This is a genomic window from Dactylosporangium sucinum (assembly GCF_014647515.1).
GTDB lineage: Bacteria > Actinomycetota > Actinomycetes > Mycobacteriales > Micromonosporaceae > Dactylosporangium > Dactylosporangium sucinum.
This window is the reverse complement of record NZ_BMPI01000004.1, coordinates 41,683-99,353: the sequence shown is the minus strand read 5'-3', so window position 1 is coordinate 99,353 and position 57,671 is coordinate 41,683. Positions and strand designations below refer to the sequence as shown.

Below are 57,671 nucleotides of genomic sequence, written 5' to 3'. Positions count from 1 at the left end.
CGCAGCGTGATCGGCAGCGTCGCGCCCTGCACCGCGTCGGCGAAGTTGAGCACCACCTCGGTCTCGACGTCCCGCCCGCGCGTCCGCCGCCCGGCCGGCGCGCCGGCCGCCCCGCCCCCGCCGCCCGAGAAGATCGAGCTGAACAGGTCGGAGAAGCCGGCGCCGCCGAACCGGCGGTCACCGCCACCGGCGCCACGGGGCGCACCCGCCGTGCCGTTGGCGAACAGGTCGGTGAAGTCGAACCCGCCCGCACCGGCCGGACCGCCGGCCCGCGCGTTGCGGCGGAACTGCCCCGCGCCGAACAGCGACCGCATCTCGTCGTACTCCTTGCGACGGCGCTCGTCGGAGAGCACGTCGTAGGCCTCGGACACCGCCTTGAACCGCTCCTCGGCCGCCGCGTTGTTGGGGTTGCGGTCGGGGTGCAGCTCGCGGGCGAGCTTGCGGTACGCCTTCTTGATCTCGTCGGTGGAAGCGGATTTGGTGACGCCCAGAACCGCGTAGAAATCCTTTTCCAACCAGTCCTTCGAACTCATCGCGCCACCTCCTCCAGGCGTTCGTCTACTCCGGGTCGGCGACCGCGACGAGCGCGGGTCGCAGCAGCCGCTCGCCGAGAAGGTAACCGCGCCGCATCACGTCGATACATGTGGGCTCGGTCACCTCGGCCGACGTCAGGTGGGCCACTGCCTCGTGGCGAGTGGGGTCGAACGGGTCGCCCTTGGCCCCGAACACGGTCAGCCCGAACTTCGTCAGCGCGGCGATGAGCTGCTCCGCCACCGCGCCGAACGGGCCGACCAGGTCGCCGTGGTCACGGGCCCGGTCGAGGTCGTCGAGCACCGGTAGCAGCGCGCCCAGGACGTTGCCGGTGGCCTGCTCGACCACCAGGGCCCGGTCCCGGTCGACCCGCTTGCGGTAGTTCGCGTATTCGGCCGTGACCCGCTGCAGGTCACGCGTGCGCTCATCGAGCTCCGTCCGCAGCGCTGCCAGCTCGGCGCCGAGGCCGTGCTGGTGAGCGTCGTCGGTGGTGCCCTGCGCAGCCGCTGCGCCGGGCTCGCCGGCCGGTGGCGCGTGGACCGTGAACGCCTCGTCCACGATCTCGCCCTCCACCGCGTCGGGCTCGGCCGCCGGCTCGGGGGCCTTGGTTTCGGTCTCTTCGACCTCCACGTTCGCCTCCTCCGCGGTCTCTTCGTTCGGTTCTGTCGGTTCGTTCGGTGCGTTCTGCTCGTTGGGCTTGCTCGGCTCTTCGGTGATCACAACGCGCTCCGCCGGCTCCTCCGAGCCGGCGGCGCGGTTCTCGTCGGTCACTTCTTGTTGTCCTCGTCGATGATCTCGGCGTCGACGACGTCGTCCGGGCCGTTGCCCGCCGTCGTGCCACCGGCCGACGCACCCGCGGCGCCCGGGTTGTCGGCGCCGCCCGGCGCCTGCTGCTGCCGCTGCTGCTCGTAGAGCGCGCTGCCGGCCTGCTGCGAGACCTGGGCGAGCTTCTCGTGGGCCGCCTTGATCCGCTCGGTGTCGTTGCCGCCGAGCGCGCTGCGCAGGTCGCCCAGCGCCTCGTTCATCTGCTCGCGGGCGTCAGCCGGGATCTTGTCGCCGCTCTCGGCGAGGAACTTCTCGGTCTGCCACTGCAGGGCCTCGGCCAGGTTGCGGGTCTCGGCGTCCTCGCGGCGGCGCTTGTCCTCGTCGGCGTGGTCCTGCGCGTCGCGCATCATCCGCTCGATGTCGTCCTTCGGCAGCGCCGAGCCGCCGGTGATCGTCATCGACTGCTCCTTGCCCGTGCCGAGGTCCTTGGCGGACACGTGCACGATGCCGTTGGCGTCGATGTCGAAAGTGACCTCGATCTGCGGCACGCCACGCGGCGCCGGCGGGATGCCGGTCAGCTCGAAGGTGCCGAGGCGCTTGTTGTAGGCCGCCATCTCGCGCTCGCCCTGGAAGACCTGGATGAGCACGGAGGGCTGGTTGTCGTCGGCCGTGGTGTAGACCTCGGACCGCTTGGTCGGGATGGTCGTGTTGCGCTCGACCAGCTTGTGCATGATGCCGCCCTTGGTCTCGATGCCGAGGGACAGCGGGGTGACGTCGAGGAGCAGCACGTCCTTGACCTCGCCCTTGAGGACGCCGGCCTGCAGAGCGGCGCCGACGGCGACGACCTCGTCCGGGTTGACGCCCTTGTTGGGCTCCTTGCCGGTGAGCTGCTTGACCAGGTCGGTCACGGCCGGCATGCGGGTCGAGCCGCCGACGAGGATGACGTGGTCGAGCGCGGAGACCTTGATCCCGGCGTCCTTGATCGCCTGCTCGAACGGCACCTTGGTGCGGTCCAGCAGGTCCTGCGTCATGCGCTGGAACTCCGCGCGGGACAGCTGGGTGTCCAGGTGCAGCGGCCCGTCGGGGCCGGCCGTGATGTAGGGCAGGTTGATCGACGTCGTGGTGGCGGCGGACAGCTCGATCTTGGCCTTCTCGGCCGCCTCCTTGAGCCGCTGCATGGCCATCTTGTCGGCCGACAGGTCGATGCCGTGCTGACCGCGGAAGGTCTTGACCAGGTGGTCGATGATCCGCTCGTCCCAGTCGTCGCCACCGAGGTGGTTGTCGCCGGAGGTCGACTTGACCTCGACGACGCCCTCGGCCAGCTCCAGCACCGAGACGTCGAAGGTGCCGCCGCCGAGGTCGAAGACCAGGACGGTCTGCTCCTTGGAGCCCTTGTCGAGCCCGTAGGCCAGGGCGGCCGCGGTGGGCTCGTTGACGATCCGCAGCACGTTGAACCCGGCGATCTCGCCGGCCTCCTTCGTGGCGGTGCGCTGCGCGTCGTTGAAGTATGCCGGCACGGTGACGACCGCGTCGGTGATCTGCTCGCCGAGGTAGGCCTCGGCGTCACGCTTGAGCTTCATGAGCACCCGCGCGGAGATCTCCTGCGGGGTGTACTTCTTGCCGTCAATGTCGATGGCCCAGTTGGTGCCCATCTCCCGCTTCACGGAGCGGATGGTCCGATCCGGGTTGGTGACGGCCTGCCGCTTGGCGACCTCACCCACGAGCACCTCGCCGTTGCGGGCGAACGCGACGATGGACGGCGTCGTGCGCGAACCCTCGGCGTTGGCGATGACGCTGGGCTCGCCGCCCTCCAGGACACTGACCACCGAGTTGGTGGTTCCGAGGTCGATGCCGACCGCACGTGCCATAGCTGCTTGACCTCCATGCGGCAGTCGGCGTTTCGAGCGCCGGCTGCGAAGTTGAGTGACTGTCACTCAATAGTGCCACGCGACTCTCGATCGTCAAGTCGGAGCTTGAGTGACTTCGACGCAACTTCCGCACAGCCGGGTGGTCAAGGGGTGAGATTGCGCCGGGTGACATCGATGCTTACGGCCATTGCATGGCGCTGGCCGGTCGCATCGTGCACGCTTTATCCGTGACCACACAGGGCGAGTCGGTGTCCGCCCGGTCGACGGCTGCCGACCCTTCGGCGGATGCCCTGTCCTCCGGTCGGCCCCCTCGCGCCCGAGCACCGGAGACGACTCCGGCCGGCGCGCTCGCCGCGGCGCTCGTGGAGCTGCGCGACACGGTCCGGGCCGTCCGGTTCGCCCTGCCGCTGCCCAGCGCCGAGCGCGCGGGGACGGTCGCCAAGGGCATGGTCGGCCAGCTCGACGACTACCTGCTCCCGCGCCTCGACCGGCTCGACGCGCCGCTGCTCGTGGTCGTCGGCGGCTCCACCGGCGCCGGCAAGTCCACCCTGGTCAACAGCCTGGTGCGCACGCCCGTCAGCCCGGCCGGGGTGCTTCGCCCGACGACCCGGGCGCCGGTGCTCGTCTGCCACCCGGCCGACATGACGTGGTTCTCCCAGGCCAATCTCCTGCCGACGCTCATGCGCACGTCCGGGCCGAGCAGCGACCCGCGTTCCCTGCAGGTGGTCTCCGCACCGGCACTCAGCCCCGGGCTCGCCTTCCTCGACGCGCCCGACATCGACTCGGTCGTCGACGCCAACCGGCAGCTGGCCGGACAGCTGCTCGCCGCCGCCGACCTGTGGCTCTTCGTCACCACCGCCGCCCGATACGCCGACGCGGTGCCCTGGGGCATGCTGCGCACCGCGCGCAACCGGGGCACGGCCGTCGCCCTGGTCCTGGACCGGGTCCCCGGCGGCGGCGCGGCCGACGAGATCGCCCCGCACCTCAAGAGCATGCTGCAGGAGCATGACCTGGGCGGGGTCCCGCTGTTCGTCCTGGCCGAGTCCCGCCTCGACAGCCAGGGCCTGCTCACCGAGGCGCAGGTCGGCCCGCTGCACGACTGGTTCACCCGGCTCGCCCGCGACGCCGACGCGCGGGCCGCGGTCGTCCGGCAGACCGTCGCCGGGGCGATCGACGCCCTGACGGTCGACGTCGTGGTGCTCTCCGCCGCGGCCGACGACCAGCTGTCCGCCGCCCGGGTGCTCCAGGAGGCGGTCCGCGGCGCCTACCGGGCCGCCACCGAGTCGGTCGAGAAGGGCATCCACGACGGCGCGCTGCTGCGCGGCGAGGTGCTCGCCCGCTGGCAGGAGCTGGTCGGCACCGGCGACATCATGCGCGCCCTGCAGGCCCGCGTCGGCAAGGTCCGCGACCGGCTGGTGGCCGCGATCACCGGCCGGCCCGCCCCCGGCGCCCGCTTCCAGGAGGCCATCGGCACCGGCCTGGCGGTCCTGCTCAAGGGCGCCGCCACCGACGCCGCCGAGAACGCGGCCACGGCCTGGCGGGCCCACCCGGCCGGCGCCGCCCTGCTCGACGCCGCGCCCGGCCTCGGCGACCCGTCCGACGACCTCGACGAGCGGATCGGCCGGCTCATCCGTGACTGGCAGCGCTCGGTGCTGGAGCTGGTGCGCACCGAGGCCGCCGACAAGCGGGTCATCGCCCGGGCCAGCGCCTACGCCGTCAACGCCACCGGCCTGCTGGTCATGGTCAGCGTCTTCGCGGCGACCGCGTTCATCCCGACCGGCGCCGAGATCGCCGTGGCGGGCGGCACCACCGTGGCCGCGCAGAAGGTGCTGGAGGCGATCTTCGGCGACCAGGCCGTCCGGTCCCTGGCCGAGCGGGCCCGCCGCGACCTGGTCGAGCGCGTCACGGCGCTGTTCGAGGAGGAGTCCGGCCGGTTCCGCAGCGCGCTGGAGGGAGCCGGCATCGACGAGGACGTGGCCGCCCGCCTGCGCGGCGCGAGCACGACGGTGCACAACGCCCGCCTCGCGGCCGATCTGGACGGTACTTCATGAGCCTTGTCGAACGGATCAAGCAGGCGATTCCGCGCCAGGGCGGCGGCGGCACGGTCGACGCCGACCGGCTGGTGGCCCGGGTCGACGGGCTGCGCCGGTTCGTGCGCGCCGCCGAGGAGCACGTGCCCGAGGACCGGCTGGTCACCGCGCGCACCGTGATCGACCGGTCCGGCGAGCGGCTCGCACTGTCCCGCGCGCACACCGTCGTCGCCCTCGCGGGCGCGACCGGCAGCGGCAAGTCCAGCCTGTTCAACGCGCTCTCGAAGTTCCAGCTGTCGCGGGTCGGGGTCCGCCGCCCGACGACCGGCGTCGCGCACGCCTGCGTGTGGGGCCCGGCCGGGGCCGGGCCGCTGCTCGACTGGCTCGGCGTGCCGCCCAGCCGGCGGTTCAACCGGGAGAGCGCGCTCGACGGCGAGGACGAGGCCGCCCTGCGTGGGCTGGTGCTGCTCGACCTGCCCGACTTCGACTCGATCGAAGCCCGGCACCGGGTGGAGGTCGACCGGCTGCTGCGGCTCGTCGACCTCGTCGTGTGGGTGCTCGACCCGCAGAAGTACGCCGACCGCGTGGTCCACCAGCAGTACCTGGCCAACTTCCAGCAGCACCGCGACGTCACCGTGGTCGTGCTCAACCAGGCCGACCGGCTCAACCGCGCCGACAGCGAGCGGCTGGTCGCCGACCTGCAGCGGCTGCTCGAGGCCGACGGCCTCGGCGGGGTGCCCGCGTTCGCCACGTCGGCCAAGGGCCAGCCCGGCCTGGCCACGCTGCGGGCCACGCTGGAGCGGGCGGTCGCCGACCGGCAGGCGGCGCTGCGCCGGCTCGCGGGCGACGTCAACCAGGCGGTCGCCGGGCTGGAGCCGATGGTCGCCCTGGACACCGGTGGGGGCGAGCGCGTCGCCCGCGGCACCGTCGACCGGCTGGCCGGCGCCCTGTCCGCCGCGGCCGGGGTGCCGATCGTCGTCGACGCCACCGAACGCACGTACCGCCACCGCGCCACCGGCACCCTCGGCTGGCCCGTCGCCCGCTGGCTGCGCCGCCTGCGGCCCGACCCGCTGCGTCGGCTGCACCTGCCGAGCGCGCCGGTGCCCACCCCGTCGGCCACCTCCCTGCCCGAGTCGACGGCCGCGCAGAAGGCTGCGGTCACGCTGGCTTCCCGCGACGTCGCCCAGGAGGCGGGGGCGGGGCTGCCCGAGCCGTGGCCGGAGGCCGTCACAAAGGCGTCGCGCTCGCAGGTCGACGACGTGCCCGACGCGCTCGACGTCGCCGTGGCCTCGGCCGACCTCGGGATGGCCCGCAAGCCGGCCTGGTGGCGGCTGGTCGGCGCGCTGCAGTGGCTCGGCGCGGCGACCGCCCTGGCCGGGCTGCTCTGGCTGGCCGTGCGGGCCGTGTTCGCGTTCCTCGGCCTGCCCGGCATCGACGGCCCGCAGGTCGGCCGGCTGCCGCTGGCGACCGTGCTGCTCGGCGGCGGCCTGCTCTTCGGGCTGCTGCTCGCGGTGGTGATCCGGCCCGTGGTCGGGCTCGCCGCCCGCCGGGCCCGGGCGCGGGCCGAGCGCCGGCTGCGCGACGCGATCGCCGAGGTGGCCGCCACGCACATCGTCGCGCCCGTGCGGGAGGTCCTCCGCTCGTACGATGACGCGCGTGAAGCTCTCCGGGCCGCCCGCGACTAGACTCCTCCGGCGCGCCGGGTTCGCCGCTCTCGGGCTGGTCAACCTGGTGTGGGGCGGGTGGGCCGTCGGCGCGCCCGAGCACTTCTACTCGACCTTTCCCGGCTTCGGGCTGCGGTGGACGTCGGCGTATCCGCCGTACAACCAACACCTCGTGGTCGACCTGGGCGCGACGATGCTGACGCTGGCGGTGCTGTTCGCCGGGGCGGCGATCCTGGATCGGCCGGCCGTGAGCTGGCTCGCCGGGATCGCGACCGCGGTGTTCGGCACGCTGCACTTCGGCTACCACGCCCTGCACGCCGGCCACATGGGCACGTCCGACCGGGTGCTGAGCCTGTTGAGCCTGGTCGGCGGGGCGCTCGTGCCGCCGCTGCTCGCCGCGACCCACCACCTGCGAACGGAGCGCTGATGGATCTCGACTACCTCAAGGCGCATCCGGAGCAGCTGCCGGTGTTCCTCAAGCACCAGCGCATCCGGGAGACGCCGGTGCCGGGCGGGTCGATCTGCACGGCGCAGCGGCTCACGCTCGACGACGGGGGGTCGCTGTTCGCCAAGACGTTGGTCGATCCACCCTCGGGCTTCTTCGCCGCCGAGGCTGCGGGACTGCGATGGCTCCGGGAGGCTGATGCGGCATTTGTACCGGAGGTGATCGCCGTCTTTCCGGACATGCTGGCGCTTTCGTGGATCGATCACGGGGAGGCGTCCGCCGCGGGCGCGGAGCGGTTCGGGCGGCGGCTCGCGTCGCTGCACCGCTGCGGCGCAGCGTCCTTCGGTGCACCGTGGGACGGCTACATCGGCACCGCTGTGCTGCCGAATGATCCTTCTCCGGGTCCGTGGGGTGCGTGGTTCGCTGCGTTCCGCTTGGCGCCATTCCTGCACGCTTCTGTTGCGAACGGGGCGCTGGCCTCGGACGACGCGGCTGCGGTCGAGCGGGTGATGTCCGACATCTCGACATATGGCGGCGACGAGCCGCCGTCACGGATCCACGGCGACCTCTGGCCGGGCAATGTGGTCTGGGATCGGCACGGGGACGGCTGGCTGGTCGATCCGGCCGCCCACGGCGGGCACCGGGAGACGGATCTGGCTCTGCTCGGCCTGTGGGGCGGCGCACCGTTCTACGATCGGTTGCTGTCCGCCTACCAGGAGTCATGGCCGCTCGCTGACGGCTGGCGCGAAAGGGTTCCCCTGCATCGGCTGTACCTGTTGCTGGTCCACACCGCCATGTTCGGAGCCGCCTACCGGGAGTCGGTCCGCTCCACCGTTCGCTCCCTCTAGGACTGACTGTTGCTTGCTTGTTCGGCCGACGCCTTCGGCTCTTGGCCGGCCGCGGTTCGGGTACCGTTTCGAGCATGACCGCAACGGAGCCCCCTGGCGCCGGTCTCGCCGACCGGCACGGCCGTGTGGCGGTCGACTTGCGGGTCTCGCTGACCGATCGGTGCAACCTGCGGTGCAGTTACTGCATGCCGGCCGAGGGCCTCGACTGGCTGCCCAGCCCGACGCTGCTCACCGACGCCGAGGTCGTGCGCCTGATCGGCGTCGCCGTGCGCCGGCTCGGGGTCACCGAGGTGCGGTTCACCGGCGGCGAGCCGCTGCTGCGCCGCGGCCTGCCGGAGATCGTGCGGGCCGTGGCCGCGCTCGAGCCGCGCCCGCAGACCATGCTGACCACCAACGGCATCGGCCTCACCCGGCTGGCCGGCCCGCTCGCCGCCGCCGGGCTCGACCGGGTCAACGTCTCGCTCGACACCACCGACCCGGCCCGCTTCAGGGAGCTGACCCGCCGCGACCGGCACGCCGACGTCCTCGCCGGCCTGGCCGCGGCCGCCGAGGCCGGCCTGGTGCCCGTGAAGATGAACGCGGTGCTGATGCGCGGCCTCAACGACGACGAGGCGGTGCCGCTGCTGCGGTTCGCCCTGGCCCACGGCTACGAGCTGCGGTTCATCGAGCAGATGCCGCTCGACGCCGGCCACACCTGGCGCCGCGAGGAGATGGTCACCGGCGCCGAGATCCTGGCCCAGCTGCGCGCGGCGTTCACGCTGCGGCCCGATCCGGTCCGGCGCGGCGGCGCGCCCGCCGAGACCTGGCTGGTGGAGGGCTACGAGGCGGTCGACGGCCGCCCGGCGCGGGTCGGCGTCATCGCCAGCGTGTCGAGCCCGTTCTGCGGCGCCTGCGACCGCACCCGGCTCACCGCCGACGGCGCCGTCCGCTCCTGCCTGTTCAGTCAGGAGGAGACCGACCTGCGCGGGGCCCTGCGCTCCGGCGCGACCGACGAGGAACTGGCCGACCTGTGGCGCAAGGCGATGTGGGGCAAGCCGGCCGGCCACGGGATCGACGACCCCCGCTTCCTGCAGCCCATCCGCCCCATGTCGGCGATCGGAGGCTGAGCGGCGTGCTGCTGGTGCGCTACTTCGCCGGGGCCCGCGCGGCCGCCGGCGTGCCGGAGGAGAAGCTCGAGGCGGCGACGCTCGACGAGCTGACCGCCCTGATCACGGCCGACCGCGCGCACCTGGCGTCGGTCCTGACGGCCTGCTCGTTCCTGGTCGACGGCGTCTCCTGGCGCGACCGCACCGCCACCCTCCCGCCGGCCGCGACGGTCGACGTCCTCCCACCCTTCGCAGGCGGCTGATCCCGTGATCGTCGTGTTCCTGGCGGTGGTGCTGCTGATCCTCGGCGCCATCCACTTCTACCTGTGGAAACGCCTCGTCAAGGACACCACCGCCCCCGGCCGCCGGCGCCGCGCGGGCACGGTGGCCGTGATCGTGCTCGCCCTCCTGCTCCCGGTCACGCTGGTGGGCACCCGGGTCCTGCCCCACTCGCAGCAGCCGATCCTGGCCTGGCCGGGATACCTGTGGCTGGCCCTGATGTTCTACCTGCTGGTGACGCTGGCCCTGCTGGAGTTGCCCCGCCTCGCCCTGCGGCTGCGGCTGCGGCGCCGCACGCCGGCCGCCGCGGAGGAGGCACCGGCGGCGATCACGGTGCCCGCCACGTCAGCGCTGCCGGGCTCGGACGATCCCTCCGGCGTGTCTCCTGCGGAGTCCTCCGCCTCGCAGCCCTCGTCCGCTGACCCGACGTTCGATCCCGCGCGGCGGTTGCTGCTCGGGCGGTCGCTCGCGGCCACCGCCGGGGCGCTCTCCGTCGGGGCCGTCGGGATCGGCACGTGGCAGGCCCTCGGGGAGCCGCAGCTCAAGCGGATCCCGATCCGGCTGGCAAAGCTGCCGGCGAGCATGGATGGGTTCAAGATCGCGCTCGTGTCCGACATCCATCTCGGGCCGCTGCTCGGGCGCTCCCACACCGAGCGGATCGTGCGGATCATCAACTCCGTCGACGCGGACCTGGTGGCCGTCGTGGGCGACCTCGTCGACGGGAGTGTCGCCGAGCTCGGGTCGGCCGCCGAGCCGCTGCAGGACCTGCGGGCGCGGCACGGGAGCTTCTTCGTGACCGGCAACCACGAGTACTTCTCGGGCTACCAGGAGTGGGTCGACGAGGTCAACTCGCTCGGCGTGCGGGTGCTGCGCAACGAGCGCGTCGACATCCAGGGGCTCGACCTCGCCGGGGTGAACGACGTGACCGGCGCGGACGTCGGCGACGGGCCGGACTTCGCCAAGGCCCTCGGCGGGCGGGACACCGCCCGGCCGGTGGTGCTGCTCGCGCACCAGCCGGTCCAGGCGCACGACGCGGCCCGGCACGGCGTCGACCTGCAGCTGTCCGGCCACACGCACGGCGGGCAGATGGTGCCGTTCAACCTGCTGGTGGGGCTTGAGGCACCGGTCGTGGCCGGGCTGGGCAACGTGGACGGCACGCAGGTGTATGTCACGCGCGGTGCCGGCTTCTGGGGTCCGCCGGTGCGTTTCGGTGCACCGCCGGACATCTCGGTCGTGGAGTTGCACGGCGCGTAGCGGGCGACGCCCGCGGCCGCTGTGACAGGATGCAGCGTGCCTTCGAACTTTGTCGCGGACCTCCACATCCACTCGAAGTATTCGCGGGCGTGCAGTCGTGACCTCAGCATGGAGACCCTCAGCTGGTGGGCACGGCGCAAGGGCATCACGTTGCTCGGCACCGGCGACTTCACCCACCCGGCCTGGCACGACCACCTGCGCGAGGTGCTGGTGCCGGCCGAGCCCGGCCTCTTCCGGCTCGACGCCGAGCGCGACGCCGACGTCAAGCGCCGGCTGCCCCCGCGGCTGTCCGAGCCCGAGGTCCGGTTCATGCTGTCGGTGGAGATCTCGACGATCTACAAGCGGGGCGACAAGACCCGCAAGGTGCACCACCTGATCTACCAGCCCGACTTCGACGCGGTCGCCCGCTTCAACACCGCGCTCGGCCGGATCGGCAACCTCGGCTCCGACGGCCGCCCGATCCTCGGCCTCGACTCGCGCGACCTGCTGGAGATCACGCTGGAGGCGAGCCCCGACGGATACCTGGTGCCCGCCCACATCTGGACGCCGTGGTTCTCGGCGCTCGGCTCGAAGTCGGGCTTCGACGCGATCGCCGACTGCTACGCCGACCTGGCCGACCACATCTTCGCCGTGGAGACCGGGCTGTCCAGCGACCCGGAGATGAACTGGCGGGTGTCCTCGCTCGACCGGTACCGGCTGGTGTCGAACTCCGACGCGCACTCGGCGCCCGCGCTGGCGCGTGAGGCGACGGTACTGACCACGGAGCTGGACTACTACCAGGTGCGCGACGCGCTGCGGACCGGCGACGGGCTGGTCGGCACGCTCGAGTTCTTCCCCGAGGAGGGCAAGTACCACGCGGACGGGCACCGCGCGTGCGACGTCAACTGGCCGCCGGCCCGCACCCGCGAGGCGCAGGGCCGCTGCCCGGAGTGCGGTAAGCCGCTGACCGTCGGCGTCCTGCACCGCGTCGAGGAGCTGGCCGACCGGCCGGACGGGTTCGTGCCGGAGGGCGCGCCGGGCGTGACGCACTTGATCCAGCTGCACGAGATCCTCGGCGAGATCCACGGCGTGGGGCCGAAGTCGAAGACGGTCGACGCCCAGCTGAACACGCTCGTCCCCGAGCTGGGCTCGGAGCTGGCGATCCTGCGCGACGTGCCGGTCGACGAGATCGCGCGGGTCGGCGGGGAGCTGCTCGGGGAGGGCATCGCGCGGCTGCGGCGCGGCGAGGTGCACCGGACTCCGGGGTATGACGGCGAGTACGGCGTGATCCGCCTGTTCGACCCCGCCGAGCTCGCTCCTGCCGTCCAAGAGGAGACGTTGTTCGACATTCCGGTGGTACCGAAGCAACGTCAGCCGGTCGCGAAAGCGGCCCCGAAGCGCCGGCCCAAGGCGGTCGAGCCGCCGGTCGAGGCGCCGCCGCCGATCGCGCCGCCGCCGTCGCCGCACGAGCCGCTCGAGCCCATGCTCGCCGGCATGGAAGAGGTCGGCACCGGGCTGCTCGACCGGCTCGACGCGCTGCAGCGGGTCGCGGCCTCGGCGCCCGGCGGTCCGCTGCTCATCGTCGCCGGGCCGGGCACGGGCAAGACGCGGACGCTGACCCACCGGATCGCGTACCTGTGCGCCGAGCTGGACGTGTATCCCGAGGAGTGCCTGGCGATCACGTTCACCCGCCGGGCCGCGGAGGAGCTGCGGGAGCGGCTGGAGGTCCTGCTCGGGCCGGTGACCGAGGCGGTCACGGTGTCGACGTTCCACGCGCTGGGCCTGTCGATCCTGCGGGAGAACGCGGAAGCCGTCGGCCTGACCCCGCAGTTCCGGATCGCCGAGGAGGCCGACCTGCTGGCGGCGCTGGCGCCGCTGTCGGAACGGGAGGCCCGCAAGGCGCTGCTGGACCCGGCGATGCAGGAGACGCTGGCCAAGGCGCTGCGCGCCCGCGACCTGGCGTCGCTCGACGAGCTGCTGACGCTGACCGTCCAGCTGCTGTCGGAGTCGCCGGCGCTGGTCGATCGATACCGGGCGCGCTGGCAGTGGATCTTCGTCGACGAGTACCAGGACGTCGACCCCGTGCAGTACGAACTGCTGCGGCTGCTCTGCCCGCCGGGCGGCAACCTGTGCGCGATCGGCGACCCCGACCAGGCGATCTACTCGTTCCGCGGCGCCGAGGTCTCGTTCTTCCTGCGGTTCACCACCGACTTCTCGACGCCCGAGGTCGACGCGCGGGTGGTCCGGCTGACCCGCAACTACCGCTCGTCGGCGCCGATCCTGGCCGCCGCCGTCCAGGCCATCGCCCCGACCACGCTGGTGCCCGGCCGACGGCTCGACCCGGCGCGGCTCGACCTGGAGGCGCCGATGGTCGGGCTGTACCCGGCGGGGTCCGTCGCCGACGAGGCCGACTTCGTCGTTCGCACCGTCGACGAGCTGGTCGGCGGCCTCTCGCACCGCTCGCACGACGGGCGGGTCGACTCCCGGGCGACCGTCGGCGCCATGTCGTTCGCGGACATCGCCGTGCTGTACCGCACCGACAGCCAGGCCGGCCCGATCGTCGACGCGCTGTCGCGGGCCGGCATCCCGGTGCAGAAACGGTCGCACGACCGGCTGCTCGACCGGCCGGGCGTCGCCGCGATCGCCCGTGAGCTGCGGTTCGCCGCCGGGCTCGGCGGCTCGATCGCGGCCCGGGTGCGCCTCGCCGGCCAGGTCGTGGCCGGTCGCTGCGGCCAGCTCGACTCCGACGTGCTCGGCCTGAGCGAGGCCGACGTGTGGAACGCGGTCGACCTGATGACGCCGCTCGCGCTGCGGGCCGGCAGCGACCTCGACGAGTTCCTCGGCGCGCTCGCGACCGGCGCGGAGGTCGACGGCTGGGATTCCCGCGCCGATCGGGTGACGCTGCTGACCCTCCACGCGTCGAAGGGCCTCGAGTTCCCGGTCGTCTTCCTGGTCGGCTGCGAGGACGGGCTGCTGCCGCTGCGCGCGTTCGCCGGGGCCCGCCAGTCGGAGGACGACGTCGCGGAGGAGCGCCGGCTGTTCTTCGTCGGCCTGACCAGGGCCCAGGATCGCCTGTTCATCTCGCACAGCCGCACGCGCTTCCGGCACGGTTCGGAGCGCGAGATGCCGCCGACGCCGTTCCTGTCGGCCATCGACCCGGGCCTGCTGGAACGCCGGGGCGCGGCGGCGCCGCGGAAACCGAAAGATCGACAACTGCGCTTGATCTGACAGGGTTCGGCACGGATCCGTGAGGCGGAAGTGGCAGGTGGAGGCAGTACTGTAGCGGGCGAGGAGGCCGCTAGGCTCTGTTCGCCACCGCCAGCGCCGGGAGGGATCGACATGTCGGGTTACGGACCGCCGGGCGGACCGTACCAGGGCCAACCGCAGGACCCGTGGCACCAGCCCGGGCAGCAGGACCCCTACGGCCCGCCGGACCCGTACAGCGCGCCACCCGGCGGCTACGGTCAGGACACGCAGTGGGGCCAGGGCGCCTACGGTTCGCCGCAGGGTGGCGGCTACGGCCAGCCGCCCGGGTATGACCGCCAGCCCGCCTACGACCAGCCGCCCGGTTACGGGCCCGGCCCGGGCTACGGGCAGGAGCCCCCGCAGTGGGGCCCGCCGCCCTCGCCGCCGCCGAAGAAGCGGTCGGGCGCGGCGGTCGCCTTCGTCGTGGTGCTCGTGCTGCTGCTGTGCGGCGGCGGCGCGGGCGGCCTCTACTACATGCTGCAGAGCGACGAGAAGAAGGACACGCCCGCGGCGGGGGGCCCGTCGACCAACCCGAGCAGCGCTGCCGCGTCCGGCGAAGCGTCGGCCAAGCCCTCGGCCAGCGCGTCGGCCAGCCCGACCGGTGTCTCGGCCGGCGACGCGGCGACCGTCAAGGTCGGCGAGTGCCTGATCAACCGGGGCACCGCGAAGGCGCCGAAGCTGGAGAAGATCCCGTGCGCCCCGGGCACGTTCGAGGTGCTCAAGCGGATCACCGCCACGACCGACGTCAAGAAGTGCAACGGCGTGACCGGCTACACGCACGACTACTTCTTCGACAGCACGATCAACTCGCAGGACTTCGTGCTCTGCCTGAAGCTGCGCACCTGATCCGCTGCTGGGCCGTTGCCGGCCCGGTCCCCGTCCAGGGGACCGGGCCGGCTTTTTCATTGACCCGACCCCCGGCGATTTGACACGGAGTAGGGTTGTAGTACATTCGTTCGAGCCGGAGTGCGGGCTTCACTGCCGCCTTATTGGGCAGTCTTGTGCCTGCGCTAGAAAACGCTAGAAACCCCACGACACGCCGTAGAGGTTCTTCTACGCGGTTCTAGCTCCTGGGCTAGAGACGCCGATACTGTGCGATCGTGGATCCGGTTCGCAATCCGTATGCGCCCGGCGCCGGGCAGCGTCCCCCCGAGCTCGCCGGCCGCGACCGCGAGCTGCACGCGTTCGAAGTGGTGCTGGAGCGCATCGCCCGCGGCCGGCCGGAGCGCTCGCTCGTGCTCACCGGCCTGCGCGGCGTCGGCAAGACGGTGCTGCTCAACACGCTGCGGTCGCAGGCGATCTCCCGCCTCTGGGGCACCGGCAAGATCGAGGCCCGCCCCGACGAATCGCTGCGCCGTCCGGTCTCCGCCGCCCTGCACATGGCGATCCGGGAGCTCGCGCCGCACCACCGTGCGCCCGACCGGATCGACGAGTTCCTGGGCGTGCTCAAGGCGTTCGCGATGCGCGAGGATCCGCGCAAGCCGCCGTCGAAGCTGCGCGACCGCTGGCAGCCGGGCATCGACGTGCCGCCGACCACCGGCCGCGCCGACTCGGGCGACATCGAGATCGACCTGGTCGAGCTGTTCACCGACGCCGCCAGCGTGGCCACCGACGTCGGCACGGGCGTGGCGCTGTTCATCGACGAGATGCAGGACCTCGGGGCGGACGACGTCTCGGCGCTGTGCGCCGCCTGCCACGAGCTCTCCCAGACCGGCGCCCCGCTCATCGTCGTCGGCGCGGGCCTGCCCCACCTGCCGGCCCTGTTGTCGGCCTCGAAGTCGTACTCCGAGCGCCTCTTCCGGTATCAGCGGATCGACCGGCTGGACCGGATCGCGGCCGACCTCGCGCTGACGGCGCCGGCCGACCGGGAGGAGGTCGAGTACGAGGAGAAGGCGCTCGACGCGCTCTACGAGGCCTCCGGCGGCTACCCGTACTTCGTCCAGGCCTACGGCAAGGCCACCTGGGACCACGCGCCCCGCTCGCCCATCACGGCCGCCGACGTTCGAGTGGCCGCGCCCGAGGCGGAGGCGGAGCTGGCGGTGGGCTTCTTCGGCTCGCGCTACGAGCGGGCGACCCCGGCCGAGCGCGAGTACATGCGCACGATGGCCACCCTCCTGCCCGCCGTCGACGTGTCGGAGGCGGTGCCGACGGCGGAGATCGCCAAGTCCCTGGGTCGCAAGCCGGCCAGCCTGTCCCCGGCCCGGGACGCCCTGATCAAGAAGGGCCTGATCTACTCGGGCGAGCGGGGCACGGTGGCCTTCACGGTGCCCCACTTCGCCCGCTACCTGCGCACCCAGCCCGCCGACTGAACCGCCGCCGCTCCTCGCCCCCTATTGGGTGGCCGCCTTCGTGCGCTCGATGATCGGGTGCAGGTCGCGGCGCTCGATCGCGGCCGCCATCAGCTCCGGGAACACGTCCGGCGTGCAGGCGAACGCCGGCACCCCCAGGGCCGCCAGCGCCGCCGCGTTCTCGTGGTCGTAGTCGGGCGCGCCCTCGTCCGACAGCGCGAGCAGCGCGATGACCTGGACCCCCGCCGTCGTCATCGCGGCCACGCGGCGGAGCATCTCGTCCCGGACGCCGCCCTCATACAGGTCGCTGATCAGCACGAAGATGGTGTCCCGCGGCCGCGTGATGAGCTGCTGGCCGTAGGCGATGGCCCGGTTGATGTCGGTGCCCCCGCCGAGCTGCGTGCCGAACAGCACGTCGACCGGGTCGGCCAGCTTGTCGGTCAGGTCGACGACCGCGGTGTCGAAGACGACGAGGGAGGTCTTCAGGGAGCGCATCGACGCCAGCACCGCCGAGAACACCCCCGAATAGACCACGGACGCGGCCATCGAGCCGGACTGGTCGACGCACAGCACGATGTCACGCTGGACGGACTGGGCGCGCCGCCCGTAGCCGACCAGCCGCTCCGGCACCACCGTGCGCAGGTCGGCCTGGTAGTGCCGGAGGTTGGCGCGGATCGTCTTGTCCCAGTCGATGTCGTGGTGGCGGGGCCGGTTGACCCGGGCGGCCCGGTTGAGCGCGCCGCTCAGCGCGGTGCGGGTCGGCTGCGCGACGCGCCGCTCCAGCTCGGCGACGACCTTCGCCACGACCTTGCGGGCCGCGCGCTTGCTCTTGTCGGGCATGACCCGGTTGAGCGACAGCAGGGTCCCGACGAGGTGCACGTCGGGCTCGACCGCGTCGAGCATCTCGGGCTCCAGCAGCAGCCGGGTCAGGTTGAGCCGCTCGATGGCGTCGGCCTGCATGACCTGCACGACGGTCGACGGAAAGTACTGCCGGATGTCCCCGAGCCACCGCGCCACCCGCGGCGCGGAAGCACCCAGGCCGGCGCCGCGCTGGCCGGGGCCGTCGGGCGAGCCGTCGTAGAGCGCGCCGAGCGCGGCGTCCACCGCGGCATCGGTGCCGCTCAGGCTGTATCCGGTGCCCTCGCCGCCGTCGGCGCCGCCGAGCGCGAGCCGCCACCGCCGGAGCCGCTCGTCGCCGTGTTCGTCAGACATACAGCTCCTTCCCCAGCAGCTTGGCGACCACCGGCAGGAGCAGCGCGCCCCGCCCGGGGTCGACGTGCTCGTCGGCCTCCCCGCCCCGGCGCCGTCCGCCGGCCCCGATGGTCGCCGCCCGCTCGCCGATCATGCGCCGCTGCGGCGCCGGATAACCGCTGAACGTTCGCCGGAGCAGCGGCAGCACCTCCACGAACCCCTCGGCCGGAATCCCCGTGAGCCACGCGTCGACCAGCCCGAGGAGCCGCTCGTCATGCACCAGCAGCAGCCCGTCGCCGGCCAGGAACCCCTCGATCCAGGCCGCGGCCCGGGCCACCGGCACACCCACCGTGAGCACCAGCGCCATGCGCACACCGATCTGCTCGGCGTCGACGGTGCCCGCGTCGAGCAGCAGGCGACACATCCGCCCGGTAAGCAGTCCGTGCAGGTCGTCGCGGGTGGACAGCCCGCCGAGCACGGCCTGCCAGCGCGCGCTGGCGTCGGCGTCGTCGACCAGGGCGAGCGCCCCCTGCACCCCGTCGATCCGGTCGCGCATCACCGCCGCCGCGGCGTCGTCCAGCCCGCCGACCGCCGCCGGCAGCCCGACGCAGATGCGGGTGATCATCCCGAACGTGACCGCCCGCAGCGCGGACAGGTCCGTCCCCCGCACGTCGCCGTAGCGCAGCGTCCGGGCCAGCGCCGGCAGCGCGTCCATCAGGTGCGCGACGTCGGCGTCGAGCGCCATCCGCTCGTCGAGCGCGTCGAGCACGCCCGGCAGGGCGGCCGGCAGGTCGGCCAGCAGGCACCGCTCGACCAGCGTCGTCACGTCGGCGAGCGTCTCCGCCGCGGCGGCCTGCTCGGCGACGCGCGCGGTCGCCGCCTCGAGCACGGTCGTCCCATACGCCCCCGCCTCGATCAGGTCGACCTCGAACTCCGGCTGCCAGGCGATCTCCCACTCCTCGCGGAAGGTGCCCTTGCCCTTGGCCCCGGCGAGCACCTTGCCCCAGTCGACGCCGAGCAGCCGCAGCCGGTGCAGCAGCCGGCTGCGGTCGAGGTCGAACGGCTGGCGCAGGTCGAGCCGCAGCTCCCGCCGCTCGACCTTGGGCGGCAGCCGGAGGCGCCGCTGGCTGCTCGCGACGTCGCGCGAGATCGGCACGGCCGGCGTCTGGTCGGGCACCCGCCCCAGCCGATCGCCGACCACCAGCCGCCGGTTGATCAGGCTAAGCCGCAGGTCGTCGCCGTCGCACAGCACGGCGTGGGCGGCGTCGGTGACCTCGGCGAGCCCGGCGAGCGGCCGCCCGCGCATGGTGGCGAGCGCCTCGGCCAGCCGGGTGGCCTCGATGACGTGGGCGCTGGACACGGGCACGCCGTCCTTGCGCAGCACTCCGGCCGCCTTCACCAGCCAGCGCTCGATCACGTGCCGGTCCACGGAGGTGAACAGGTGGTGATACCACCCCGGCGAGCGCACGCCCGCCCCATACCCCTGCCACGACGCCAGCCGCGCGTGCGTCCACGGCACCCAGGTCACGGCCACCTTGACCTTGGGCAGCCCCCTGAGCACCGCCGCGTCGGCCGAGGCGCTGGGCAGCGGCGCGGTCAGCGCCGGCACGTGCCACGCTCCGCACACGACGGCCACCCGCTCATACTCCTTCGACGCCGCCCGCAACCCCGCCCGCATGTGCGCCTCGCGCCGCTCCTCGTCGACCCGCTCGTCCTCGGGCGGCTCCGGCGCGTGGGCCCGCACGACGGCCATGGCCTCGGCGATGGCCGCGAAGGGCGCCGAGGCGGCCCGCAACTCCTCGGCGTCGATACCGGCCTCGACGTCGCCGGCGAAGAGCCCGACCCCGCCGAGTTCACCGAAGTCCATCGCAGCGGCACCGGTGGTGGCTGGGGAGGCGGCCGGTGGCGGGGAGTCGACCGGGGCCGGTCCGGAGCCCGACCTCGGTGCCGGGATGCGGGAAGCGCGCCCGGCGACGTCCTCGAACCCGACCGCGTGGTTCGACGAGGCGGCCGGGCCGGCGGTGGAGTCGGCGCTGGACGGCGCCGCGGTGTGCACCCCGGACGCGGCGGGACCCGCCGGTGAAGCCGCCGCCGGATGGCCGAAGCGGTGCTCGACGACGTCCTCCCACCAGCGCTCGGGGTCGTCATATCCAGCCGCCTCGGCCAGCGCGCCGATCGGGTCGACGCGCACCGCGTCCTGTGCCGCGTCCTGTGCCGTGGACGGCGTCGACGGAGCGCCCGCAGCGAGGCGGACCGCGGCCGGCAGGTCGATGAAGCGCACCGGGACGTCGCGGGCGACGGCCCAGCGGATCGCCTGCCACTCCGGCGAGAACTCCGCGAACGGCCAGAACGACGCCCGCAGCCGAGGGTCCGGGTGGTCGGCCGGGTAGGCGAGGAGCGCGACCGGCGCGCGCATGTCCTCGTGGCCCGCGATCGGCACCAGGGAGTCGGCCTCGGGCGGGCCCTCGATGAGCACGACCTGGGGCTGGAACGCGGCCAGCGCCCGCCGCACGGCCCGGGCCGAGCCGGGGCCGTGGTGGCGCACGCCGAGCAGCAGGGGATCACTCACCGCGCCGGGCCGCCCGGTAGAAGTCGCGCCAGCCCTCGCGCTCGCGGATCACCGTCTCCAGGTATTCCTGCCAGACGACCTGGTCGGACACCGGGTCCTTGACGACGGCGCCGAGGATGCCGGCGGCCACGTCGCCGGCCCGCAGGACGCCGTCGCCGAAGTGCGCGGCGAGGGCCATGCCGTTGGTGACCACGGAGATCGCCTCGGCGGTGGACAGGGTGCCGCTGGGGGACTTGAGCTTGGTGCGGCCGTCCTCGGTCACGCCGTTGCGCAGCTCCCGGAAGACGGTGACGACCCGGCGGATCTCGTCGACGGCGGGCGGCAGCTCGGGCAGCTCCAGCGCCTTGCCGAGGGCGGCGACCCGCCGGGCGACGATGTCGACCTCCTCCTCGGCCCCGGCCGGAACCGGCAGGACGACGGTGTTGAAGCGGCGGCGCAGCGCGGAGGACAGCTCGTTGACGCCGCGGTCGCGGTCGTTGGCCGTGGCGATGACGTTGAACCCCTTGCGGGCCTGCACCTCCTCGCCGAGCTCCGGCACCGGCAGGGTCTTCTCGGACAGGATCGTGATCAGCGTGTCCTGCACGTCGGAGGGCACGCGGGTGAGCTCCTCGATGCGGGCGATCCGCCCGTCGGCCATGGCCCGCAGGACCGGGCCCGGCACCAGGGCGGCCCGGGTCGGGCCCTCGGCGAGCAGGCGGGCGTAGTTCCACCCGTAGCGGATGGCCTCCTCCGGCGTGCCGGCGGTGCCCTGGACGAGCAGCGTCGAGTCGCCGCTGACCGCCGCCGCGAGGTGCTCGGACACCCAGGTCTTGGCGGTGCCGGGCACGCCGAGCAGCAGCAGCGCCCGGTCGGTGGCCAGCGTGGCGACGGCGATCTCCATGAGCCGGCGCGGCCCGACATACTTCGGCACGACCACCGTCCCGTCGGCCGCCGTGCCGCCCAGCAGATACGTGACGACGGCGGCGGGGGAGAGCCGCCAGCCGGGCGGGCGCGGACGGTCGTCACCGGCGGCGAGCGCGACCAGCTCGGCCGCGAACTCGTCCTCGGCGTGGCGGCGCTGCACGGCCTCGGCAACGGGCGCGCCGTCGACGTGTGCGGCGGTGACATCCACTGTGCTGGTCACGCGAGCTCCTTGAGCATGTCGTGGCGGAACCGGAGGGTGTCGGCGAAGCGGCCGACGATGGAGGACATCGGGTCGTCGGAGGACAGCCCGCGGGCGAGCGCGACGGCCCGGGCGGCGGTGTCGGCCGGCAGGCGCAGCGCGGCCAGCTCGCACAGCCCGGCCAGGCGCCAGCCCGCCGAGCGGCGGCCGCCGAGGTCGTCGAGCGCGCCGAACACGGCCTCGACCAGCGCCGGCGGCCACGGCCGGGGGCACAGCTCAAGCACGTGCTCGACGCCGACCGCGGCGGCGCCGGCCAGGCCGCGGCGCAGCACCTCGACGGCGATCGCGGACAGGGCGTCGGAGGGCAGCGCGTCATAGAGCGCCTCGAGCAGCAGCCGGTCGTCGGGCCGCCCGCCCGCGGCGACCTCCTCGGTGAGCTGGCCGGTGAGCGCCGTGGCCCACCGCGGGTCGCGCTGGCCGGCGGCGGCCCGGGCCAGCCCGCGGCGCAGCACGGCCGCCCACTCGTCGGTGACGGGCAGCCGCAGGAACTCGTCGGGCTCGCCCCAGACCCGCAGCGGCGTGCGGGTGAGCAGCTCCTCCAGCCACCAGGCGCGCTCGCCGACCCCGGCCGGCGGGCGCGGCGCGATGCCGTCGCGGCGCATGCCCTTGTCGCAGGCGGCGGGCGGGTTGATCAGGACCCGGCCGCCCTGGACCCGCACGCAGGCGGCGGACCGCTCGGTCATGCGGCGCGCGTAGTCACTGTCGGGCAGCAGGGCCAGCAGCTCGACGGCCGCGACCCGCACCTCCTTGCGCCGGTCGTCGAGCCCGGTCTCCAGCAGCGCCTGGTCGTCGGCCGACAGGCCGGTGGCGAGTGCGCCGAGCAGCGCGGCCCGGTCGTCGGGCGTCTCGGCCGGCCACGCGGCGACGAGCAGCTCGCGGGCCCGGGCCGGGTCGCGGCGGCGCAGCGCGGCCAGATAGCCGACCCGGCGTCCGATGGCGCCCAGCTCCCACACGGCGGGGTCGTCGGGCGGCGCGTCGCTGCCGGTGGTGGCGCCGAGGAAGCCCCACTCGGGGCGCTGGGCGGCCAGCCAGGCGGCCCGCGGACCACCGGCCTCGGCGATGAGCGGTCGCAGCGCGCGGTGCTTGCGCCCGGTCTCCAGCAGGGCCGGCAGCAGCTCGCCGGGCACGCGGCGGCCCTGGACGGCGGCGAGCCACTCGGCGAGCAGCTCCAGGCGGCCGTCGGCGTCGCGGACCGGCACGGCGTTGGCCGCGCCGTAGCCGACGGCGTCCACCGACAGCAGGTCGGCCGCCCGGGCCGCGGCCACCCAGGGCACGAGCGGCCGGTCGGCGTCGTCGGGCGCTGCCGCGGGCACGGTCAGGCCGCGGCGCGGCGCGAAGCCGGCCCGGCGATACAGCGTGAGGGCCCCGGCCGTGTCGAGCAGCGCCTCCGCCGGGTCGCCGTGCGGGTCGACCCCGGGCGGCGGCGTGCGGCGCTGGGTGCCGACGAGCGCGGTGGCGAGCACGTCGCTCCAGTCGGGCAGGCGGTCGTTCACAGCCGCACCAGCCGCTGCTCGGACCAGACGCCCAGCGGGCGGAACCCGCCCGCGGACCACTCGCCGGTCACCGTCGCCGGCCGCCCGGCGGTCACCGCGACGAGCCGCCACGGCTCCCCGGCCGCGGGGTCGATCGGCAGCCCGTCGCCGGCCGCGTCGGCGAGCAGCCAGTCGCCGCCGTCCCGGACCGGGGCCACCGCGTCGAGCACCATCGGCCAGTAGTCGAGCCAGGGGTCGTCGGCCAGCGCCTCGGCGTGGGCGCGCAGGGACTCCTCGATGCCGGCCGCGCCGGCGATCGTGTGCATCCGCTCGGGCGGCGCGTGCCGCTTGGCGATGAGCGCCCGGGCGGGCTGCCCACCCGGATAGAGGCAGACGTCGGCGTCGAACTCGGTGCCGGGCAGCAGGTCGATCGGCAGCGACTGGCCGGCGACCGCGAACGACAGCACCAGCAGCGGCCGCCCGGACCCGACGCCCCGCAGCCAGGCCCGGCGGACGGTCAGCTGGTCCTCGATCTCGTCGCGGACGCCGTGCACCTGCCAGCGCTCCCGCACGGCCGGCCCGGCGAGCACGGTCTCGGTCGCGATCGGCAGCCCGACCCGCATGCGCACGCTCGCGGCCAGCTCCTCGGGCAGGTCGTCGAGCCGCCGATAGCCGCCGACGAGCAGCCGCAGCCGGGCCAGCTCGCCGAGAAGCCGCTCGGGCGACCCGGCCGCCGCCGACGAGCGGCGCAGGATGCCGGCGGCGCCGGTGGCCTGGGCGTCGACGAGCCGGGCGGTCATCGTGTCCCAATGCGCGTAGCCGTTCTTGGCGACGGTCGCCAGCCCGGCCCGCGCCTGGTCGGCGAGCCAGCGGTCGAGCTCGTCGAGGCCGGCCGCGATCCGGTCGGCCCGCCTGGCCTGGGACTTCTCACTCGGCGCGGCGCGGGACGATGGCGATGTTCCACGTGAATCCGGCGCATCCGGCCTCTCCCGCTCGGCGGCCCGCTCGGCGCGGGCGGCCCGTGACTCCTGCCACTGCTGCACCCAGGCCGGCGCGGCCGCCTCGGCGACGCTGCCCGACGACCAGCGCAGGAGCAGGCCGAGCGCGTGCTTGCAGGGGAACTTGCGGCTGGGGCAGCTGCACCGGAAGGCGGGCTCGGTCAGGTCGACCGCCGCCTGGTAGGGCGTCGAGCCGCTGCCCTGGCACAGGCCCCACAGGGTCGGGGGAAGGTCGTCGCTCGCGCTGAGGCCGGTCTCCAGCCAGGCGCGGTCGCCGGCCAGCCCGCGCGCCGCCCGCTGGGCGGACGAGTCGGGCGCCAGTGCCATCACCTGGTCGGTGGTCCAGACCGTGGTGACCGTCGGTGTTTCGGTCATGCCGCCAACCGTAGTGAGGGGGTACGACAATACGCCGCTGGGTATTCAACCCGTCATGAGACCCGTGCGCACAGTGGCCCGCTCGGCGCTGGCCGCGATTTTTGTCATCCAGGGCTGGGACGCCCTGGTCAATCCGGAACGACTGGTCAAACCTGCACAAAAAGTCGCCGACCAGCTCCAGAAAGATCCCAAGATGCTGGTCCGGTTGAACGGCGCGGCCCAGGTCGCGGGTGGGATGCTGCTGGCCACCGGCCGTGCGACGACCCCGGGCGCGCTGCTGCTGGCCGGATCGCTGGTGCCGACGACGTACGCCGGCCACCCGTTCTGGTCCGTCGAGGACCCGGCCCAGCGCTCGGCCCAGCGGATCAACTTCCTCAAGAACCTGGGCATGTTCGGCGGCCTGCTGTTCGCGGCGCTCGACAAGGAGGGGCGTCCGGGGCTCGGCTGGCGGGCCCGCCACGCGGCGCACGACGCCCGCCGGACGGCTCGAGTGGCGATGCTCGCCTCGCGCGCCCGCCGCAAGGTGTCGCGTTAAGGCCTGCTGCGCAGCTGGGGTCGGGTCGAGGCGGGCCCGGCTGTGGCACAGGCCTTAGCCCTGTTGCACAACTGGGCCCGCCGCGGCCCGGCCCCAGCTGTGCAACAGGGCCTAAGGGCAGTTCACCCATTCCTCGGTGCCGTCGGCGAACACCTGCCGCTTCCAGACCGGAAGCCGCGCCTTCACCTCGTCGACGAGCCGCGCGCAGATGGCGAACGCCTCGGCCCGGTGGGCGGTCGAGACGGCCGCGGCCAGCGCCACGTCGCCGATCTCCAGCCGCCCGACGCGGTGCGACACCGCGATCGCGTGGACGGCGGGATCGGCGCCGATCTCGGTCGCGATCTCCGCCAGGACGGCGCCGGCCGTCGGGTGGCCCTCGTACTCCAGCTCCAGCACACCGCGGCCGCCGTCGTGGTCGCGGACGACGCCCGCGAACGAGACGACCGCGCCGGCCGCGCGGTGCCCGACGGCCCGCTCGTGCTCGCTGACGTCGAGTGCCTCAGTCGTGACGACCGCCGTGATCAAGCGCGCTCTCCATCCAGGATTGGCAGCGGTACCACGAGCGCCTGCTCCCCGGCGACCCCCTTGGCGCCCGGCGGGACGACCGCGAAGCCGAACGAGTTGGCCAGGCCGCGCAGCATCGACGACCCGACGTGCGGCACCGGGTGCGCGCGACCGTCGACCAGCCGGACCAGCGCCAGGTGGGTGAAGTCGCCGCGCCCCGGCACGTCGGCGCCGAGCGGCACGCTGCTCAGCGGCGGCAGGGGACGCCCGGTCAGCCCGGCGAGCAGTGGCAGTACCAGAGAAACCAGAGCGACGAACGTGGACTGCGGATTGCCGGGGAGGCCCGCGACGAACTGTCCGCCGGGCAGCTGGGCGACCAGCATCGGGAAGCCGGGGCGGACGGCGACGGTGTTCACGACATACTCGGCGCCGAGCTCGGCCAGCGCCGGGTGCAGGTGGTCGACCGGACCGTGCATGGTGCCGCCGGTGGTGCAGATGACCTGCGCACCGGCGTCGACCGCGGCCCGCAGCGCGGCCACGTGGTCGGCGAGGGTGTCACCGACGGGCGCGCGGACGTGGACGACCTCGGTGCCGGCGCGGCGCAGCCAGGCGGGCAGCGAGGGGCCGAGCGCGTCGCGGACCCGGCCGTCGCCGGGCAGGCCGGTGGTGAGCAGCTCGTCGCCGAAGACCAGCAGGGCCGACTTCGGGGCGGGGCGGCAGGTCAGCGTGTCGTAGCCGCAGGAGGCGGCCAGCCCGATCACGCCCGGCGTGACCGGTGTGCCGGCGGGGAGCAGCTCGTCGCCGCGGTCGGCCTCCTCGCCGGGCCGGCGCCAGTCGGGCAGCTCGCGGGCGGTGCCCTTGTGGACGGCATCGAGGTCGTAGTCCGACTCCTCGATCCGGATCACCGCGTCGGTGCCGGCCGGGACCATGCCGCCGGTGGCGATCTCGACGCAGGTGCCGGGCTCGGTCAGCGGCTCGGCGTGGTCGCCGGCCAGGACCCGCCCGACGATCCGCCAGGGCGCGGGGCCGCGCACCGCCCAGCCGTCGACGCTCGACGTCGGGAACGCGGGCAGGTCGGTGAGGGTCACGAGCGGGTCGGCGAGGGTCAGCCCGTCGGCGTCGACGAGCGGGACGGGCGTGGGGCCCGGCGCGGCGGCCGAGCCGGCCTCGAACACCGTCTTGCGGGCGTCGGCCCACGCGATCGGTAACGTCACGGATCGAGCCTAGCTTTCAGTGGTCGCCGCCCCGCAGTTGGTCGACGGCGTGGGCGAGGATCGGGCCGAGGACCGCCAGGCCGTCCCGGGCGCCGCCCTTCGATCCGGGCAGGTTGACGATCAGCGTGCGTCCGGCCACGCCGGCGAGCCCGCGGGACAGCACCGCGGTCGGCACCTTGGCGGCGCCGGCCGCGCGGATCGCCTCGGCGATGCCGGGCACCTCGTAGTCGATCACCCGCCGGGTCATCTCCGGGGTGGCGTCGGTGGGCGTGACGCCGGTGCCGCCGCTGGTCAGCACCACGTCGGCCCCCTCGGCTACGGCCGCGCGCAGGGCCGCCTCGACCGGTGGACCGTCCGGGACGACGACCGGCTCGCCGACCTCGCAGCCGAGCTCGCGCAGGCCCGCGACCAGCAGGGGACCGCTCGTGTCGGCGTAGACGCCGGCGGACGCGCGGTTGGAGGCGACGACGACCACGGCCTTCACGGGCGCTCCCACAGTCCGGTCTTGCCGCCCTCCTTGCGCAGGACCCGCACCGCCTCCAGGGATGCGGCGGGATCGATTGCCTTAATCATGTCGATGAGCGCCAGGCCGGCGGCGGCGACCGCGGTCAGCGCCTCCATCTCGACGCCGGTGCGGTCGGCGGTCTTGGCGATCACCTCGATGTCGACCGAGTCGTCACGGAGCGTCAACTCGACGGTGACTCCGTGCAGGGCAATCGGGTGGCACAGCGGGATGAGGTCGGACGTGCGCTTCGCTCCCATGATCCCGGCGATCCGCGCCACCGCGAGAGCGTCGCCCTTGGGCAGCGCGCCGTCCCGCAACAGCGCCACGACATCGGCGGTGGTCTGGACATATCCGGCGGCGACGGCTCGGCGGGCGGTCACGTCCTTGGCCGTGACGTCGACCATCCGGGCCGCGCCCGAAGCGTCCACATGGGTCAGCTCTTGGGGCACGCAGTGAGCTTATCCACCCGGCGGGACGACCGGCGGATCGACGTTTGATCAGGCACGCTATGGGGAAGCTGCGTCGATTTAGCTACACGGAGCGTCATTCCGTGGCTACCAAATCGGTACAAGCCCTGCCCTTCTTCGCAAACTATGATTCGACCGACAAATGGGCATAGGCAACTTGCGTTCTGCACCCTAGGCTTCGTTCAACGCACTAAACGTTGATGAATATCAATGTCTAGAGCGCACGGGGGTCGTCCACCGCGAAACGACCTTTGGGGGAAGCAATGAACGCTTGGGACTGGGGCTGAGCCCAAAGCCCGCACGGCGGGTTGACAACCTGGTAGCGCCATCGGCCACGATGAGCGCAGACGCGATGCAGAACCAACCGCGAACCGACGACGCGACCAACCGGCGCCTCTGGCGTCTCGTTGGTCCCGTCGTCGTCGGCGGGACCGCAGCCGGGCTGTGGTCGCTCTGGCACGTCGCCGACTACGGCAACGTCGCCCTCGTCATGATCATACCGATCGCCCTGATGGTCGCGAGCGGGTTCGCCGTCATCGAGATCCGCGTCCGCTCGACCCTCACGTTCGGCGCACCGACCGCCGCGGTGCTCACCGTCGCCACAGCCTTCCTGCCGCCGCCGATGGTCATCCTCTCGGCGCTGTGCGGCTGGTTCGTCAACCAGCTCGCCCACCGGCGCAGCGACCCGATGAAGGTCGGCTTCAACGTCGCCAAGGAAACGCTCGCCGCCACGGCGACCACGTTCACCGCCACCGCCTTCGGGGTCCGGCCGATCCTGCTCCACGACGACGTCACGCTGACCAGCCTGATCCCCGGCATGGTGCTCGGCGCGGTCGCGTACGCGCTGGTCGACGAGCTCGTCGCGCAGGCCCTGTTCGCCATCATCACGCACACGCCGTACCGTCAACGCCTCCTCGCCCACTGGAACGCCCTCACGATCAGCCGGATCGGCCAGCTCGGCGTGGCGATCGCGACGGTCGCGGCCTACCAGGTCAGCGAATGGCTCCTCCTGGTGCTCCCGCCGCTGGTCCTCGCCATCCACCTCGCCTCCGCCAGCCGGGTCAAGGCCCGCCAGGGCAACGAGGCCTGGCAGCGCCTCGCCGAGGCCACCGACGAGTTCAACTCCGTCGACCAGACCGCCGTGCTCTACGCCGCGGTCCGGCGCGCCGCCGACCTCTTCTCCACCGACGAGGTCGAGGTCGAGATCCAGCCGCCGACCGGCGAGCCCCGGCTCGTGCGCAGCAACGGCCGCGAGATCCTCTTCGACGGCGTCCCGATCGACGCCCCGACCGCCGACGGGTTCATGATCCCGATCGCGCTGGAGAGCTACCGCGGCGACGACGACCTCGGCGAGCTGCGCCTGCGCTTCCGCGGCCCGGTCAAGCTCTCCGAGCGCGAGCACTACACGCTGCGCACCTTCGCGGCCGCCCTCTGCACCGCCATCCGCAACGCCGCCACCCACGCCGAGACGCAGCGCCTCGCCGAGAGCCACGCGCGCGCCGCCGCCCAGGACCCGCTCACGCACCTCGCCAACCGCCGGCGGCTGCAGCAGTACGGCGACGAGGTCCTCTCCACGACCGGCCCCGGCAGCGGCATCGTGGGCGTCATGCTCATCGACCTCAACCACTTCAAAGAGGTCAACGACACCCTCGGCCACGCCGCCGGCGACCGCGTGCTCACCACCGTCGCCGAGCGGCTCGTCGGCGCCACCCGCCCCGGCGACCTGGTCGCCCGCTTCGGCGGCGACGAGTTCGCCGTCATCCTCGCCGGGCTCAGCGCCCCCGCCCTGGCCGAGGTCCGCGCCCACGCGATCCTCGACGCCCTCGCCCCGCCGATCCAGCTCGACGACATGCGGATCAGCGTCGAGGCCAGCTGCGGCGTCACCACCGCCGGCAGCGGCAGCATCGGCGAGCTGCTGCGCCGCGCCGACGTCGCCATGTACCAGGCCAAACAGGAAGGACAGCGGGTCGTCGTCTACGCGCACGCCCGCGACACCGCCGACGTCGGCACCCTCACCCTCGGCGGCGACCTCGCCCGCGCCGTCGCCGAGCGCCAGTTCACGGTCAACTTCCAGCCGATCGTCGACCTCGCCAGCGGCCAGGTCATCGCCGCCGAGGCCCTCACCCGCTGGCACCACCCCGACCGCGGCGACCTCGCCCCCGACCGCTTCCTCGGCGCCATCGAACGCTCCGGCCAGCTGAGCGCGTTCGCCGACGCCGTCCTCGACCAGGCGCTGCTCGCCGCCTCGCTGTGGTCCGACGCCGGCCACTCGATCCCGGTCGCGGTCAACGTCTCCGCGCGCAGCCTGCTCGACCCGTCGTTCCCCGACGCCGTCGCCCGCCGCCTCGGCGCCCGGGGCGTACCGTCGGCATCGCTGATCATCGAACTCACGGAATCGGTCACCCTCAGCAAACTGGAGGTCGTCGACGACGTCCTCGCCGCCCTGCGCGACCAGGGCATCCGCCTCGCCCTCGACGACTTCGGCACCGGCTTCTCGTCCCTGGCCACGCTCGCCCGCGTGCCCGTCGACGAGCTCAAGATCGACCGTAGCTTCGTCGCCGCCATGAACGTCTCCGCCCCCGGCGCCGTCGTCCGCTCCACCATCGACCTCGGCCGCAGCCTCGACCTGCTCGTCGTCGCCGAGGGGGTCGAGCGCGAGGAGCAGCGCCAGCAACTCTGGGAGCTCGGCTGCCCGGCCGGCCAGGGCCACCTGTTCGCCCGCGCGATGCCGGCCGACCGCCTCCTCGCCGCCCTCCGCCGCGGCGACGGCGTTCTCGCCGCACCCCTCCACGACACCGGCGCCGTCATCCGCATGTCCCGCACCCGCCGCACCCGCCGCACCGGCGCCGGCGAGCCCGGGCAAGAATGGTCGACATAACCACCCGCCTGTACGACTCCGCCTTCTACGCGCTGTGCGCGGTCTTCGCGGCCGTCACCGCCCTGACGTCGACGCTGCTGCCACACCGCGCGTGGGGCGCGATCGCCTGGGTCGGCTACCTGCTCGCAGCCGTGATCGCCCTTGCCGGCCTCGTCCAGCGCACCCGCCTGGCCTGGCTGGTCTTCGCGCTCGTCGCGCTCGTGCCGCTGGTCACGCAGGCCGTCCAGCGCGCCGCCGGCCGCACCGACCGCGCCCAGGAGGAAGTGCTCGTCGTCGAGCAGGCGGCCGTCCGCCTCGTCCACCACGGCACCCCGTACCTCGACCGGTCCGCGATCGCCGCCCTCCCCGAACCGCTGCTCGGCTACACCCCGTACCAGCCCGGCATGGCCGTCTTCGGCCTCCCGCGCGCCGCGTTCGGCGCGGCCTGGTGGACGGATGCCCGCATCTGGTTCGCCCTGCTCACCATCGCCATCATCTGGTACTGCCTGAGGCTGCTCGGCCCACGCCCGCTGATCGCCCTGGCTGTCCTGGCCCTCCCCCTGGCGACGCTGACCCTGGCGACGGGCGGCGACGACCTGCCGGTGCTCGCGCTGGGCCTGCTGGCGGTGGCGCTCACGGCCCGCGACCGCTTCACGGCGGCCGGCGTCGCGATCGGCCTGGCCGGCGCCTTGAAGCTGTTCGCTCTCCCCATCGCTCTGGTACTGCTGGTGCTCGCGTGGCGCTCCGGCCGGTTCTCGGTGGCCGGCCGCTTCGCCGCCCTCGCCTTCGGCCTGCCCGTGCTCGCCCTGCTCCCCGCCCTGCTCGTCTCACCCGACGCGTACGTCGAGAACGTCCTGCGCTTCCCGTCCGGCCACGGCCTGGTCACCAGCCCCGCCCAGTCGCCGCTGCCCGGCCACCTCATCGCCGCGTCCCTGCCGGCCGGCAGGTACGTCTCCCTGGCCCTCCTCCTGCTCGCGGGTGTGCTGCTGGCGGCCTGGCTCCTGCGCCGCCCACCCGCCACCTACCACGCCGCCGCCCTGGTCATCGCGACCGGCCTCACCGCGGCCATCATGCTCACCCCGACCACCCGCTTCGGCTACCTTCTCTACTCCGTCGTATTCCTCGCAGTGTGGTGGGACCGTGACCGCGTGACGCCGGGGCAGGACTCGGCGTAGACAGGAGGTATGGGTTACCGCAACCGGCTGGAGGCCGGCGCGGCACTCGCCGACCGGCTCGCCGAATACACCGCCAACCCCGACGCCATAGCGCTCGGCCTGGTCCGCGGTGGCGTCCCCGTGGCCGCCGAGGTGGCCCGCCGCCTCCAAATCCCGCTGGACGCCCTGGTCGTGCGCAAGCTGGGCGTGCCGTGGGCCCCCGAGGTGGCGTTCGGCGCCGTGGGCCCCGGCGGAGTGCAGGTCCTCAACAAGGAGATCTCCTCCAAGCTCGAACCGGACGAGATGAACCCGGTCATCCGCCACGAGCAGCACGAACTCACCCGCCGGGAGCGCCTGTTCCGCCTGGGCCGCGGCCGCCTGGACCTGACCGGCCGCACGGCCATCATCATCGACGACGGCCTGGCCACCGGCGCCACGGCCGAGGCCGCGGTGGCCGTGGCCCGCACGCTCTCCGCGGCCCGCGTCGTCATGGCCGCCCCGGTGGGCGCGACGGCCGCGGTGGACCGCCTCCGCCCACTGGCCGACGAGGTCGTCTGCCCACTGATGTCGGAGGCGTTCGGCTCGGTGAGCCGCTACTACGACGACTTCCGCCAGATCCCCGACGCCGAGGTGACCCGCCTCCTGGCCGCCTGACCCCCCGCAAGGCACACAGCACCGCCGGCCCGACGCCGCGCTCCGCGCAGGCCAGGGCAGGAACGACTGGCAGACGGCCGCCCCCAACCCCCGGCCGGCAGCACTGCCGGCCTCGGCTGGCAGCCGTTCGCCGCCAGCGACCGGGGCGGGATTCCTAGATCGCCATGTCGACGAAGCGGGACAGGTGGAGCTGGGCCGCGACGGTCACCGTGTCGGTGGGGCCGTTACGGTGCTTGGCCACGATGAAGTCGGCCTCGCCGGCGCGCGGCGACTCCTTGTCGTAGTAGTCGTCCCGGTGCAGCAGGATGACCACGTCGGCGTCCTGCTCGATGCTGCCCGATTCGCGCAGATCGGACAGCTGGGGGCGTTTGTCGGTGCGCTGCTCGGGACCGCGGTTCAGCTGGCTCACCGCGACCACCGGGCACTCGACCTCCTTGGCCAGCAGCTTCAGGCCACGGGACAGGTCGGCGACCTCCTGCTGCCGGCTCTCGGTGCGCTTCGGGCTGGTCATCAGCTGCAGATAGTCGACGACGATCAGCTTCAGGTCGTGCCGCTGCTTGAGCCGTCGCGCCTTCGCCCGGATCTCCATGAGGTTCATGTTCGGCGTGTCGTCGACGAACAGCGGCGCCTCGCTGATCTCCCCCATCCGCCGCGCCAACTTGGTCCAGTCGTCGTCGGAGAGCTGCCCCGACCGTAAGACGTGCAGCGGCACCCGAGCCTCCGCCGAGAGCAGCCGCATGACGATCTCGACCTTCGACATCTCCAGGCTGAAGATCGCCGACGCCATGTTGTGCTTCACGGAGGCGGCCCGGCTGAAGTCCATGGCCGCAGTCGATTTGCCCAATCCAGGTCTTCCGGCGACGATGATCAACTGGCCGGCGTGGAGGCCGTTGAGCAGGCGGTCCAGGTCGCTGAAGCCGGTCGGGACGCCGGTCATCATGCCGCCCTGGGCGCCCACCGCCTCGATCTCGTCCAGGGTGGGCTGGAGCATCTCGGCGAGGACGGCGAAGTCCTCGCTCACCCGCTTCTCGGTGACGTCGTAGATGGCCTGCTGAGCCAGGTCCACGACGTCGTCGACGTCGCGGCCGCCCTGGCCGCCGGCGCCGTAGCCGAGCTGGACGATGCGCGTGCCGGCCTCGATGACGCGGCGCAGGACGGCGCGCTCGGCGACGATGCGTGCGTAATAGGAGGCGTTGGCCGCGGTCGGGACGGCGGCGAGCAGCGTGTGCAGGTAGGCGGCGCCGCCGACCTTGGAGATGGCGCCGGACGCGGTCAGCGCGGCCGCGACCGTGACGGCGTCGGCGGGCTCGCCGCGGCCGTAGAGGTCGAGGACGGCGTCGAAGATGACCGAATGGCTCGGCTTGTAGAAGTCGTGCGTCTTGAGGATCTCGACCACGTCGGCGACGGCGTCCTTGGACAGCAGCATGCCCCCCAGCACGCTCTGCTCGGCCGCGACGTCCTGTGGTGGTGTCCGCTCGAAACTTTCAGCGCCGCCGCTGGGCCGCTGCTCGCGGTCGCGGCCGGGCTCGCCCGGGGTCGCCTCGTCCCACGGGTCGGTCCGCCTGTCGTCGGTGATCGACACTTCGCCCCCCTCGTCATGCCCCCGACGTCAGTAGACCTCGCGGGTATGACAAAACCTGCGTGGCGCGTAGAGCGCCCCGCGCAACGGTATGGAGCGACTGGCGTTCGTCAAAGTTAGCCGGTGGACAAGTCTCTGGACAACCTGTGGAGAGCGCGCTTCCGGCGGTGGGAAACCCTGTGCACACGGCTGTGGATAACTCCGATATGGAGCCGTCGAAACTGCGGATGAGCTGCGGATACTCGATCCACAGCCTGTGTGTGCGAAAAAGTGTCCGAAGTTTTTTCCGACTGTACGGCCGATGGCGATCGAGTCACGAAAGGGTGACGCTCCGGCGGTGGGATACCCGGAGTGGGACGGCTCACGCGGCGGCCGTGATCAGCAGCCGGAGACCGGTCGCTGGGACCTGCGGCAGGAGCGCTGGATCCCCCAGCAGCGGGGGCCGGAGGACGACGACTTCGGCATCGGCCCGTTCCCGGCCCGGTCGAACGGCGGCCGCCCGGGCGAGGGCCGCGTCCTCGACTACGACGAGTACCGCACGGGCGAGCGCACCGGCCAGCACCGCACCGGGGAATGGGCGACCGGTGATCGCACGGGAGAGCGCACCGGCCAGCACCGCCGCTACCCGTCCGCCGTCCCCGCCTCGACCCGCCGCCGCCCGCACCTGCCCGTGCCGCCGCCCCCGCCGCCGAGCTTCGAGGACGACGAGGACGAGTACGAGGAGGACGAGGGCACGAACTACATCGGCTCGTTCCTCGCCACAGCGGGCTGGTACTTGGTGCCGATCCTGGGGTACGCCGCCTGGGCCCTCACGCTGTCCGCCGACCCCCGCCCAGGCTGCATCAACGCCTTCGGCCTTCCCTGCCCAGCGCCAAGGGAGGAGGCGTTGTCGAACCTGCTCGACAACGGGCCACAGTTCGCCGGCTCGCTGGCGTTGAGCATCGCGGTCGCGATGTTCCTGGGCTGGGCCACGTCGGGCTGGCGGCCGATGGCGATCGGCTTCGCGAGCGCGGTCCTGGGCGCGGGCGTCGCGACGGTGCTGTTCGCGGTACTGGCGACGCAGTTCTGAGCCGATCGGTTCCCGCGGCCCGGTCACAGCATTCTTGCGGATCGATCACCGATGCTCACGGATGGATCACCGTCCGGTTACGCTCGGAGCCGCTCGTCGGCAGGCGCCCGTCTGACTGGCCAAACACGCTTCCAGGGAGGCTTCGATGGTCAGTGGGAAATTGCGGCTCCTCGCCGTCGCGGTGGCCGTGACGGTGAGCCTGGCCGCTTGCAGTGCGGCGGAGGACGCGCCGACCAGCGGCTCCGACAAGGCCACGGGCGCGGGCGGGGCAACGGGTTACGGCCTGCCGGGCCAGCCGCAGGCGGAAGCCACGGTGGCCGGCGAGGAGCGCTCATCGGGCGAGCGCAGCACGAGCGACCAGCCGGTCTCGACGTTCGCGGTGGACGTCGACACGGCGTCATACGGCTTCGCGAAGCGCCAGCTCCTCGGCGGGCAGCGGCCGGCGGCGAACACGGTCCGCCCGGAGGAGTTCGTCAACGCTTTCCGGCAGGGGTACCGCCAGCCGGGCGGGAACGGCTTCGCGGTATCGGCGGACGGCATGCGCCTGCCGACCACGCATCGCGGCGCCGACGAGACGGCGCGGTTGCTGCGGATCGGGCTGCAGACCTCGGCGGCGCCGTCGGGTGAGCGGCGTGACGCGGCGCTGACGTTCGTCGTGGACGTGTCGGGGTCGATGGCCGAGGCGGGGAAGCTCGAACTGGTGCAGCACGGCCTGCACACGCTGGTCGACCAGTTGCGGCCGACGGACTCGGTGGCGATCGTCGCGTACTCCGACGAGGCTGAGGTGCTGCGCCCCATGACCGCGGTCAGGGACCGTGGCGCGCTGCACGCGGCGATCGACCGGCTGCGCGTGGCGGGCAGCACCAACCTGGAGGCCGGGCTGCTCAAGGGGTACGACATCGCCCGCAGTGCGTTTCGCACCGAGGCCACGAACCGCGTCATCCTGCTCTCGGACGGCCTGCCGAACGTGGGCTCGACTGACGCGACGTCGCTGGTCCGCGAGGTGCGGGAGGCGGCGGCGAAGCAGATCACGATGATGGGCGTCGGCGTCGGCAGCGACTACGGCGACAAGTTCATGGAGCAGCTCGCCGACAAGGGCGACGGCTACGTCGTGTACGTGAGCGAGCGCGACGAGGCGGCGCGGATCTTCGTGGACCAGTTGCCGGCCGCGTTGTCGGTGCGCGCGCTGGACGCGAAGGCGCAGGTGGAGTTCGATTCGCGGGCGGTCCTGTCGTACCGCCTGATCGGCTACGACAACCGCACGCTCTCGGCCTCGCAGTTCCGCGACGACCGGGTCGACGGCGGCGAGGTGGGCCCCGGCCACGCGGTGACGGCGCTGTACGCGCTGCACCTGCGCCCGGGTGCCGAGGGTCACCTGGCCGACGTGCGGGTGCGCTGGCTGGACCCGCGGTCGAAGGAGGCGACGGAGATCCTGCAGCCGGTGACCGTGTCGGCGACGGACCAGACCCTGACCGGCGCGAACGTGCCGCTGCGGGTCTGCTACGTCGCGGCCTACCTGGCCGAGGTGCTGCGCAACAGCCAGTACGGCGGCGAGGTGCGCCTGCCGGACCTGCTGTCGCTCGCCGAGCTCGCGCGGCGCGACTCCGACGATCCGCAGGTCGCCGAGCTGGTGCAGGTGGTCCAGGCGGCTACGAAGCTCTACGGCTGATCCAGCCCGGTTGCGTGCCGGAAACGAAGCTCTACGGCTGATCCGGCCGGTCGCGTGCCGGAAACGGAAGAAGGGGGCCCGTCGGCGGGCCCCCTTCTTGCCGGTCGTGCCGTGGCTACTTGGCCGCGGTGACCTTCAGCGTGAAGACGGCGGCGACCTCCGGGTGCAGCTTGATCTGCACCTTGTAGTCACCGACCGACTTGACGTGGCCGGGCAGCTCGAGGCGGCGGCGGTCGAGTGCCGGGCCGCCGGCCTTCTGCACGGCGTCGACGACCTCGGCCGGCGTGACCGAGCCGTAGAGCCGGCCGCCTTCGCCGGCGCGCACGGCCAGCTTGACCGTGAGGCCTTCGAGCTGGGCCTTGACCTCGTTGGCGTGGCCAAGGTCGCGGATCTCACGGGCCGAGCGGGCCCGCTTGATGACCGCGATCTCCTTCTCCGCGCCCTTGGTCCACCGGATCGCGAACCCCTGCGGAAGCAGGTAGTTGCGCCCGTAACCGTCCTTCACCTCGACGACGTCGCCGGGGGTGCCGAGGCCGGTGACCTCCTGCTTGAGGATGATCTTCATTGTCCGCCCCTCCCCTTAGCGCGCGGTCGCGGTGTAGGGGAGCAGGGCCATCTCGCGCGCGTTCTTGACGGCGCGCGCGATCTGCCGCTGCTGCTGGGCGGTCACGCCCGTCACCCGCCGAGCGCGGATCTTGCCGCGGTCGGAGATGAACTTGCGCAGCAGCGCGGTGTCCTTGTAGTCGATGTAGGCGATGCCCTCCTTGTCGAGAGGGTTCACCTTCTTCTTCGGTTTGCGCAGGGCCGCAGCCTTCGCCATTGCTCTTGCTCCTGATGCCTTAGAACGGGGGCTCGTCGTCGAAGGATGAGCTCGACCTGCCGCCGCCGCCACCGCCGCCACCGCCGGCCGGGGTCGCGCTGGCCCACGGGTCGTCGTTGAACCCGCCGCCACCGTTACCACCGCCGCCGCCGGAGCCGAAGCCGCCGCCACCACCACCGGAGCTGCGCGACATCTTCTGCACCTTGGCAGTCGCGTAGCGCAGCGAGGGGCCGATCTCGTCGACCTCCAGCTCGATGACGGTGCGCTTCTCACCCTCGCGAGTCTCGTAGGTCCGGGACTTGAGTCGGCCGGACACGATCACCCGGGCACCACGCTGCAGCGACTCGGCGACGTTCTCCGCCGCCTGGCGCCACACCGTGCAGGACAGGAACAGCGGCTCGCCGTCCTTCCACTCGTTGCTCTGGCGGTCCATGAACCGGGGGGTGGAAGCCACCCGGAACTTGGCGACCGCGGCTCCTGACGGAGTGAAACGCAACTCAGGGTCGTCGGTCAGGTTGCCGATGACCGTGATCGTGGTGTCTCCCGCTGCCATATTGAGTCAACTCCTCGCGCGCTGGTGTATGGCCACCATGTCACAGGGGTCTGACACTTTTCCCGGGACACGGGGCGAAGCAGATCGATCTCGCCCAGGGCCGCTGTTAGCGGACCTCGGGCCGGATGACCTTGGTGCGCAGCACGGACTCGTTGAGTCGCAGCTGACGGTCCAGCTCCGCCACGGACTCCGGCGAGGCCTGGAGGTCGATGACGGCGTAGATGCCCTCGGTCTTCTTGTTGATCTCGTACGAGAGGCGCCTGCGGCCCCACACGTCGAGCTTCTCCACCGAGCCACCCGACGTCCGGATCACGTTGAGATACGTGTCGAGCGACGGGGCGACGGTGCGCTCCTCGAGACTGCCGTCGAGGATCACCATGATCTCGTAATGACGCAAGACGTTCTCACCTCCTACGGGCTAAGCGGCCGCGGTCCGTCCGCGGCAGGAGGTCATGCGTCGTCAACCACCGCACAGGGTGGTCGACCGAACCAGAGTACACGCCGTGCGTGCACGAAAAGACCGCGGGGCGCGTCATCCGCTTCTTTGGGTGGGACCTGGGGAGGAACGACCACACCGGTGCTTTGGATGACGGCGCCCCGCGGAGCCAAGGGAAATCGTACCTTAAGCGAAGCTCGCGCGTGATGACCGCTGAGCAATAATAGCCCGAATTGCGGCAATTCCCACACCGACCGCGCAGACGGTCGCGACGAGCGCGAGCAGGCCCGTCGGGGCGTTGCGGGCCGGCCCGCTCGCGGCCACCGGCTGCTCCACCAATACCCGGTCCTCGGCCGGTGTACTCGGCTCGGCGCCGACCGCCGGCGCGGCCGTCGCGTCGGGGCCGAGCAGCGACGGGTCGACCGGCTCGGTGCCCATGGCGCCCTGCTCGCCGGTGCTGCGCTGGCCGTTGTTGCCGCGGTTCGACCGGCCGGTCGGCGTCGCGCCACCGGTGACCTTGCCGGTCGGGTTCGTCACGTTGCCGCCGCCGTTGCCGGCCGGGGCGGTCGTCGCGGGCTGCTTGGTGACGGGCGCGGGCGGCGGGTTGGTCACGCCGATCGAGACCGGCTTGAACTGCTCGACCACGCCGACCCCGCAGGAGAAGGTCATCGCGACCTCGACGGCCGGGCCCTTGCGGAACACGACCGGCACGGCCTGGTTGGGCTGGACCGACGACACCGGCTTGCCGTCGACCTTGAGGGTCGCGTTCTGACCGAGGCGGTTCACGAAGTTCACGCGCGACTCGGCGGGGACGGAGACGCTGCCGGCGCTCGGCTCCGACTTGCAGACCAGGAGGCTCAGCACGCTGCCGCCGCTGAACTCGACCGTCGGCGTTTCGGGTGCGGCGCTCACCGGGCCGGCCCCCAGGGTCAGGGACGCGGCGGCGATCGCGGCGGCCGAGGCCGCCAGGCGAAGTGCCGTTCGATGTCCGGACAAGGTAGCCATCCAAGATTGGGGATCGATTGGGGGGAACTCCATCGAGCCACACGATCACCGGAGCGATCACGAGCGGCTACGTGCGTAACGACGGGGCCGACGCGACGGTGACGGAAGCTCCGTATTCCGGACGCATCGGACGCACCCCTCGGGTTGGGTCGCGCGAAGTGTCAGTCCCACGTCGTAGGCTCTGCGGCATGCGAATCGGTGCTCACGTCGACCCCGCTGAGCCGCTGGCCGAGGCAGCCGCGCGGGGCGCGGACCTCGTCCAGTTCTTCCTGACCGACCCGCAGAAGTGGCTGGACCCGAAGGACCGCCCCGACGCCGAGGCGCTGCGGGCCTCCGACGTCGACGTCTACATCCACGCTCCGTATCGGATCAACGTCGCATCGTCGAACAACCGGATCCGCATTCCCAGCCGCAAGCTGCTCTTTAGCCACGCGGAAGGTGCCGCGAAGGTCGGCGCGAAGGGGATCATCGTGCACGGCGGCCACGTCGAGGACCCTGCCGGTCTCGACGCCGGGTTCGAGAGCTGGCGCAAGACCTTCGCCTATGCGGCCGAGCAGGGCGGCTTCAAGACGCCGGTGCTGATCGAGAACACGGCGGGCGGCGACAACGCCTGCGCGCGCCGGTTCGACTCGCTCGCCCGGCTGTGGGACGCCGTGGGTGAGTATGAGGTCGGTTTCTGCCTCGACACCTGCCACGCGCACGCGGGCGGGGAGGACCTGCTGGACATCGTCGACCGGGTCAAGGCGATCACCGGCCGGATCGACCTGATCCACGCCAACAACTCGCGCGACGGGTTCGACTCGGGGCGCGATCGGCACGACAACCTGACCGCCGGGGAGATCGACCCCGAGCTCATCGCCGCGGTCATCCGGTCAGCCGGCGCACCGGCGCTGGTCGAGACGCCGGGTGGCGCCGAGGGGCAGACCGCGGACATCGCCTATCTCCGGGAGAAGTTGGCGTGACCAACGTTTCGTCAGAGCCGACGGTGTCGGACCCCTCCGACGAGGAAGCGTCCAAGCCGGCCGACGAGGCCGGCGCGGACGGGCCTCCCGTGGACGGCTCCGCCGAGGGCGCGAAGGCCGGCGCGAAGCCGGAAGGCGGCGGCGACTCCGAGGCGAGCGCCGACGCGGGCGACAAGGCCGCGACGGGCGACAAGGCCGCGACTGATGACAAGGCCGCGACTGATGACAAGGCCGCGACTGATGACAAGGCCGGCCCGAGCGACAAAGCGGCGGAGAGCGACCAAACGGCGTCGGAGGACAAGGCTGACGAGCCGGCCGATCCGTTCGCCGCGTTCGCGCCGCCGCCCGAGGTCGTGCCGACCCGCACGCGGCGGGCCACCACCCGGGTGGCGGGCGCCGTCGGGCGCTTCTTCGCGCACGAGTGGACGCTCGCGGCCATCGGCTCGGTCGTGCTGGCCGCGATCATGACCTGGCCGACGCTGCAGCACCCCGCCTCGACCATCCCGCAGGACATCTGGGACCCGACGCTGCAGGCCTGGCAGATGTCGTGGGCGGGGCACATCCTGACCACCGATCCCGCGCAGCTGTGGAACGCCAACGCGTTCTTCCCGAACAAGTACAGCTACGCGTTCTCCGACACGCTGCTCGGCTACGCGCCGGCCGGCATGATCGGCAGCGGCCCGGTGGCGGCCATCCTGCGATACAACATCATCTTCGTCCTGATCTTCGCGCTGGCCTTCTTCGGGGCCTACGCGCTCGCCCGGCAGCTCGGCGCGGGCCGCACGGGGGCCGCCGTGGCCGGCGCCGCCTTCGCGTACGCGCCGTGGCGGCTGGGCCAGGCGGGCCACCTGCACGTGCTGTCGATCGGCGGCATCGCGCTCGCCCTGGCGATGCTGGCGCGGGGCCACGGGTTCTCGCTGACGCGCGGCTACGAGCCGGGCAAGCGGCGCTGGGGCTGGGTGCTCGCGGGCTGGCTGGTCGCCGCCTGGCAGATCAGCCTGGGCTTCGGCATCGGCATCCCGTTCGCCTATGTGCTGCTCGGGATCGTGCTCGTGACCGCCGTCATCTGGGGGTATCGGCACGTGCGGGTCCCGTCGGTCCACCGGCCGTTCGGCTGGAAGCTGCTGGTCGCCGACCTCGGCGGCGGGCTGGTGTTCGCCGCGACGGGCGCCCTGATGGCGTATCCGTACCTGCAGGTGCTCAAGGCCCACCCCTACGCGCGACGCAGCGAGGAGATCGTCGGGCTGTTCTCCCCGCCGTTACGGGGCTTCTTCATCTCGCCGCCGGAGTCGCGGCTCTGGGGCGACGCCTACGCAGCGGCTCGCGGGTCGCTGCCCTGGGCGCCCGAGATGGCCCTCTTACCCGGCTTCTTCCTCTACGGGCTGGCGTTCGCCGGGCTGTTCGTGTCGACATGGCGGCTGCGCCACCGGCTGTTCCTCGGCCTGGGCGTGGTCGTGTCGATCACCCTCGCGATGGGCACGCACGGCCCGGGCAAGGGCGAGTTCGGCTACCTGGCGCTCTACCGCGCCCTGCCGGGCTTCGACGGCATCCGCACCTCGGGCCGCCTGATGGTCTGGACGACGCTGTTCCTGGCCCTGCTGGCGGCCGGCGCCGTGAGCGCGTTCGCGCAGCGGGCGGTCGAGCTGTTCGCCGACCGCACCAAGAGCGACGTGAGCACGAAGGCCGGCTTCCTCCCACGGCTGGCGACCCTGGTCCCGCTCGTGCTCGTGCTGGCCGAGGGCCTCCACACGCCCGGCCCGCACCCGACGGTGCCACCGGCGCCGATCGCGTTCAGCTCGGTGCAGGGCCCGATCATGGTCCTGCCGACCGACGAGCTGACGGACATGAACATCATGCTGTGGAGCACGGACGGCTTCCCGCAGATGGTCAACGGCGGCAGCGGCTTCACCCCGCGCGACCAGGAGCAGATGCGCGCCACGATGCGGCAGTTCCCGGACGAGGCGAGCGTCCAGGCCCTGCGCGACCTGCACATCAAGACGGTGGTCGTGGTCCGCAGCCGCGCCCAGGGCACCGACTACGCCCGCTCGATCGACGCCCCGATCGACGGCCTGGGCCTGGAGCGCACCGAGCAGGGCGACGTGATCCTCTACAAGGTCCAGGACGAGTCGAACTAACCGCCCCATGATCGATGGCAGCAACTGGCTGCCATAGCGACCAGGACGCTCCATCGATCATGGGAAACCCGGCGCGGCGGTCGGCGGATGCCCGACTGCAGCAGCTCGAAGGCCGCCGAAGCCTCCATCGCGGCGTCGGGTACGAGCCAGCGGCCGTGTCGGCCTGCTCAACCGGGTCTACGAGGCCAAGGTGCGGCCCAGTCGACGACCGCGGTGGCACACAACCCCACCGCGGTCGTCGACTTCGCCGCGCAACTCCGAGAAACTTGCAAAAGCCCCGATCAGACCTTGACCAGCTCCGTAGCCGGCGGAGCGGTTGGCGGCGGCCCGGTTGCGTCGGCAGCGTCCCGGTCGTCGTTGTAGACCCCGCCGTCCGGATCCTCGCCCTCATAGGTGGCGCGGACCGCGTCGAACTCCGGGTTCCGGATGTCCCGGATCACGTACCCGACCAGGACGCACAGCGTGACGAGCCGCAGGATCGAGGCGAGCACGAACACGCCCTCGGGGAAGACCTGCCGCCCGGAGGCGCCCATGAGCTCCCCGTAGAACGACACGAAGTAGATCACCTCGGCCGCCTGCCAGGCGAGGAACGCCCCCCAGCGCGGCCGGGCCAGGATCGCCAGCGGGAGCAGCCACAGCACGTACTGCTGCGACCACACCTTCCCGGTGATCAGGAAGGCGGCGACGATCAGGAACGCCAGCTGCGCCAGCCGGGGCTGCTTGGGCGCGCTGAGCCCGAGCACCAGGATGCCGATGCAGCAGATCACGAACAGCCCGAGGTACAGGATGTTCAGCTGGGAGTGCTCGGGATCGGTGTCGAGCTGCTGGAAGAACGGGAAGCCGTACTGTCCGGAGCCGCGCGGGAAGTGGGCCCCGATGTACCAGATCGTCCCCCAGTCGATCCCTCGCTGGGAGTTGAAGTCGAAGAACCTCGACCACGAGTCGTAGTACAGGAGCGCGATCGGCACGTTGACGGCGAGCCAGGTCACCACCCCGGTGCCGACGGTGACGAAGAAGTCGCGCCACTTGCCGCTGCGTATGCTCAGCACCAGCAGGGCGCCGACGATGAGCATCGGATAGAACTTCGCCGCGGTCGCCAGCCCGAGGAAGAGGCCGGCCAGCACCGGTTTTCGTTTGGCCCAGTAGGCCATGGCGATGGCGGCCAGGCCGACGGTGAACAGGTCCCAGTTGACGGTCGCCGACACGAACAGTGCCGGCGCCAACGCAAACATGGCGGCGTCCCAGGGTCTGCGGCGCCGGACCGAGAGGATCGCGCCGACCGCGGCGACGCCGAAGGCGCCGAGGACGATCGCGTTGAGGTCGTAGAAGGTCTGGCCCTCGTTCGCGACCGCGCCGCTCTGGCCGAGGCTGTGCACCGGCAGGCCGAGGGCGCCCATGAAGATGCCGGTGAGCACCGGATACTCCACCGGGTGGTCGGCGTAGGGGACCTTGCCCTCGTTGAGGCCCTCGGCGTAGTACAACGCGAGAACGTCGGTGTAGCAGAAGTACTTGTACTGCTTCATGTCCACCCAGGCGGCGTCGCGACAGGGGGACTTCTGCACCCAGTGGAAGCTGAGCATGGCGCAGATGAGCAGCAGGACCACGCGGGCCGGCGTCCAGAATCGGCCGCCACCGGGCATGCGCACCGGCTGACGCACGGCGTGCTCGCCCAGGGGGCCGCCGATCGACTCGGACAGGCCACCCACGAAGCGGTCGGAGTTGGCGGGCTCGTCGCTCAGGTGGTCGGGGCGCACAGTCGGCGGCATCGCATCACCGTACCGTCGCCGGCTCGGAAGCGGGTGTCTGCCCTTCCGCGTCGCGCTCGGCCGAGCGGATCGGCAGCAGCGGCAGCAACGCGATCATGAGCAGGAGGTACCAGTTCTTGATCAGGAAGCCCGGCACGCCGTCGCCCCACGGGTGGTCCGGCAGCCCCTGCTCGAACCAGGACACCATGCCCAGCCCGACCGTCACCGCGATGAGCAGGGCGAACGCGGCGTGCCACCGGCTCGCGTACCACAGCACGACGAGGGCCGGCACGAACCAGTACAGGTGATGGGCCCAGGTGATCGGGCTGGCCAGGCAGCCGACGATGCCGGCCAGGGTCAGGCCGACGACCTCGTCGCCGGCCAGGGCGGCCTTGCGCGCCCGCCACAGCCCATACCCGGCGATGACCAGCACCAGCGCCGCCCAGACGAACCGGTTCGGCGGGTCGCTGAGGCGGGCGAGCATGCCGAAGAGCGACTGGTTGAACGTGTAGGCGGCGTTGCCGAGCCCCTCGCCCTTCCACAGCGCCGACGTCCAGAAGTCCCAGGACGCCCGCGGGGCGATGGCGGCGGTCAGCAGGGTCGCCCCGGCGGCGCTCGCGATCGCCGTCAGCCCGGCCCGGTAGCGGCGGCTGACCAGCAGGTACACGATGAAGATCGCGGGCGTGAGCTTGACGGCGGCCGCCAGCCCGACCAGGACGCCGGCCCACCGGCTGCCGCGGGGCAGCAGGACGAGCAGGTCGGCGAGGACCAGCAGCACGAGCACCATGTTGATCTGGCCGAACGTGTACGTTTCACGGATCGGTTCGAGAGCGCTGATCACGGTCAGCGCGAGGATCATCGCGAAGGCCTTGTCCCGGGCGACGGGCGCCAGCAGCCACCAGGTGGTGAGCACGACCGCGGCGACGGTGACGACCGCGTAGAGGGTGACGGCGCCGCCCCACGGCAGCACGCCGAAGGGCACGAGCACCAGCGCGCCGAACGGCGGGTAGGTGAAGCCGAGCGCGCCCTGGGTGTCGTCGGGCTTGGTGAAGTCGTAGAGGTCGTGGCCGTCGAGCCACCAGTTGACGGCCTGCCGGTAGATGCCGAGGTCGAAGAACTGGTGGCGGTTGCCGTACCACCAGTGTCCGTAGGCGACCAGCGCCACGAGCAGCGCGAGCAGCACCCACCGGACGGCCTTGCGCCTGCCCGCGTCCAAGCCTTCCCACCCCCAACGACGGCGGCCACGGTCCCGGCGAACATACCGCCGGCGCCGTGGCCGCACATCTTGGCCCCTCTATCGGGCGCCTCAGTCTCTTCGTGTCGGTAGCAGGCCGCCGCCGTTACCGCCCGGCCCCGGACTGTTGCCCGGGTTGCCGGGATTCCCGGGGTTGCCGGGCCCCGGGTTGCCGGGGAAGCCGCCGCCCGGGTTGTTCGGGTCGATCGACATGACCGGCTCGCTCGGCATCGGGGAGATACCCGTGCCGACCTCCTTGTCACCGGTGCCCTTCTTGGCCGGGAAGTTCACCTTCGGCATCTTCATGGCGGTCAGGGCCCCGTCGAGGAAGTCGCGCCAGATCGGGCCGGGCAGGCTACCACCGATGATGCCCTTGCCGTTCTTGTCGACGATCTTCTGCTCGTCCTTCTTGTTGCCGACCCACACCGCCGCGGCGAGGCCGGGCGACTTCTTGGCCGGATCGTAGGCGGCGTAGCCGACCATCCACGCGTGCGCGTTCTGGGTGGTGTCCCGCAACTGCCACGTGCCGGTCTTGCCGGCGATCTGGCGGCCGTCCTTCATCTTCAGGTTGTAGTGCTTCGGCACGCCCTGCAGGACCGAGTTGAGGTCGTCGGCCATCTGGTCGGTGAAGCCCGGGATGCGGGTCGGCTTGATCACCTCGCCGTAGGTCTTCTTGCCGTTGGTCCACACCTCCTTGAGGAAGTGCGTCTTGGCGGCGAGACCCCGGGCGGCGAAGGTGGCGATGCCGCCGGCGTGCTCCAGGACCGTCACCGGATACTGACCGAAGGCGACCTCGGTGTTGAAGTACCTCGGGAAGACGGCCTTGCCGTTGTTCTTCACCAGGTCGATCTTCTGCGACTTGCCCTCGACGTTCGCCCACATGTCGGTGATGCCTGCGGCGCGCGCCGTGTCGATGACCCTGTCCGGCCCGACGTCCTCGGCCAGCGCGAAGAACGGCACGTTGAGCGACATGACGGTGACCTCTTCCAAGGTGCACCACTGGCCGGAGCCCGACTTGCACTTGGGCGAGCTGACGTTGCCCTCACCCGCGTTCTTGACGGGGTTCTTGGCGGTACGGCCACTCTTCGGGAACTGCTGCGGCGAGTCGCCGTTCCAGTAGGAGTCGGTCGAGTACCCGGCCATCAGACCGGTGGCCAGCGTGTAGACCTTGAACGTCGAGCCCGGCGGGTGACCGCCGCAGCAGGAGTCCTGGCCGTCGCCGAGCACCGGGTCGTTGTAGTAGCCGGCGTAGTCGCCGCCGTTGCCGCTGTCGCCGCCGTAGTAGGCCTTGACCGCGCCGGTGCCCGGCTCGACGGCGACCAGCGCCGCCTGCAGGTTGTCCGGCTGGCCGTTCATGTTCGACTCTTTGTTGCGGCTCGCCTCGCGCACCGCGACCTGCTGCACGGTCTGGTCGATCGTGGTGACGATCTTGAGGCCGCCGTTGCGGATCTTGTCGAAGTTCTTCTTGCCGTCCGGGTCCTGGTCCTCGTAGAGGAGCTGGCCGGTGCGCGGGTCGGTGAGCGCGGCGACCTCGCCCAGCACGTGGTGCACGATCAGGCCCTCGGGCTTGTCCATGCTGCCCTGGGTCTTCACGGCATTCGCACGGGCCTCGGCCGCGGTGAGCACCTTCTGCGGGTAGGCCATGACCTTGTCGGCCTCTTCGGCCTGCACGAAGTTGAGCTTGACCATCTGGCCCTTGATGTAGTCGAACCGGTCGTGCGCCTGCTTGGCGTCCACGGTCGGGTCGAACGGGCTGCCCTTGCCGCCGCTGCCCTCGGGGCTCTTGATCATCCCGGCGAGCACCATGCCCTCGGCGACCGTCAGGTCCTTCGCGGACTTGCCGAAGTACGCCTGCGCCGCCGCCTGGATACCGTACGCGCCACGCCCGAAGTAGATGATGTTGAGGTACATCTCCAGGATCTTGGGCTTCTCGTACTCCTGGTTCAGCTTGAGCGCGATCACCGCCTCGCGCAGCTTGCGGGCATACGTCACGCCCTCGAGCTCGGCCCACTGCCGCGCGTACTGCTGGCTGATCGTCGACGCACCCTGCCGCTCGCCACCGGTGACGTTGTTCCACGCGGCCCGGACGACGCCTTTGTAGTCGACGCCATCGTTCGTGTAGAAGGTGTTGTCCTCGGCGGCGACGACCGCCTTCTGCACGTGGTCGGGGATCTGGTCGATCGTGACGACCGTGCGGTTCTTGTCGCCGATGCGCGCCAGCGGCGTGGTGCCGTCGGCGTAGTAGATGATGGTCGACTGCTCCATGTTGATGTTCTCGGGGAGCGCGACCTGGTCGAAGTAGTAGGTGCCGCTCACCATGCCGATGCCGGCGATCATGATGAACGCGGCGATCGAGGCGATGAGGATGTTGCGGCGCCGGCGCTTCTTCGCCTTGGCGCTGGTGCTCGACGCCTTGCCCTTGGCGCCGTTGACCGTGCCGGGACCGCCGGGCGCGTCGTCGAACCCCTCGGCGAGCAGGCCGGCGCCGACCGAGGCGCGACCGACCGAGGCCCGGCCCGACGCGGCGCTCGGCGGCGGGGGGACCGACACCGAGGCGCGACCGGTGACGGGCTCGCCGCTGCTCTTGACGGGAATGCTCGCCGAGGCGCTGGCCGAGGCGCTGGCCGGCGGCGAGACGCTCGCCCGGCCGACCTGGGCCCGCCCCACCGTGGCCCGGCCGGTCGGTGGCTCGTCCCGTCTGAGGGGTTCGTCCGGCCCTGGTGTGGGACCAGGAACCTGCGCGCGGCCCGAAGGGGGGTTGCTCGGGTCACCGTAGTTCATTCGTCCCACCTTGCCGGTTGCGTCGTTGTCGCATGCTCCGTCGCCACCATGTCTGTGAGCTGAGCCACTGCTCGATCGGCCGGTGCGACGTGGCTTCCTTGCCGCGCACCGCTGGGTTGATCAGGGCGTCCGTCCTGTCGACGTGACAAACGCTCTGCCACGGGGACAAGGTTCACTCGGCTGCCCCTCCTCGGACCCGAGTCGGCCGACCGCCGGCCTCGTCATCCGGACCCGCCAGGCCGTCGCGACCCAGCAGGTACTGCTCCACGAGGTGGTTCCAGCCGCAGTCACGGCAGACCTCGACGACGTAGACGTGAAACTCACTCAGCGTCATCGCGAGCAGCGGCAACTCGGCCAGGCGGCGGGCCTGACCGGAGGACTGCCGCAGCTCATCCCCATAGATGTAATGCACGTGGGTGAGGTTCTCCCGGCGACACACCGGGCACAGCTCCTCCGTCGGCTCACCGTGGAATTTCGCTGCGCTCTTCAGGTATGGCGACGCGTCGCACACCTCATAGGTGCCGACGCGGCCGGAGTGCACCTCGCGCAGCAGGGCGCGTCTCCGCAAGGAGAAGTCGACGACCTGGCGCTGCGTCCGCATGCGCCCGAGGGTACGCGGTCGGGCGTCGCACGGCGACCTCCGTCACGATCGGTAACCAGCAGGTAGACATCCAGCGGTGTGGGCTAGGCCACTTCGTCGGATTCGTTGCATCCGTTCGGACATCGGCTTACCGTTCGATGTATCGGTCCGATACATCGGGCCGGTTACGGGAAGGAGGCCAGGAGTGCTCGAATTGGCGATCCTCGGCCTTCTGCACGAGTCGCCCATGCACGGCTACGAGCTGCGCAAGCAGCTCACGACCAAGCTGGGCGCCTTCCGCTTCGCGATCAGCTACGGCTCGCTGTATCCGACGCTGCGCCGGCTGCAGGCGGACGGCTGGATCTCCGAGGGGGCGCCGCCAGGCATGCCCGCCTCCGCGGAGGAGGTTCCGCTGCTCACCAGCAAGCGCGGCCGGGTGGTCTACACGATCACCGCGGAGGGCAAGGAGCGCTTCCAGGAGCTGCTGAGCGCCGCCGGCCCGGAGACGTATGACAGCGAAGCTGGTTTCGGGGTGCACTTCGCGTTCTTCGCGCGCACCGATCCGGCGACCCGGCTGCGGATCCTCGAGGGCCGCCGCCGCCGCGTGGAGGAGCGCCGGGAAGGCCTCCGCGATGTGTTGAGCCGGGCCGCCGAGCGGCTCGACGCCTACACGCTCGAGCTTCAGCGCCACGGCCTCGACGCCTGCGAACGCGAGGTCCGCTGGCTGGAAGAACTCATTGCGAACGAACGCAATGGCAACACTCCTCAGCCGCCTTCGGCACAGGATCCGGAGCGGTCATCGTGAACAACAAGAAGGAGGCATCCGCGATGGGCTCCGTCCGCGTTGCCATCGTCGGTGTCGGCAACTGCGCCTCGTCCCTGGTTCAGGGCGTGGAGTACTACCGCAACGCCGACCCGAATGACCGGGTACCGGGTCTCATGCACGTCAAGTTCGGCGACTACCACGTCGGTGACGTGCAGTTCGTCGCCGCGTTCGACGTGGACGCCAAGAAGGTCGGCCAGGACCTGGCCGCCGCGATCGGCGCGAGTGAGAACAACACCATCAAGTTCTGCGACGTGCCGCCCACCGGCGTGACCGTCCTGCGGGGCCCGACGCTCGACGGCATGGGCCAGTACTACCGGGAGATCATCGAGGAGTCCGACGAGCAGCCGGTCGACGTGGTCGCCGCCCTGCGCGAGGCCCGGGTCGACGTCATCGTGTCGTACCTGCCGGTCGGCTCCGAGGAGGCGGACAAGTTCTACGCCCAGGCCGCGATCGACGCGGGCTGCGCGTTCGTCAACGCCCTCCCGGTCTTCATCGCCTCCGACCCCGTGTGGGCCAAGAAGTTCGAGGACGCGGGCCTGCCGATCGTCGGCGACGACATCAAGAGCCAGGTCGGTGCCACGATCGTCCACCGCGCCCTGGCCAAGCTGTTCGAGGACCGCGGCGTCGAGCTGCTGCGCACCTACCAGCTCAACTTCGGCGGCAACATGGACTTCATGAACATGCTGGAGCGCACCCGCCTGGTCTCGAAGAAGATCTCGAAGACCCAGTCGGTGACGTCCCAGATCCCGCACGAGATGGTGAAGTCGGACGTGCACATCGGCCCGTCGGACCACGTCCCGTGGCTCGACGACCGCAAGTGGGCCTACATCCGCCTGGAGGGCAAGTCCTTCGGCGACACCCCGCTCAACGCGGAGCTCAAGCTCGAGGTCTGGGACTCCCCGAACTCGGCCGGCGTGATCATCGACGCCCTGCGCGCCGCGAAGATCGCCAAGGACCGGGGCATCGGCGGCCCGATCCTCTCGGCTTCGAGCTACTTCATGAAGTCGCCGCCCGTCCAGTACAGCGACCACGACGCGCACGAGTCCGTGGAGAAGTTCATCCGCGGCGAGGTCGAGCGCTGACCTATCGGGTACCAGGAAACGCCCCTTCCGGTCCTCGGAGGGGGCGTTCCTTTTATCTATGACTCGGGTCCGCGCAAGGCGCGACCGTCGCTCCCGCCAGACACCGCTGGTGGCGCCGGTGCATCCGCCCCGGCGCCACGGACGCTGCCATCGCCGTCGTCCCAGGAGCCCGCGGGCTGCCGCCCGCGCCGGCGCCCGCCGCGCCTCACTCCCCGCGCCCACCACCAGGCCCGCGCCGACTCCACCAACGACGTTGGTGGATCTACCCTCAAGTTGATCTCCAGCGCTGAGGGTAGATCGACCAACGTCTTCGCGGGAGGCCGCCTGGCCGAGGACACTGCGCCGCCTGGGCGCCGGACGACACAGACTCCATGCGGGAGGCCGCCTGGCCGAGGACGCTGCGCCGCCTGGGCGCCGGACGACGCCGACTCCATGATCGAGGGCGCATTCTGGTTGTCCCGGCAGCCAGATCCTTCCCTTGATCATGGAAGCCCCGACGTGATCGCCGTTTGAGCACACCCGGGCCAGCAGCAAAAGCCGGATGGTCAGCGTTCGGACGGGTGAAACGCGGGTCAGGAGAAGTCGAACTCGCGCTCGATCCGCACCCGGGCCTCCAGCTCGAGCAGCAGCTTCTTGCGCCACACGCCGCCGCCGAAGCCGACCAGCTTGCCGTCCGCGCCGACCACCCGGTGGCAGGGAACGATCACCGGCAGCGGGTTGTGGTTGCACGCCACCCCCACCGCACGGGCCGCGTCCGGCTCGCCGACGGAGGAGGCTATCTGGCCATAGGTCCGCATCTCGCCGTACGGAATCCGCCACAGCTCCCACCAGACCGCCCGCTCGAAGGCGGAGCCGCCCTGGACCGACAGCGGGACGCCGAAGGACACCGGCTCGCCGGCGAAATACCGCTCCAGCTCGTCCGCCGCCTGCGCGAGCGCGCCGGACAACGGCACGGTCGGGCCGGGCGCTCCGCCGAAGCGGACGCTGCAGACGCCCTTGTCGTCGACCGCCACGCCGAGCGGATCGATCGGGGCGGGAACCTCGGCCCATCGCACGCCTCCAATTTTCTCAGGAGACGACCCCGAACGGCCAACTCGGCCGGTCCCGCGGCGAAAGATGCCCCTTTGTCGGACGAGGTCAGTGGCGCGCGAGGGTTACCCTCCAGTTGGCCTTGAGGGGAGGACCAGCGGTGCAGACGACGTTTCTGGTCATCGGTGGCGTCGGCATCGTGGTGCTGGCCCTCTCGTTGTTGATCGGCGACGTGTTCCACCTCGGCCACCCCGACGCCGCCGGACCGTTCTCAATACCCGCCGTCGCCGGGTTCATCGGCGCCTTCGGCTTCTCGGCGGCCATCGTCGCCGGGTTCACCGACTCCAGGAGCCTGCCGGCCCTTGTCGGCGCGATCGCCGCCCTGCCGACGGCGTGGCTGGCCACCCGGCTCGCCCGCATGGCGATCAACATGCGCACCGACGCCACCCCCACCCAGCAGGACATGATCGGCACCACCGGCGTCGTGGTCACCCCGATCACCGAGGGCGGCTACGGCGAGGTCCGCGTCTCGCTGGGCGGCCAGCCCGTCAAGCTCAGCGCCCGCGCCGACAAGCCGATCCCGCTGGGTGCCCGGATCTTCGTCATCGAGGCGACCAGCTCCACCAGCGTCATCGTCGAGGAAACCCCTCTCTGAACAACGCCGAAGAAGTACCCCTCCAAATACAGAAGGAAGGCGGATGGACACCGTCCTGCTGATTGCGATCGGCGGCGCCGTGCTGCTGGTCCTGCTCCTCGTGCTCCTCATCGTCTCGCGGATCAAGGTCGCCGGCCCCAACGAGGCATTCATCATCACCGGCCGCAAGGGCAAGTCGGTGCAGGCCGTCGACGGCACCCGGTCGACCGACCTCTCCGGCCAGAAGGTCGTCATGGGCGCCTCGGTGTTCGTCGTGCCGATCGTCCAGAAGCTGCAGGTCCTCGACCTGTCCAGCCGCCGGATCCACGTCGAGATCACCGGCGCGGTGAGCAAGCAGGGCATCCGCGCCAACCTGCAGGGCGTCGCGATCGTCAAGGTCGGCGGCACCGAGGACGCGATCCGGGCCGCCGCCCAGCGCTTCCTCAACCAGCAGCAGGGCATCGACCTGTTCACCAGCGAGGTGCTCGCCGGTGCGCTGCGCTCGATCGTCGGCCGGCTCACCATCGAGGAGATCATCCGCGACCGCACCGCGTTCGCCGGGGCCGTGGCCGAGGAGGCCGAGCACTCGCTGACCAACCAGGGTCTGGTGCTCGACACCTTCCAGCTGCAGGACATCTTCGCCGAGGGCTCGTACCTCGCCGACCTGGGCCGCCCGGAGGCCGCCCGCGTGCTGCGCGACGCCGCCATCGCCGAGGCGCACGCCCGCCAGGCCGCCGAGTCCGAGCGGCTCAAGTCGGAGGAGGCCATCGCCGAGGCCAACCGGAACCTGGCCCTCAAGCAGGCCGGCATCCAGGCCGAGATCGACGCCGCCAAGGCCAAGTCGGCCGCGGCCGGCCCGCTCGCCCAGGCCGAGCGCGACCAGGCTATCCTCGCCGAGCAGCAGAAGGTGGCCGAGCGCAACGCCGAGCTCAAGCAGCGCCAGCTCGACACCGAGGTCCGCAAGCCCGCCGACGCCGAGCGGTACCGCGTGGAGCAGGAGGCCGAGGCGGCCAAGAACGCGGCCATCGCCAAGGCCGAGGCGCAGCGGCAGGCCACCATCGCCGCCGCCCAGGCGTCCGCCGAGCAGGCCCGCCTCACCGGTGAGGGTGAGCGGTCCCGCCGCGCCGCGCTCGCCGAGGCCAACGCCATCGAGGGTGCCAAGGAAGGTGAGGCGGAGCAGCGCCGCCGCGTCGCCATCTCCGAGGCCCTGGAGCGCGAGGGTGCCGCCGAGGCGTCCGCCATCCTGGCCCGCGGCCAGGCCGAGGCCGAGGCGATGAAGCTGAAGGCCGACGCGTTCGCCACCTACGGCGAGGCGGCCATCCTCGACCTGCTGGTCCGGGTGATGCCCGACGTGGTGAAGGCGGCCAGCGACCCGATGGGCAACATCGACAAGATGACGGTCATCTCGACCGACGGCGCGTCGTCGCTGACCAAGTCGGTGGCGAGCAACGTGGCCCAGGGCCTGCAGCTCGGCACCGACCTCACCGGCATCGACCTGCCGAAGCTGCTCAGCAGGCTGGGCGCGCTGTCGGCCGACGAGCCGGTCAACGGCCGCCCCGCGGTCGAGGCGCCGAAGTCCTGACCTGACCAGGATTGTGAAGGCCCGCACCATCCTTGCGGTGCGGGCCTTCGCCGTGTCCGGGGACCTGAACGAGCCGTAGGCTTTTGCCGTGTCCGCCGCAACCGCTCCGCCCAAGACCGACTTCGTGCGGGGGGTCCTCCGGCAACGCGGCTTCCGGCGGCTGCTGGCCGTCCGCGTGGTGGCACAGATCGGCGACGGCCTGTTCCAGGGCGCGCTGGCGGGCAGCGTGCTGTTCAACCCCGAGCAGCGGGCCGGCGGGATGGCGATCGCGGCCGGCTTCGCGGTACTCCTGCTGCCCTACTCCCTCATCGGGCCATATGTCGGGGTCTTCCTGGACCGCTGGCGCCGCCGCTCGATCGTCGCGGTCGCCAACTCGGTCCGCGCCCTGCTGGTGCTGCCGATCGCGCTGTCGATCTGGCGCGGCGAGGAGTCGCCCGTGCCGTTCCTGCTGGCGCTGATCGTCATCGGGCTCAACCGGTTCTTCCTGGCCGGCCTGTCGGCGGCCACCCCGCACGTGGTCGACGACCGCAAGCTGGTCACCGCCAACTCGTTCGCCGCCACCCTCGGCTCGCTGAGCTTCTCGGTCGGCATCGGGGTCGGCGCGGCGCTGATCAAGAGCGTGCTCGCCACCTCGTTCCACGGCTACGCACTGGTGGCGGCCCTGGCCGCGGCGTTCTACGCGGTCTCGGCGCTGATCGGCCGGGTCTCGTTCGGCGCCGACGAACTCGGGCCCGACGCGGCGGACCGGACCACCGGGTCGATCCGGGTGGCGATGCGGGAGGTCAACTACGGCACGATCGCGGGCGCGCGGCACCTGGCGACGAAGCGCGGCGCGGCCTACCTGATGCTCGCCCAGGCTGCGTTCCGCCTGCTCTACGGCGTCGTCCTGCTGGCCTGCCTGCTGCTGTTCCGGACCGAGTTCAACCACGGCACCGAGCCGAGCGACTCGTTCGGTACCATCGCGAACGCCTTCCTGGCGGGCGGCGTGGGCCTGCTGGTCGCGTCGTTCGTCACCCCGCCGGTCACCCGGCGCATCGGCGGCTGGCGCTGGGTCGCCCTGCTGCTCGCCGCCACGGGCGTCGGCCTGCTCGGGTTCGGCCTGCCCTTCGACCCGGTGCTGCTGCTGGGGGCGGTGTTCGTGACCAGCCTCGCGGCCCAGGGCCTGAAGATCGTCACCGACACGTCACTGCAGCACGAGTGCGCGGACGAGTATCGCGGCCGGGTGTTCAGCATCAACGACACCGCGTTCAACATCACGCTCGTCGCCGGGATGTACCTCGGGGCCCTCACCCTGCCGGAGAACGGCCGGTCGGCGGCGGTGCTCGGCACGGTCGCCGCCGGATATGTGCTGGCCGCCGCCGGCTATGCCGTGCTGGGCGGCCGCTGGGCCCGCCGGGTCGGCGACGACATCGCCGAACCCGACGGGCGCTACGCGCGCTAGCTGGTGCGCTTCAGCGACGCCTGGATCCGGGCCGTGCTCATCGTCAGCGTGTCGCCCGAGCAGCTGTACTTCGACGGGTCGTCGCCCGGGTTGAAGTCCTCGGTCTGGTTGATGTTGAGGTCGGGCGCGGTCACGGTGCCCTTGCCGTCGCTCTTGAGGTTGGTGTAGGAGATGCTGCCGCCGGCCGTGTGCACGTCCGCGGTCACCGTCGCGTTGATCGTCAGCGTGACGTTGACCTTCGTGCCCTGGATCGTGGGCGTGCCCTTGAAGGTGCTGTTGGCGTAGGTCTGCGTGTGCTTGCCGTCGGCGGTGAACTTCAGCTCCGCACCGTTCGCGGTCTGGGAGAACGGCACGTCACCGACGCCGTCCATCGAGACCTGCTCGGTGTAGCTCGTGGTCTTCCAGGTGCCGACGAGGCACTCGTCGATGACCGCGCTCGGCTTGGCGCTCGCCTTGCCGCTCGGGCCGGCGCTCGTCGACTTGCCGGGCTCGGCGACGGGCGTGGTCGGCTTGTCGTCGCCACCCTTGAGCGCGGCGACCACGACGATCGCGACGACCAGCAGCACCAGGACGCCGGAGAGGGCGAGCACCGGGACCAGGAAGTTGTTCTTCTTCGGCGGCGTCGGCGCGCCGTACTGCCCGCCGTAGGTGGCCGGCGGGAACGAGGGCGGCCCGCTGACCGGACCCGGGTAGCCCGGGCCGCTGGCCTGGCCGTAGCTGGGCCCGCTCACCTGATCCGGGAACGACGGGTCGGAGCTGGGGTAACCGGCATAGGCACCGCCGCTGTACGGGGCGCCGCTGTACGGCGATCCGCTCGTCGGCGGTTGCGGCGCCTGCGGGACGCCTCGATATGTGCGGCACTGCGTGCAGTAGCCGTTCGCATCAATGCCCATGCCGCCGCAGGTTGGACACGGCTGCATGTCTGCCTCCAAGATTCCGGGTACTTCGACGAGGGGGGATCGTTTAGCGACGGTAGCCCACAGGGTCTACCGGTAGAACCGACCGAAACGCCACATGCACGACGCAGCCGGGGTCAAAGTTCCGACAGCGGTTGAACCGCACTCGCCCGGCCCGGGAAGATTGCACACGTGATCGTCGTATTCGCCGGGACGTCCTGGGACGGGGTTACCGGCTCGGATCGCCTGCTCTCCACCGAGCTCGCCGCACACACCGACGTCCTGTGGGTCGACCCGCCGATCTCCGCGGCGACCCCCGACCGCTACCGCTACGGCGCCTCCCGGCTCGGGGTCGCGCCCCAGCTGCGCAAGCTGTCGAGTTCTTTGCACCGGCTGACCCCGCGGGCCCTGCCGATGCACACCCGGCCCTACGTGAAGGTCAGCACGGCGGCGCTGCTGCGCTCGCAGGCCCGGTGGGCGCTGAAGCAGCTCGGCCGGCGCCCGGCCGCGGTCATGGCCTGCAACCTGGTCGACGTGCTGCGCGGCTGGGAGCCCGGCGTGACCAAGGTGCTCTACGGCACCGACGACTTCGTGGCGGGCGCGGCGCTCATGGGGCACGACGCGGAGCGGGTGGCCGCGGACGAGCGGCGCCAGCTGGCCAACGCTGACCTGGTGGTGGCGATTTCGACGGTACTGGCGGATCGCTGGACATCGCTCGGCGCGCGCCGGGTGGCGCTGATCCCCAACGGCGTGCAGACCTCGGCCTACCGTGATCTGGCGGAACTGTCCCCCGCGCCCGAGGCGGCGGCGCTGCGCTCGCCCGTCGCCGGCGTGATCGGGCAGTTCTCCGACCGCACCGACCTCGACCTGCTGGCCGCCCTGGCCGACGACGGCGTCTCGCTGCTGCTCGTCGGGCCGCACGACGCCCGCTGGGAGCCGGAGCGCTTCCCGCAGCTGGTGGCGCGGCCCAACGTCGTCTGGGTCGGCCGGCAGCCGTTCGAGAAGGTGCCGTCGTTCCTGCGCGCGGTGGACGTCGGCGTCACCCCGTACAAGGACACCGACTTCAACCGGGCGTCGTTCCCGCTGAAGACGCTGGAGTACCTCGGCGCCGGCAAGCCGGCCGTCAGCACCGACCTGCCGGCCGTGCACTGGCTCAACTCCCCTCTCATCCGGGTGGCGAGCACCCCGAAGGCGCTGGTCGCCGCGGTGCGCGAGGCGGCCGCCGAGTCGAGCGAGCCGGCGCTCGTGGCGGCCCGGCGGGAGTTCGCCGAGCAGCACTCGTGGGCGTCCCGTGCGCGTGCTCTTGCGGCCGAGTTGGGGCTGTCGCGCATTCCGTAATCGTAGGATTACAGAATGTCGTCGGATCCTGGTCAGTTTGAGCCACCTTCGGCGGATACGCCCCCGCCACGGGAGCTGGCCGAGCCGTTGCCACCGAAGCCGCCGGCGCCCGGCGTGCCGGGGGCGCTGCCGCCCGAGGCGCTGCGCTCGGCCCGGCCGGCCACGGACCCCGAGTCGCACGAGCCGCCGGCTGCCAACGGCGCTCCGCCGTCCCGGTCGACCCGGCCGCGCTGGGTCGTCCCGGTGGTCGCCGGGGCGGCCGCGCTGCTCGTGCTGTGCGGGGTCGGCTCGATCTTCGTCTGGGCGCAGGCGCGTGACGAGGTCGACCGCGCGGTC

The 57,671-nt window shown here is 72.1% G+C and carries 48 protein-coding genes and 1 pseudogene (1 of these 49 running past the window's edge); 25 read left to right on the top strand and 24 right to left on the bottom strand.

Annotated features, from left to right (window positions below):
• The 3 genes in view from dnaJ to dnaK are tightly spaced (at most 25 nt apart) and all read right to left on the bottom strand, a layout consistent with a single transcriptional unit that may run on beyond the window.
• Positions 1-533, bottom strand: partial view of a molecular chaperone DnaJ gene (dnaJ, locus tag IEZ31_RS04605; RefSeq protein ID WP_190248456.1) — the 5' end (the start) only. Its footprint begins 691 nt before the window's first position; 533 of the gene's 1,224 nt are visible here — the first part of the coding sequence; its start codon is at positions 531-533; its stop codon lies off the left edge, out of view.
• Positions 534-558: 25 nt separating this feature from the next.
• Positions 559-1,302: a nucleotide exchange factor GrpE gene (grpE, locus tag IEZ31_RS04600; RefSeq protein WP_190248455.1), complete on the bottom strand. Its 744-nt coding sequence runs from the start codon at positions 1,300-1,302 to the stop codon at positions 559-561.
• A complete protein-coding gene (gene dnaK, locus IEZ31_RS04595) occupies positions 1,299-3,164 on the bottom strand; it encodes a molecular chaperone DnaK (RefSeq protein ID WP_190248454.1) in 1,866 nt (621 codons plus the stop codon). The genes grpE and dnaK overlap by 4 nt, the downstream gene beginning before the upstream one ends.
• A gap of 227 nt (positions 3,165-3,391) precedes the next feature.
• Between dnaK and IEZ31_RS04590 the strand changes: the two genes are divergently transcribed.
• The 10 genes from IEZ31_RS04590 to IEZ31_RS04545 all read left to right on the top strand — a co-directional run bounded on the left by IEZ31_RS04590 (position 3,392) and on the right by IEZ31_RS04545 (position 16,303).
• Positions 3,392-5,215 (top strand): GTPase family protein, encoded by a 1,824-nt coding sequence (locus IEZ31_RS04590; protein ID WP_190248453.1) that lies wholly within the window; start codon positions 3,392-3,394, stop codon positions 5,213-5,215.
• A complete protein-coding gene (locus IEZ31_RS04585; RefSeq protein WP_190248452.1) occupies positions 5,212-6,879 on the top strand; it encodes a GTPase in 1,668 nt (555 codons plus the stop codon). Before IEZ31_RS04590 ends, IEZ31_RS04585 begins: the two co-directional genes overlap by 4 nt.
• Positions 6,851-7,285: a hypothetical protein gene (locus IEZ31_RS04580; protein WP_190248451.1), complete on the top strand. Its 435-nt coding sequence runs from the start codon at positions 6,851-6,853 to the stop codon at positions 7,283-7,285. Before IEZ31_RS04585 ends, IEZ31_RS04580 begins: the two co-directional genes overlap by 29 nt.
• A complete protein-coding gene (locus tag IEZ31_RS04575; RefSeq protein WP_190248450.1) occupies positions 7,285-8,151 on the top strand; it encodes a fructosamine kinase family protein in 867 nt (288 codons plus the stop codon). The genes IEZ31_RS04580 and IEZ31_RS04575 overlap by 1 nt, the downstream gene beginning before the upstream one ends.
• A 74-nt stretch (positions 8,152-8,225) precedes the next feature.
• Positions 8,226-9,257, top strand: a complete 1,032-nt coding sequence (moaA, locus tag IEZ31_RS04570) for a GTP 3',8-cyclase MoaA (protein ID WP_190248449.1) — start codon at positions 8,226-8,228, stop codon at positions 9,255-9,257.
• Complete coding sequence (locus IEZ31_RS04565) at positions 9,254-9,499, top strand: MoaD/ThiS family protein (RefSeq protein ID WP_229834267.1); 246 nt, start codon at positions 9,254-9,256, stop codon at positions 9,497-9,499. The genes moaA and IEZ31_RS04565 overlap by 4 nt, the downstream gene beginning before the upstream one ends.
• 4 nt (positions 9,500-9,503) lie before the next feature.
• Positions 9,504-10,769, top strand: coding sequence for a metallophosphoesterase (locus IEZ31_RS04560; RefSeq protein ID WP_190248447.1), 1,266 nt, complete (start codon positions 9,504-9,506; stop codon positions 10,767-10,769).
• A 36-nt stretch (positions 10,770-10,805) separates the two neighbouring features.
• On the top strand, positions 10,806-13,976 hold the full coding sequence (locus IEZ31_RS04555; RefSeq protein WP_229834196.1) for a UvrD-helicase domain-containing protein: 3,171 nt from the start codon (positions 10,806-10,808) through the stop codon (positions 13,974-13,976).
• A gap of 111 nt (positions 13,977-14,087) precedes the next feature.
• Positions 14,088-14,840 (top strand): LppU/SCO3897 family protein, encoded by a 753-nt coding sequence (locus IEZ31_RS04550; RefSeq protein ID WP_190248446.1) that lies wholly within the window; start codon positions 14,088-14,090, stop codon positions 14,838-14,840.
• A gap of 254 nt (positions 14,841-15,094) precedes the next feature.
• Positions 15,095-16,303 (top strand): ATP-binding protein, encoded by a 1,209-nt coding sequence (locus IEZ31_RS04545; protein ID WP_190248445.1) that lies wholly within the window; start codon positions 15,095-15,097, stop codon positions 16,301-16,303.
• A 21-nt stretch (positions 16,304-16,324) separates the two neighbouring features.
• On the opposite strand, the gene IEZ31_RS04540 is transcribed toward IEZ31_RS04545, so the two are convergent.
• Genes IEZ31_RS04540 through IEZ31_RS04520 form a run of 5 tightly spaced genes read right to left on the bottom strand, consistent with a single transcriptional unit; the run spans position 16,325 to position 24,049 of the window.
• Complete coding sequence (locus IEZ31_RS04540) at positions 16,325-17,494, bottom strand: VWA domain-containing protein (protein ID WP_190248444.1); 1,170 nt, start codon at positions 17,492-17,494, stop codon at positions 16,325-16,327.
• Positions 17,487-20,042, bottom strand: coding sequence for a DUF5682 family protein (locus IEZ31_RS04535; RefSeq protein WP_190248443.1), 2,556 nt, complete (start codon positions 20,040-20,042; stop codon positions 17,487-17,489). The genes IEZ31_RS04540 and IEZ31_RS04535 overlap by 8 nt, the downstream gene beginning before the upstream one ends.
• Positions 20,035-21,165 (bottom strand): ATP-binding protein, encoded by a 1,131-nt coding sequence (locus IEZ31_RS04530; protein WP_190248442.1) that lies wholly within the window; start codon positions 21,163-21,165, stop codon positions 20,035-20,037. The genes IEZ31_RS04535 and IEZ31_RS04530 overlap by 8 nt, the downstream gene beginning before the upstream one ends.
• Positions 21,162-22,697 carry a DUF5691 domain-containing protein gene (locus IEZ31_RS04525; protein ID WP_190248441.1) on the bottom strand — a complete coding sequence of 512 codons (1,536 nt, stop codon included), beginning with the start codon at positions 22,695-22,697 and terminating at the stop codon, positions 21,162-21,164. Before IEZ31_RS04525 ends, IEZ31_RS04530 begins: the two co-directional genes overlap by 4 nt.
• Positions 22,694-24,049 (bottom strand): SWIM zinc finger family protein, encoded by a 1,356-nt coding sequence (locus IEZ31_RS04520; RefSeq protein ID WP_190248440.1) that lies wholly within the window; start codon positions 24,047-24,049, stop codon positions 22,694-22,696. The genes IEZ31_RS04525 and IEZ31_RS04520 overlap by 4 nt, the downstream gene beginning before the upstream one ends.
• 55 nt (positions 24,050-24,104) lie before the next feature.
• On the opposite strand from IEZ31_RS04520, the gene IEZ31_RS04515 reads away from it, so the two are divergent.
• On the top strand, positions 24,105-24,584 hold the full coding sequence (locus IEZ31_RS04515) for a DoxX family protein (RefSeq protein ID WP_190248651.1): 480 nt from the start codon (positions 24,105-24,107) through the stop codon (positions 24,582-24,584).
• A 111-nt stretch (positions 24,585-24,695) separates the two neighbouring features.
• Here the strand turns inward: IEZ31_RS04515 and IEZ31_RS04510 are convergent, their stop codons facing one another.
• From IEZ31_RS04510 to moaC, 4 genes are read right to left on the bottom strand one after another with little or no spacing between them, the layout of a single operon-like run.
• Positions 24,696-25,109 carry a molybdenum cofactor biosynthesis protein MoaE gene (locus IEZ31_RS04510; RefSeq protein ID WP_190248439.1) on the bottom strand — a complete coding sequence of 138 codons (414 nt, stop codon included), beginning with the start codon at positions 25,107-25,109 and terminating at the stop codon, positions 24,696-24,698.
• On the bottom strand, positions 25,106-26,302 hold the full coding sequence (locus IEZ31_RS04505; protein WP_190248438.1) for a molybdopterin molybdotransferase MoeA: 1,197 nt from the start codon (positions 26,300-26,302) through the stop codon (positions 25,106-25,108). The genes IEZ31_RS04510 and IEZ31_RS04505 overlap by 4 nt, the downstream gene beginning before the upstream one ends.
• 16 nt (positions 26,303-26,318) lie before the next feature.
• Positions 26,319-26,786, bottom strand: coding sequence for a MogA/MoaB family molybdenum cofactor biosynthesis protein (locus tag IEZ31_RS04500; RefSeq protein WP_190248437.1), 468 nt, complete (start codon positions 26,784-26,786; stop codon positions 26,319-26,321).
• Positions 26,783-27,211, bottom strand: a complete 429-nt coding sequence (moaC, locus tag IEZ31_RS04495; RefSeq protein ID WP_229834263.1) for a cyclic pyranopterin monophosphate synthase MoaC — start codon at positions 27,209-27,211, stop codon at positions 26,783-26,785. The genes IEZ31_RS04500 and moaC overlap by 4 nt, the downstream gene beginning before the upstream one ends.
• Positions 27,212-27,626: 415 nt before the next feature.
• On the opposite strand from moaC, the gene IEZ31_RS04490 reads away from it, so the two are divergent.
• The 3 genes from IEZ31_RS04490 to IEZ31_RS04480 are packed head-to-tail and all read left to right on the top strand — an operon-like array spanning position 27,627 to position 31,939.
• Entirely contained in the window at positions 27,627-30,152 is a 2,526-nt protein-coding gene (locus IEZ31_RS04490; protein ID WP_190248650.1) for a putative bifunctional diguanylate cyclase/phosphodiesterase, read from the top strand.
• Positions 30,140-31,306: a glycosyltransferase 87 family protein gene (locus IEZ31_RS04485; protein WP_190248435.1), complete on the top strand. Its 1,167-nt coding sequence runs from the start codon at positions 30,140-30,142 to the stop codon at positions 31,304-31,306. Before IEZ31_RS04490 ends, IEZ31_RS04485 begins: the two co-directional genes overlap by 13 nt.
• Positions 31,307-31,315: 9 nt before the next feature.
• Positions 31,316-31,939 (top strand): phosphoribosyltransferase, encoded by a 624-nt coding sequence (locus tag IEZ31_RS04480; protein ID WP_190248434.1) that lies wholly within the window; start codon positions 31,316-31,318, stop codon positions 31,937-31,939.
• 154 nt (positions 31,940-32,093) lie between these two features.
• On the opposite strand, the gene dnaB is transcribed toward IEZ31_RS04480, so the two are convergent.
• On the bottom strand, positions 32,094-33,521 hold the full coding sequence (dnaB, locus tag IEZ31_RS04475; protein WP_190248433.1) for a replicative DNA helicase: 1,428 nt from the start codon (positions 33,519-33,521) through the stop codon (positions 32,094-32,096).
• 334 nt (positions 33,522-33,855) lie between these two features.
• Here dnaB and IEZ31_RS04470 point away from each other — a divergent pair, with 334 nt between their 5' ends.
• Both IEZ31_RS04470 and IEZ31_RS04465 read left to right on the top strand, forming a co-directional pair.
• Positions 33,856-34,587: a hypothetical protein gene (locus IEZ31_RS04470; protein WP_190248432.1), complete on the top strand. Its 732-nt coding sequence runs from the start codon at positions 33,856-33,858 to the stop codon at positions 34,585-34,587.
• A gap of 145 nt (positions 34,588-34,732) precedes the next feature.
• A complete protein-coding gene (locus IEZ31_RS04465; RefSeq protein ID WP_190248431.1) occupies positions 34,733-36,256 on the top strand; it encodes a vWA domain-containing protein in 1,524 nt (507 codons plus the stop codon).
• Between the two features lie 115 nt (positions 36,257-36,371).
• On the opposite strand, the gene rplI is transcribed toward IEZ31_RS04465, so the two are convergent.
• The 5 genes from rplI to IEZ31_RS04440 form a co-directional block, all read right to left on the bottom strand.
• A complete protein-coding gene (gene rplI, locus IEZ31_RS04460; RefSeq protein WP_190248430.1) occupies positions 36,372-36,821 on the bottom strand; it encodes a 50S ribosomal protein L9 in 450 nt (149 codons plus the stop codon).
• A 15-nt stretch (positions 36,822-36,836) separates the two neighbouring features.
• On the bottom strand, positions 36,837-37,076 hold the full coding sequence (gene rpsR / locus IEZ31_RS04455) for a 30S ribosomal protein S18 (protein ID WP_033359945.1): 240 nt from the start codon (positions 37,074-37,076) through the stop codon (positions 36,837-36,839).
• A gap of 19 nt (positions 37,077-37,095) precedes the next feature.
• Entirely contained in the window at positions 37,096-37,629 is a 534-nt protein-coding gene (locus IEZ31_RS04450; protein ID WP_190248429.1) for a single-stranded DNA-binding protein, read from the bottom strand.
• Between the two features lie 106 nt (positions 37,630-37,735).
• Positions 37,736-38,026: a 30S ribosomal protein S6 gene (rpsF, locus tag IEZ31_RS04445; protein ID WP_033359943.1), complete on the bottom strand. Its 291-nt coding sequence runs from the start codon at positions 38,024-38,026 to the stop codon at positions 37,736-37,738.
• Between the two features lie 225 nt (positions 38,027-38,251).
• Complete coding sequence (locus IEZ31_RS04440; RefSeq protein ID WP_190248428.1) at positions 38,252-39,061, bottom strand: hypothetical protein; 810 nt, start codon at positions 39,059-39,061, stop codon at positions 38,252-38,254.
• Between the two features lie 197 nt (positions 39,062-39,258).
• Between IEZ31_RS04440 and IEZ31_RS04435 the strand changes: the two genes are divergently transcribed.
• Positions 39,259-40,032 carry a deoxyribonuclease IV gene (locus IEZ31_RS04435; protein ID WP_190248427.1) on the top strand — a complete coding sequence of 258 codons (774 nt, stop codon included), beginning with the start codon at positions 39,259-39,261 and terminating at the stop codon, positions 40,030-40,032.
• Positions 40,029-42,167, top strand: a complete 2,139-nt coding sequence (locus IEZ31_RS04430; protein WP_190248426.1) for a putative glycosyltransferase family protein — start codon at positions 40,029-40,031, stop codon at positions 42,165-42,167. The genes IEZ31_RS04435 and IEZ31_RS04430 overlap by 4 nt, the downstream gene beginning before the upstream one ends.
• A gap of 281 nt (positions 42,168-42,448) precedes the next feature.
• On the opposite strand, the gene IEZ31_RS04425 is transcribed toward IEZ31_RS04430, so the two are convergent.
• The 4 genes from IEZ31_RS04425 to IEZ31_RS04410 form a co-directional block, all read right to left on the bottom strand.
• Positions 42,449-43,933, bottom strand: a complete 1,485-nt coding sequence (locus IEZ31_RS04425) for a glycosyltransferase family 87 protein (RefSeq protein WP_190248425.1) — start codon at positions 43,931-43,933, stop codon at positions 42,449-42,451.
• A 4-nt stretch (positions 43,934-43,937) separates the two neighbouring features.
• Positions 43,938-45,128, bottom strand: a complete 1,191-nt coding sequence (locus IEZ31_RS04420) for a glycosyltransferase family 87 protein (RefSeq protein ID WP_190248424.1) — start codon at positions 45,126-45,128, stop codon at positions 43,938-43,940.
• 90 nt (positions 45,129-45,218) lie between these two features.
• The gene (locus tag IEZ31_RS04415; RefSeq protein ID WP_190248423.1) at positions 45,219-47,927 is read right to left on the bottom strand and encodes a transglycosylase domain-containing protein; all 2,709 of its coding nucleotides are present in this window, start codon (positions 47,925-47,927) and stop codon (positions 45,219-45,221) included.
• Between the two features lie 172 nt (positions 47,928-48,099).
• A complete protein-coding gene (locus tag IEZ31_RS04410; RefSeq protein ID WP_190248422.1) occupies positions 48,100-48,528 on the bottom strand; it encodes a DUF5318 domain-containing protein in 429 nt (142 codons plus the stop codon).
• Positions 48,529-48,712: 184 nt separating this feature from the next.
• Between IEZ31_RS04410 and IEZ31_RS04405 the strand changes: the two genes are divergently transcribed.
• Both IEZ31_RS04405 and IEZ31_RS04400 read left to right on the top strand, forming a co-directional pair.
• Positions 48,713-49,312, top strand: a complete 600-nt coding sequence (locus tag IEZ31_RS04405) for a PadR family transcriptional regulator (protein WP_190248421.1) — start codon at positions 48,713-48,715, stop codon at positions 49,310-49,312.
• Positions 49,313-49,335: 23 nt separating this feature from the next.
• A complete protein-coding gene (locus IEZ31_RS04400) occupies positions 49,336-50,415 on the top strand; it encodes an inositol-3-phosphate synthase (protein WP_190248649.1) in 1,080 nt (359 codons plus the stop codon).
• A 572-nt stretch (positions 50,416-50,987) separates the two neighbouring features.
• Here IEZ31_RS04400 and IEZ31_RS04395 read toward each other — a convergent pair.
• Positions 50,988-51,470 carry a methylated-DNA--[protein]-cysteine S-methyltransferase gene (locus IEZ31_RS04395; RefSeq protein WP_190248420.1) on the bottom strand — a complete coding sequence of 161 codons (483 nt, stop codon included), beginning with the start codon at positions 51,468-51,470 and terminating at the stop codon, positions 50,988-50,990.
• Positions 51,471-51,604: 134 nt separating this feature from the next.
• Here IEZ31_RS04395 and IEZ31_RS04390 point away from each other — a divergent pair, with 134 nt between their 5' ends.
• The 3 genes from IEZ31_RS04390 to IEZ31_RS04380 all read left to right on the top strand — a co-directional run bounded on the left by IEZ31_RS04390 (position 51,605) and on the right by IEZ31_RS04380 (position 55,101).
• Entirely contained in the window at positions 51,605-52,099 is a 495-nt protein-coding gene (locus IEZ31_RS04390; RefSeq protein ID WP_229834191.1) for an NfeD family protein, read from the top strand.
• 43 nt (positions 52,100-52,142) lie between these two features.
• Positions 52,143-53,660, top strand: coding sequence for a flotillin family protein (locus tag IEZ31_RS04385; RefSeq protein ID WP_190248418.1), 1,518 nt, complete (start codon positions 52,143-52,145; stop codon positions 53,658-53,660).
• Between the two features lie 88 nt (positions 53,661-53,748).
• Positions 53,749-55,101, top strand: coding sequence for an MFS transporter (locus IEZ31_RS04380; protein ID WP_190248417.1), 1,353 nt, complete (start codon positions 53,749-53,751; stop codon positions 55,099-55,101).
• Here the strand turns inward: IEZ31_RS04380 and IEZ31_RS04375 are convergent.
• A complete protein-coding gene (locus IEZ31_RS04375; protein ID WP_190248416.1) occupies positions 55,098-55,994 on the bottom strand; it encodes a hypothetical protein in 897 nt (298 codons plus the stop codon). The two genes, IEZ31_RS04380 and IEZ31_RS04375, sit on opposite strands and share 4 nt — an antisense overlap.
• A 195-nt stretch (positions 55,995-56,189) precedes the next feature.
• Between IEZ31_RS04375 and IEZ31_RS04370 the strand changes: the two genes are divergently transcribed.
• Both IEZ31_RS04370 and IEZ31_RS04365 read left to right on the top strand, forming a co-directional pair.
• Complete coding sequence (locus IEZ31_RS04370) at positions 56,190-57,335, top strand: glycosyltransferase (protein ID WP_190248415.1); 1,146 nt, start codon at positions 56,190-56,192, stop codon at positions 57,333-57,335.
• 87 nt (positions 57,336-57,422) lie between these two features.
• Positions 57,423-57,671, top strand: a pseudogene (locus IEZ31_RS04365) (hypothetical protein); the annotation flags it as partial.

Excerpts from the sequence above, each read along its gene's own strand:
- dnaK (WP_190248454.1), bottom strand. The coding sequence starts at position 3,164 with ATGGCACGTGCGGTCGGCATCGACCTCGGAACCACCAACTCGGTGGTC.
- IEZ31_RS04585 (WP_190248452.1), top strand. The coding sequence starts at position 5,212 with ATGAGCCTTGTCGAACGGATCAAGCAGGCGATTCCGCGCCAGGGCGGC.
- IEZ31_RS04575 (WP_190248450.1), top strand. The coding sequence starts at position 7,285 with ATGGATCTCGACTACCTCAAGGCGCATCCGGAGCAGCTGCCGGTGTTC.
- moaA (WP_190248449.1), top strand. The coding sequence starts at position 8,226 with ATGACCGCAACGGAGCCCCCTGGCGCCGGTCTCGCCGACCGGCACGGC.
- IEZ31_RS04550 (WP_190248446.1), top strand. The coding sequence starts at position 14,088 with ATGTCGGGTTACGGACCGCCGGGCGGACCGTACCAGGGCCAACCGCAG.
- IEZ31_RS04540 (WP_190248444.1), bottom strand. The coding sequence starts at position 17,494 with ATGTCTGACGAACACGGCGACGAGCGGCTCCGGCGGTGGCGGCTCGCG.
- IEZ31_RS04520 (WP_190248440.1), bottom strand. The coding sequence starts at position 24,049 with ATGACCGAAACACCGACGGTCACCACGGTCTGGACCACCGACCAGGTG.
- IEZ31_RS04515 (WP_190248651.1), top strand. The coding sequence starts at position 24,105 with ATGAGACCCGTGCGCACAGTGGCCCGCTCGGCGCTGGCCGCGATTTTT.
- moaC (WP_229834263.1), bottom strand. The coding sequence starts at position 27,211 with ATGGTCGACGTCACGGCCAAGGACGTGACCGCCCGCCGAGCCGTCGCC.
- IEZ31_RS04490 (WP_190248650.1), top strand. The coding sequence starts at position 27,627 with ATGCAGAACCAACCGCGAACCGACGACGCGACCAACCGGCGCCTCTGG.
- IEZ31_RS04485 (WP_190248435.1), top strand. The coding sequence starts at position 30,140 with ATGGTCGACATAACCACCCGCCTGTACGACTCCGCCTTCTACGCGCTG.
- IEZ31_RS04480 (WP_190248434.1), top strand. The coding sequence starts at position 31,316 with ATGGGTTACCGCAACCGGCTGGAGGCCGGCGCGGCACTCGCCGACCGG.
- IEZ31_RS04465 (WP_190248431.1), top strand. The coding sequence starts at position 34,733 with ATGGTCAGTGGGAAATTGCGGCTCCTCGCCGTCGCGGTGGCCGTGACG.
- rplI (WP_190248430.1), bottom strand. The coding sequence starts at position 36,821 with ATGAAGATCATCCTCAAGCAGGAGGTCACCGGCCTCGGCACCCCCGGC.
- rpsR (WP_033359945.1), bottom strand. The coding sequence starts at position 37,076 with ATGGCGAAGGCTGCGGCCCTGCGCAAACCGAAGAAGAAGGTGAACCCT.
- IEZ31_RS04450 (WP_190248429.1), bottom strand. The coding sequence starts at position 37,629 with ATGGCAGCGGGAGACACCACGATCACGGTCATCGGCAACCTGACCGAC.
- IEZ31_RS04435 (WP_190248427.1), top strand. The coding sequence starts at position 39,259 with ATGCGAATCGGTGCTCACGTCGACCCCGCTGAGCCGCTGGCCGAGGCA.
- IEZ31_RS04425 (WP_190248425.1), bottom strand. The coding sequence starts at position 43,933 with ATGCCGCCGACTGTGCGCCCCGACCACCTGAGCGACGAGCCCGCCAAC.
- IEZ31_RS04415 (WP_190248423.1), bottom strand. The coding sequence starts at position 47,927 with ATGAACTACGGTGACCCGAGCAACCCCCCTTCGGGCCGCGCGCAGGTT.
- IEZ31_RS04410 (WP_190248422.1), bottom strand. The coding sequence starts at position 48,528 with ATGCGGACGCAGCGCCAGGTCGTCGACTTCTCCTTGCGGAGACGCGCC.
- IEZ31_RS04400 (WP_190248649.1), top strand. The coding sequence starts at position 49,336 with ATGGGCTCCGTCCGCGTTGCCATCGTCGGTGTCGGCAACTGCGCCTCG.
- IEZ31_RS04385 (WP_190248418.1), top strand. The coding sequence starts at position 52,143 with ATGGACACCGTCCTGCTGATTGCGATCGGCGGCGCCGTGCTGCTGGTC.
- IEZ31_RS04375 (WP_190248416.1), bottom strand. The coding sequence starts at position 55,994 with ATGGGCATTGATGCGAACGGCTACTGCACGCAGTGCCGCACATATCGA.